The 56,068-nt window shown below is 64.3% G+C and carries 53 protein-coding genes, 1 tRNA gene and 1 pseudogene (2 of these 55 only partly in view); 20 read left to right on the top strand and 35 right to left on the bottom strand.

All coding sequences use genetic code 11. From position 1 onward, the window contains the following. The 4 genes from DCM79_RS31140 to DCM79_RS31125 form a co-directional block, all read right to left on the bottom strand. Window positions 1-401, bottom strand: the 5' end (the start) of a protein-coding gene (locus DCM79_RS31140) for a carbohydrate ABC transporter permease (RefSeq protein ID WP_257177834.1). The gene continues 523 nt to the left of window position 1, outside the view; 401 of the gene's 924 nt are visible here — the first part of the coding sequence; its start codon is at window positions 399-401; its stop codon lies beyond the left edge, outside the window. Window positions 402-482: 81 nt separating this feature from the next. Beyond that, the gene (locus DCM79_RS31135; RefSeq protein ID WP_373568131.1) at window positions 483-1,400 is read right to left on the bottom strand and encodes a carbohydrate ABC transporter permease; all 918 of its coding nucleotides are present in this window, start codon (window positions 1,398-1,400) and stop codon (window positions 483-485) included. 100 nt (window positions 1,401-1,500) lie between these two features. Further along, complete coding sequence (locus tag DCM79_RS31130) at window positions 1,501-2,820, bottom strand: ABC transporter substrate-binding protein (RefSeq protein WP_257177832.1); 1,320 nt, start codon at window positions 2,818-2,820, stop codon at window positions 1,501-1,503. A 45-nt stretch (window positions 2,821-2,865) separates the two neighbouring features. Beyond that, entirely contained in the window at window positions 2,866-3,933 is a 1,068-nt protein-coding gene (locus tag DCM79_RS31125) for an ABC transporter ATP-binding protein (RefSeq protein WP_028135762.1), read from the bottom strand. Window positions 3,934-4,136: 203 nt separating this feature from the next. On the opposite strand from DCM79_RS31125, the gene DCM79_RS31120 reads away from it, so the two are divergent. The 7 genes from DCM79_RS31120 to DCM79_RS31090 all read left to right on the top strand — a co-directional run bounded on the left by DCM79_RS31120 (window position 4,137) and on the right by DCM79_RS31090 (window position 10,553). After that, the gene (locus tag DCM79_RS31120; RefSeq protein ID WP_194387836.1) at window positions 4,137-5,237 is read left to right on the top strand and encodes a LacI family DNA-binding transcriptional regulator; all 1,101 of its coding nucleotides are present in this window, start codon (window positions 4,137-4,139) and stop codon (window positions 5,235-5,237) included. 123 nt (window positions 5,238-5,360) lie between these two features. Further along, on the top strand, window positions 5,361-7,190 hold the full coding sequence (locus DCM79_RS31115) for an IlvD/Edd family dehydratase (RefSeq protein WP_257177831.1): 1,830 nt from the start codon (window positions 5,361-5,363) through the stop codon (window positions 7,188-7,190). A 152-nt stretch (window positions 7,191-7,342) separates the two neighbouring features. Continuing rightward, entirely contained in the window at window positions 7,343-8,074 is a 732-nt protein-coding gene (locus tag DCM79_RS31110) for an SDR family oxidoreductase (RefSeq protein WP_257177830.1), read from the top strand. A gap of 18 nt (window positions 8,075-8,092) precedes the next feature. Then, complete coding sequence (locus DCM79_RS31105; protein ID WP_257177829.1) at window positions 8,093-8,839, top strand: SDR family NAD(P)-dependent oxidoreductase; 747 nt, start codon at window positions 8,093-8,095, stop codon at window positions 8,837-8,839. A gap of 7 nt (window positions 8,840-8,846) precedes the next feature. After that, complete coding sequence (locus DCM79_RS31100; RefSeq protein WP_257177828.1) at window positions 8,847-9,239, top strand: GFA family protein; 393 nt, start codon at window positions 8,847-8,849, stop codon at window positions 9,237-9,239. Between the two features lie 148 nt (window positions 9,240-9,387). Beyond that, window positions 9,388-10,068, top strand: a complete 681-nt coding sequence (locus tag DCM79_RS31095; protein WP_257180906.1) for a site-2 protease family protein — start codon at window positions 9,388-9,390, stop codon at window positions 10,066-10,068. A 62-nt stretch (window positions 10,069-10,130) separates the two neighbouring features. Continuing rightward, a complete protein-coding gene (locus DCM79_RS31090) occupies window positions 10,131-10,553 on the top strand; it encodes a hypothetical protein (protein ID WP_028135755.1) in 423 nt (140 codons plus the stop codon). On the opposite strand, the gene DCM79_RS31085 is transcribed toward DCM79_RS31090, so the two are convergent. The 6 genes from DCM79_RS31085 to DCM79_RS31060 all read right to left on the bottom strand — a co-directional run bounded on the left by DCM79_RS31085 (window position 10,541) and on the right by DCM79_RS31060 (window position 16,324). Further along, window positions 10,541-11,353, bottom strand: a complete 813-nt coding sequence (locus DCM79_RS31085) for an energy transducer TonB (RefSeq protein WP_257177827.1) — start codon at window positions 11,351-11,353, stop codon at window positions 10,541-10,543. The genes DCM79_RS31090 and DCM79_RS31085 overlap by 13 nt on opposite strands. A gap of 11 nt (window positions 11,354-11,364) precedes the next feature. Then, entirely contained in the window at window positions 11,365-11,823 is a 459-nt protein-coding gene (gene exbD, locus DCM79_RS31080; RefSeq protein ID WP_257177826.1) for a TonB system transport protein ExbD, read from the bottom strand. A gap of 3 nt (window positions 11,824-11,826) precedes the next feature. Next, window positions 11,827-12,771: a tonB-system energizer ExbB gene (gene exbB, locus DCM79_RS31075; protein ID WP_257177825.1), complete on the bottom strand. Its 945-nt coding sequence runs from the start codon at window positions 12,769-12,771 to the stop codon at window positions 11,827-11,829. Next, complete coding sequence (locus DCM79_RS31070; protein WP_257177824.1) at window positions 12,768-13,457, bottom strand: Fe2+-dependent dioxygenase; 690 nt, start codon at window positions 13,455-13,457, stop codon at window positions 12,768-12,770. The genes exbB and DCM79_RS31070 overlap by 4 nt, the downstream gene beginning before the upstream one ends. 2 nt (window positions 13,458-13,459) lie before the next feature. After that, window positions 13,460-15,862 carry a TonB-dependent siderophore receptor gene (locus DCM79_RS31065; protein ID WP_257180905.1) on the bottom strand — a complete coding sequence of 801 codons (2,403 nt, stop codon included), beginning with the start codon at window positions 15,860-15,862 and terminating at the stop codon, window positions 13,460-13,462. A 222-nt stretch (window positions 15,863-16,084) separates the two neighbouring features. Further along, a complete protein-coding gene (locus tag DCM79_RS31060; RefSeq protein ID WP_028135749.1) occupies window positions 16,085-16,324 on the bottom strand; it encodes a hypothetical protein in 240 nt (79 codons plus the stop codon). Window positions 16,325-16,707: 383 nt separating this feature from the next. Between DCM79_RS31060 and DCM79_RS31055 the strand changes: the two genes are divergently transcribed. From DCM79_RS31055 to DCM79_RS31045, 3 genes are all read left to right on the top strand, one after another. Beyond that, window positions 16,708-17,877 (top strand): efflux RND transporter periplasmic adaptor subunit, encoded by a 1,170-nt coding sequence (locus tag DCM79_RS31055; RefSeq protein ID WP_257177823.1) that lies wholly within the window; start codon window positions 16,708-16,710, stop codon window positions 17,875-17,877. Next, window positions 17,874-21,020 carry a multidrug efflux RND transporter permease subunit gene (locus DCM79_RS31050; protein WP_257177822.1) on the top strand — a complete coding sequence of 1,049 codons (3,147 nt, stop codon included), beginning with the start codon at window positions 17,874-17,876 and terminating at the stop codon, window positions 21,018-21,020. Before DCM79_RS31055 ends, DCM79_RS31050 begins: the two co-directional genes overlap by 4 nt. 64 nt (window positions 21,021-21,084) lie before the next feature. Beyond that, window positions 21,085-21,651 carry an invasion associated locus B family protein gene (locus tag DCM79_RS31045; RefSeq protein WP_257177821.1) on the top strand — a complete coding sequence of 189 codons (567 nt, stop codon included), beginning with the start codon at window positions 21,085-21,087 and terminating at the stop codon, window positions 21,649-21,651. Between the two features lie 11 nt (window positions 21,652-21,662). On the opposite strand, the gene DCM79_RS31040 is transcribed toward DCM79_RS31045, so the two are convergent. Further along, a complete protein-coding gene (locus DCM79_RS31040) occupies window positions 21,663-23,951 on the bottom strand; it encodes an arylsulfatase (RefSeq protein ID WP_257177820.1) in 2,289 nt (762 codons plus the stop codon). Between the two features lie 164 nt (window positions 23,952-24,115). On the opposite strand from DCM79_RS31040, the gene DCM79_RS31035 reads away from it, so the two are divergent. Further along, the gene (locus DCM79_RS31035) at window positions 24,116-24,790 is read left to right on the top strand and encodes a TetR/AcrR family transcriptional regulator (protein ID WP_257177819.1); all 675 of its coding nucleotides are present in this window, start codon (window positions 24,116-24,118) and stop codon (window positions 24,788-24,790) included. 17 nt (window positions 24,791-24,807) lie between these two features. Here the strand turns inward: DCM79_RS31035 and DCM79_RS31030 are convergent, their stop codons facing one another. The 4 genes and pseudogenes from DCM79_RS31030 to DCM79_RS31015 form a co-directional block, all read right to left on the bottom strand. Then, on the bottom strand, window positions 24,808-25,170 hold the full coding sequence (locus DCM79_RS31030) for a DUF1428 domain-containing protein (protein WP_257177818.1): 363 nt from the start codon (window positions 25,168-25,170) through the stop codon (window positions 24,808-24,810). Between the two features lie 172 nt (window positions 25,171-25,342). Next, window positions 25,343-25,416, bottom strand: a tRNA-Gln gene (locus DCM79_RS31025). A gap of 264 nt (window positions 25,417-25,680) precedes the next feature. Next, window positions 25,681-26,333: pseudogene (locus DCM79_RS31020) on the bottom strand (MBL fold metallo-hydrolase). Window positions 26,334-26,416: 83 nt separating this feature from the next. Next, the gene (locus DCM79_RS31015) at window positions 26,417-27,022 is read right to left on the bottom strand and encodes a TetR/AcrR family transcriptional regulator (protein WP_257177817.1); all 606 of its coding nucleotides are present in this window, start codon (window positions 27,020-27,022) and stop codon (window positions 26,417-26,419) included. Between the two features lie 199 nt (window positions 27,023-27,221). Here DCM79_RS31015 and DCM79_RS31010 point away from each other — a divergent pair, with 199 nt between their 5' ends. Both DCM79_RS31010 and DCM79_RS31005 read left to right on the top strand, forming a co-directional pair. Further along, entirely contained in the window at window positions 27,222-28,463 is a 1,242-nt protein-coding gene (locus tag DCM79_RS31010; RefSeq protein WP_257177816.1) for an efflux RND transporter periplasmic adaptor subunit, read from the top strand. 160 nt (window positions 28,464-28,623) lie between these two features. Beyond that, on the top strand, window positions 28,624-31,812 hold the full coding sequence (locus DCM79_RS31005) for an efflux RND transporter permease subunit (protein ID WP_257177815.1): 3,189 nt from the start codon (window positions 28,624-28,626) through the stop codon (window positions 31,810-31,812). A 47-nt stretch (window positions 31,813-31,859) separates the two neighbouring features. Here DCM79_RS31005 and DCM79_RS31000 read toward each other — a convergent pair whose 3' ends face one another. The 5 genes from DCM79_RS31000 to DCM79_RS30980 all read right to left on the bottom strand — a co-directional run bounded on the left by DCM79_RS31000 (window position 31,860) and on the right by DCM79_RS30980 (window position 36,249). Continuing rightward, window positions 31,860-32,357: a hypothetical protein gene (locus DCM79_RS31000; protein WP_257177814.1), complete on the bottom strand. Its 498-nt coding sequence runs from the start codon at window positions 32,355-32,357 to the stop codon at window positions 31,860-31,862. Window positions 32,358-32,774: 417 nt separating this feature from the next. Further along, on the bottom strand, window positions 32,775-33,197 hold the full coding sequence (locus DCM79_RS30995; protein ID WP_257177813.1) for a hypothetical protein: 423 nt from the start codon (window positions 33,195-33,197) through the stop codon (window positions 32,775-32,777). Window positions 33,198-33,209: 12 nt separating this feature from the next. After that, window positions 33,210-33,431 (bottom strand): hypothetical protein, encoded by a 222-nt coding sequence (locus tag DCM79_RS30990; RefSeq protein WP_257177812.1) that lies wholly within the window; start codon window positions 33,429-33,431, stop codon window positions 33,210-33,212. Between the two features lie 110 nt (window positions 33,432-33,541). Next, window positions 33,542-34,360, bottom strand: a complete 819-nt coding sequence (locus DCM79_RS30985) for a lytic transglycosylase domain-containing protein (protein ID WP_257177811.1) — start codon at window positions 34,358-34,360, stop codon at window positions 33,542-33,544. A 35-nt stretch (window positions 34,361-34,395) separates the two neighbouring features. Continuing rightward, a complete protein-coding gene (locus DCM79_RS30980) occupies window positions 34,396-36,249 on the bottom strand; it encodes an NAD(P)/FAD-dependent oxidoreductase (protein WP_257177810.1) in 1,854 nt (617 codons plus the stop codon). A 177-nt stretch (window positions 36,250-36,426) separates the two neighbouring features. Between DCM79_RS30980 and DCM79_RS30975 the strand changes: the two genes are divergently transcribed. Together DCM79_RS30975 and DCM79_RS30970 are read left to right on the top strand one after the other, a co-directional pair. Continuing rightward, complete coding sequence (locus tag DCM79_RS30975) at window positions 36,427-38,052, top strand: long-chain fatty acid--CoA ligase (RefSeq protein WP_257177809.1); 1,626 nt, start codon at window positions 36,427-36,429, stop codon at window positions 38,050-38,052. A gap of 31 nt (window positions 38,053-38,083) precedes the next feature. Further along, window positions 38,084-39,295, top strand: coding sequence for an acyl-CoA dehydrogenase family protein (locus tag DCM79_RS30970; protein WP_028135727.1), 1,212 nt, complete (start codon window positions 38,084-38,086; stop codon window positions 39,293-39,295). Window positions 39,296-39,316: 21 nt separating this feature from the next. Here the strand turns inward: DCM79_RS30970 and DCM79_RS30965 are convergent, their stop codons facing one another. Both DCM79_RS30965 and DCM79_RS30960 read right to left on the bottom strand, forming a co-directional pair. Continuing rightward, window positions 39,317-40,225: an amino acid ABC transporter substrate-binding protein gene (locus tag DCM79_RS30965; protein WP_257177808.1), complete on the bottom strand. Its 909-nt coding sequence runs from the start codon at window positions 40,223-40,225 to the stop codon at window positions 39,317-39,319. A gap of 132 nt (window positions 40,226-40,357) precedes the next feature. Continuing rightward, window positions 40,358-40,777 carry a nuclear transport factor 2 family protein gene (locus tag DCM79_RS30960; RefSeq protein ID WP_257177807.1) on the bottom strand — a complete coding sequence of 140 codons (420 nt, stop codon included), beginning with the start codon at window positions 40,775-40,777 and terminating at the stop codon, window positions 40,358-40,360. Window positions 40,778-40,921: 144 nt separating this feature from the next. Between DCM79_RS30960 and DCM79_RS30955 the strand changes: the two genes are divergently transcribed. Both DCM79_RS30955 and DCM79_RS30950 read left to right on the top strand, forming a co-directional pair. Next, window positions 40,922-42,163, top strand: a complete 1,242-nt coding sequence (locus tag DCM79_RS30955; RefSeq protein WP_257177806.1) for an amidohydrolase family protein — start codon at window positions 40,922-40,924, stop codon at window positions 42,161-42,163. 204 nt (window positions 42,164-42,367) lie between these two features. Next, on the top strand, window positions 42,368-42,688 hold the full coding sequence (locus DCM79_RS30950; RefSeq protein WP_257177805.1) for a hypothetical protein: 321 nt from the start codon (window positions 42,368-42,370) through the stop codon (window positions 42,686-42,688). A gap of 16 nt (window positions 42,689-42,704) precedes the next feature. Here DCM79_RS30950 and DCM79_RS30945 read toward each other — a convergent pair whose 3' ends face one another. The 6 genes from DCM79_RS30945 to DCM79_RS30920 are packed head-to-tail and all read right to left on the bottom strand — an operon-like array spanning window position 42,705 to window position 47,574. Continuing rightward, window positions 42,705-43,619, bottom strand: coding sequence for an NAD(P)-dependent oxidoreductase (locus DCM79_RS30945; protein WP_257177804.1), 915 nt, complete (start codon window positions 43,617-43,619; stop codon window positions 42,705-42,707). Next, window positions 43,619-44,488, bottom strand: coding sequence for a hypothetical protein (locus tag DCM79_RS30940; RefSeq protein ID WP_257177803.1), 870 nt, complete (start codon window positions 44,486-44,488; stop codon window positions 43,619-43,621). Before DCM79_RS30940 ends, DCM79_RS30945 begins: the two co-directional genes overlap by 1 nt. Window positions 44,489-44,512: 24 nt before the next feature. Beyond that, window positions 44,513-45,196 carry a 4-carboxy-4-hydroxy-2-oxoadipate aldolase/oxaloacetate decarboxylase gene (locus tag DCM79_RS30935; protein WP_257177802.1) on the bottom strand — a complete coding sequence of 228 codons (684 nt, stop codon included), beginning with the start codon at window positions 45,194-45,196 and terminating at the stop codon, window positions 44,513-44,515. Next, window positions 45,193-45,906: a PIG-L deacetylase family protein gene (locus DCM79_RS30930; protein ID WP_257177801.1), complete on the bottom strand. Its 714-nt coding sequence runs from the start codon at window positions 45,904-45,906 to the stop codon at window positions 45,193-45,195. Before DCM79_RS30930 ends, DCM79_RS30935 begins: the two co-directional genes overlap by 4 nt. Further along, the gene (locus DCM79_RS30925) at window positions 45,903-46,835 is read right to left on the bottom strand and encodes an amidohydrolase (protein ID WP_257177800.1); all 933 of its coding nucleotides are present in this window, start codon (window positions 46,833-46,835) and stop codon (window positions 45,903-45,905) included. Before DCM79_RS30925 ends, DCM79_RS30930 begins: the two co-directional genes overlap by 4 nt. Window positions 46,836-46,866: 31 nt before the next feature. Further along, a complete protein-coding gene (locus DCM79_RS30920; RefSeq protein WP_257180903.1) occupies window positions 46,867-47,574 on the bottom strand; it encodes a TetR/AcrR family transcriptional regulator in 708 nt (235 codons plus the stop codon). A 115-nt stretch (window positions 47,575-47,689) separates the two neighbouring features. On the opposite strand from DCM79_RS30920, the gene DCM79_RS30915 reads away from it, so the two are divergent. Continuing rightward, entirely contained in the window at window positions 47,690-48,667 is a 978-nt protein-coding gene (locus DCM79_RS30915) for a tripartite tricarboxylate transporter substrate binding protein (protein ID WP_257177799.1), read from the top strand. Window positions 48,668-49,257: 590 nt separating this feature from the next. Here DCM79_RS30915 and DCM79_RS30905 read toward each other — a convergent pair. Continuing rightward, window positions 49,258-50,397, bottom strand: a complete 1,140-nt coding sequence (locus DCM79_RS30905) for a mechanosensitive ion channel family protein (protein ID WP_257180902.1) — start codon at window positions 50,395-50,397, stop codon at window positions 49,258-49,260. Window positions 50,398-50,524: 127 nt separating this feature from the next. On the opposite strand from DCM79_RS30905, the gene DCM79_RS30900 reads away from it, so the two are divergent. Further along, window positions 50,525-51,775 (top strand): DUF763 domain-containing protein, encoded by a 1,251-nt coding sequence (locus DCM79_RS30900; protein WP_257177798.1) that lies wholly within the window; start codon window positions 50,525-50,527, stop codon window positions 51,773-51,775. 34 nt (window positions 51,776-51,809) lie between these two features. On the opposite strand, the gene DCM79_RS30895 is transcribed toward DCM79_RS30900, so the two are convergent. The 6 genes from DCM79_RS30895 to DCM79_RS30870 all read right to left on the bottom strand — a co-directional run bounded on the left by DCM79_RS30895 (window position 51,810) and on the right by DCM79_RS30870 (window position 55,167). Further along, on the bottom strand, window positions 51,810-52,052 hold the full coding sequence (locus DCM79_RS30895; protein WP_028135713.1) for a hypothetical protein: 243 nt from the start codon (window positions 52,050-52,052) through the stop codon (window positions 51,810-51,812). 64 nt (window positions 52,053-52,116) lie between these two features. Then, window positions 52,117-52,317, bottom strand: coding sequence for a hypothetical protein (locus tag DCM79_RS30890; RefSeq protein WP_257177797.1), 201 nt, complete (start codon window positions 52,315-52,317; stop codon window positions 52,117-52,119). Window positions 52,318-52,331: 14 nt separating this feature from the next. Further along, window positions 52,332-52,517 carry a hypothetical protein gene (locus tag DCM79_RS30885; RefSeq protein ID WP_257177796.1) on the bottom strand — a complete coding sequence of 62 codons (186 nt, stop codon included), beginning with the start codon at window positions 52,515-52,517 and terminating at the stop codon, window positions 52,332-52,334. Window positions 52,518-52,616: 99 nt separating this feature from the next. Further along, window positions 52,617-53,888 (bottom strand): cytochrome P450, encoded by a 1,272-nt coding sequence (locus tag DCM79_RS30880; protein ID WP_257177795.1) that lies wholly within the window; start codon window positions 53,886-53,888, stop codon window positions 52,617-52,619. An 86-nt stretch (window positions 53,889-53,974) separates the two neighbouring features. Beyond that, window positions 53,975-54,253 (bottom strand): hypothetical protein, encoded by a 279-nt coding sequence (locus tag DCM79_RS30875; RefSeq protein WP_257177794.1) that lies wholly within the window; start codon window positions 54,251-54,253, stop codon window positions 53,975-53,977. Window positions 54,254-54,393: 140 nt separating this feature from the next. Continuing rightward, complete coding sequence (locus DCM79_RS30870) at window positions 54,394-55,167, bottom strand: ferredoxin--NADP reductase (protein ID WP_028135708.1); 774 nt, start codon at window positions 55,165-55,167, stop codon at window positions 54,394-54,396. Window positions 55,168-55,326: 159 nt separating this feature from the next. On the opposite strand from DCM79_RS30870, the gene DCM79_RS30865 reads away from it, so the two are divergent. Next, window positions 55,327-56,068 carry the 5' portion of an amidohydrolase family protein gene (locus DCM79_RS30865; RefSeq protein ID WP_028135707.1) on the top strand. 455 nt of this gene lie beyond the right edge of the window, so the window shows 742 of its 1,197 coding nt (coding positions 1-742); it begins with the start codon at window positions 55,327-55,329; the stop codon falls past the right edge of the window.

Here is a 56,068-nt window from a genome sequence, read left to right as displayed (position 1 = left end):
GCACCCTTGTAGCGCAGGCGCACGATAGCGTAGGCAGCCAGCACCGAGGCGATGATCGAGAGAATGGTGGCGCAGATCGCCACGTACATCGTGTTCCAGAGCCAGTACGGATAGTAGCTCTCGAACAACAGCTTGTGGAAGTGCTTGAAGGTCGGGTTCCAGGTCCAGAACGGGTTGTACTTGTCGAGGTCGAGCAACTGCTCGTCCGGCTTCACCGAGGTCAGCGCCATCCAGTAGAACGGAAACAGGAGGACCACGACGATGATTGCGAGCGGCAGGTACAGCGTCACGAGCCGGCGCGGCACCGACTGCAGGTAGCTCATGCCTTCGCTGTTATCGACCCGCGCGGACGCCGACAGGACGCCCTTGAGATCGACCTTGGCGGCGGGAAGATCAGTCATTGTTCTCTCCCTGTTGCCACTTGCGGCAGCGCGCGCGGGGCTTGCCCCGTTCGCGCAAAAGAGACGGAAACAGTGCGGAGATCAGTCATTGTTCTCCCCCTGTTGCCACTTGCGGCGCTGCAGGCCGAACCAGGACACCATGATCGCAGCGAGCAGGAACGGAATCATGGCACTGGAGATCGCCGCACCCTCGCCGAGCTGCCCGGCGATGATCGCGCGCTGATAGGACAGCGTCGCCATCAGATGGGTGGCATTGACCGGGCCGCCGCGCGTCATCGCCCAGATCAGCTGGAAGTCGGTGAAGGTGAACAGCACCGAGAAGGTCATCACGACGGCGATGATCGGGGTCAGCAGCGGATAGGTGATGTAGCGGAAATTCTGCCAGCGCGTCGCGCCGTCGAGCGTCGCGGCCTCATAGAGCGACGGCGACACCGTCTGCAGGCCGGCGAGCAGCGTGATCGCCACGAACGGCACGCCGCGCCAGATGTTGGCGAAGATCACGCAGATGCGTGCCCAGGTCGTGTCGCCGAGGAAGTTGATGTTCTGATCGATCAGGCCGAGATGCCTCAGCGACCAGGAGATGATCGAGAATTGCGAATCGAAGATCCACCAGAACGCCAACGCCGAGAGCACCGTCGGCACGATGAAGGGGATCAGGACCATCGCACGCAGCATCGCCTTGAACGGCATGTTCTCGTTCAGCAGCAGCGCGAGATAGAGCCCGATCGCGAATTTGAGGGCACTGGCGATGAAGGTGTAGAGCAGCGTGTTGAACACCGACAGCCAGAAGATGGAATCGTCCCACAGCCACTCATAATTCTCGGTAGCGACGAACTGCCCGACCCTGCCGATGCGGGTGTCGGTGAAGGACAGCCAGATGCCAAGCCCCAGCGGATAGGCCAGGAAGAAGATCAGGAAGGCCATGGCCGGCACCATGAACCAGAAGCCGAGCCAGTTGCGGTTGTGTTTGAGCTGGATCCAGGCGCTGTCCTCGCTCATCTGAGGCTTGGCCCGGGGAATTGCGACATCAGCCATGCCCGATATCCCTGATCGAAATGTTGACGAGCGGGCGGCACGACGGCCGCCCGCTCCGTGATGCCTAGCGATAGATGCGCTTCAGCTGGCGCTCGGCTTCCGCCATCGCGCCCTTCACATCCTTGGTGCCGGTGCAGTAATTGGCGAACATGTCGACGACGATGAAGTCGGCGATGGCCGTTGCCGCCTTTTCGCCGACCGTGCCGATGCCGGAGGCCGGCAGCGTGCGCTTGGAGGCCTGCGAGAACACCTCGTTCTTGGGATCGGCCTTCCAGATCGGCGCCGATTCGTAGGCGTTCAGGGTCTGGGTCAGATAGCCCTGCGCGCCGTCAAGCCACTTCTCGTAGTTCTCCTTCTCCAGCATGAAAGCGACGAAGGCCTTCGCCGCGTTCGGATATTTGGTGAAGTTGAAAGCGAGGATCGGCAGCGCCAGCTGCAGCTCGGTCGGCTTGCCGACCGGTCCGACCGGCCAGAGCGCGTGATAGGTATCCTCGGCGAGCTCCTTCTTGCTCGCATCGGTCTTGGCGGCGACGTAGATCGAGATGCCGTTGGCCGTGCAATAGAGCTCGCCGGCGAGGAACGCCTTGTTGTTGGAGGAATCGTTCCAGGACGCGGTGCCCGGGATGAACGCGTCGTAAAGCGCCTTGCAATATTCCAGCGCCTTCGCCGTCTCCGGCGAATTGATGACGATCTTGTCGTTCTGGTCGACCGTGTAGGCGCCGTGGCCCCACAGCACCCAGTGCAGCCACGAATTGCCGTCGCCCGAGGCATGGCCGAGGGCGAAGCCGGCCGGCGTGTTGTTCTTCTTCAGGGCCTTGCACATCTCGAGGAAGCCCGGGAAGTCCTTCGGGAATTCCTTGAAGCCGGCCTTGTCGAGCGCCGACTTGCGGTACGTCATGTAGCCGCCGTTGGTCGCGACGGGGATGCCGAGCCAGTCGTTGCCCTGCTTGCAGGTCTTGGCGGCCGCATCGGTCCAACCGCCGTATTTCTTGCCGAGATAATCGGCGACGTCGTTCATCTTCAGCACTTTGGTCGGGAACAGCTGCGGCAGCGTGTGCAGGCCCCAGGCGAGGTCGAGCCCCGAGCCGGTATTGGCCGCAACCGAGGCCTTCGGCTGCACGTCCTCGAAGGATTCGCTGAACACGTTCATCTCGGTGCCGGTCGCGGCCTTGAACGCCGCCACCATCTGGTTGAACGCATCGTCTTCCGCAGGCACGAAGCGCTTCCAGCGCATCACGGTCAGCTTGGCGCCCGGTTCGGCCTTCCAGGGCGCGCTCTGCGCCCAGGCCTTGGCGAAGTCGAACAGCGCCGGCCCGGTGAGCATGCCGGTCGCAGCCAATGCCGTTCCGCCTTGAAGCAGCGTGCGGCGGGTAAAGTCTTGCATGTCGTCCTCCCTGTGATGCTTTTATTATCTTAAGTAAAACTCACATTACGCGTTCAGGCGTTTTCCCGTCGCCTCGTCGAACAAGTGCACCAGCGACGGATCCGGCTTCAGCCGGATCTTGTCGCCCGGATTGAACTGGTGACGCTCGCGGAAGACTGCGACGACCTGCTCGCCGCCGATCTTGGCGAAGACCTGCGTCTCCGAGCCGGTCGGCTCGACCACGATGATCTCCGCTTCGGCGCCGTCGTCGGCGATGGTGAAATGCTCGGGCCGCACGCCGTAGACCGCAGGACGGCCGTCGGACGCCGCGGGCGCGGTCTTGAGCGGCAGCTTGACGCCATTCGGCCCCTCGAAGCTCGCGACACCGTTGACGCGCACATGCCCCTTCAGGAAGTTCATCGCGGGCGAGCCGATGAAGCCGGCGACGAACTGGTTGTCGGGCTTGTCGTAGAGCTCGAGCGGCGTACCCATCTGCTCGACGATACCGTCATGCATGACGACGATCTTGTCGGCCATGGTCATGGCCTCGATCTGGTCGTGGGTGACGTAGACGGTCGTCGTCTTCAGCCGCTGGTGCAGCTCCTTGATCTCCGTGCGCATGGCGACGCGCAGCTTGGCGTCGAGGTTCGACAAGGGCTCGTCGAACAGGAAGACCTGCGGGTCGCGCACGATGGCACGGCCCATCGCGACGCGCTGGCGCTGGCCGCCGGAGAGCTGGCGCGGATAGCGATCGAGCAGCGGCGCCAGCGCGAGGATCTCGGCGGCGCGCTTGACGCGCTTATTGATCTCGTCGGCGCTCGCGTTCCGCAGCTTGAGCGAGAAGCCCATATTGTCGGCGACGGTCATGTGCGGATAGAGCGCGTAGTTCTGGAACACCATCGCAATGTCCCGCTCCTTTGGCTGGACATTGTTGACGACGCGGTCGCCGATCGAGATCGTGCCGGAGGTGATGTTCTCGAGACCGGCGAGCATGCGCAGAAGCGTCGACTTGCCGCAGCCGGAAGGGCCGACCAAGACGACGAACTGCCCATCCTCGATCGGTACGGTCACGCCGTGCAGGACTTCAAAATTGCCGAACGATTTCCGCACGTCGCGGATTTGCACAGACGACATCTAGCTCCCTCCTCGATAGTCCACGACGGCCCTTGGCGCCGCGACCGTCTTGTTTTTTCAGACTTCGCCGAACGAAGCCCGACCGTAGCGGGCAACATTGTCGGCAGTTTGTGCGGTTTTGGCAATTTCTCTTTGGTTAGTCGCTGCTGGTAGCGCTGTCAACGTTCCTTTGTTTGCGGGACTGACTGTGTTAAGAGCAGCAAATGGGTCGAAAACGCACCAAGTCAGGCAAAATCCGGCTGGCGGAAGTCGCCGAGCTTGCCGGCGTCAGCCCGATTACAGCGTCCCGCTTCTTTCGTAATCCGGAGGCCCTGTCGGTCGCCAAGCGGACGCGGGTGGAGAGCGCGGCCAAGGAGCTCGGCTACGTCCCGAACCTTGCGGCACGCGCGCTGGCCTCGCAACGCACCGAGGTCATCGGTGTCTTGATCCCTTCCCTCACCAATAACGTGTTCTCGGACGTGCTGCGCGGCATCTATGACGCGTCAGAGGGCAGCCGTTACTCGATCCAGTTGTCCAACACCCGCTACAGCATTCTCCAGGAAGAGAAGTTGCTGCGCCTGTTTCTGGCGCAGAAGCCGGCCGGGCTGATCGTCACCGGCATCGACCAGACCGCCGAGTCCCGCGCGATGCTGGAAGCCGCGGACTGCCCGATCGTGCAGATCATGGAGATCGGGCCGGATCCGGTCGACATGATGATCGGCTTTTCGCACTATGATGCAGCCCGCGCGGCGGTTGCGCACCTGTTCGAGCAAGGTCACCGCAGGATCGGCTTCGTCGGTGCGCGCATGGACCCGCGGGTGCAGCGGCGGCTGGACGGATATGTCTCGGCCATGAAGGACGCCGGACTGTTCGAGCAGCGCCTCGTCGTCACGACGGCCACGCCGACTTCGGTGACGCTCGGCGGAGCCCTGTTCACCGATCTCCTGGCGCGGGAGCCCGACATCGATGCGGTGTTCTGCGCCAATGACGACCTCGCGCTCGGCGTGCTGTTCGAATGCCGGCGCCGGGAGATCGCAGTCCCCGGGCAGATCGCGATCGTCGGCTTCAACGACCTCGAATTCATGGCCTCCGCCGTCCCTACCCTCACCAGCATCCGCACCAACCGCTACGAGATGGGAAAGACGGCTGCCACCATGCTGATCAACGCGATCGAAGGGCGGCGCCCGGAGCAGCCGGTGCTCGATCTCGGCTTCAAGGTGATCGAGCGTCAAAGCTCGTTGGCACGACGTTCGGACAGCAGGCCAGCCGTTTCCGGCGCGGGCGCGGCGAACAAAATGATAGCGTTACCAAGTAGCCACGACTAGTATCGGACTCGTGAGGAAACGACCCGCCAGCCGGGAAGGCAGATCATCGCTCGCGCCGTTGGGCATCGCACATGCCAACACCATGAGACGGACGCCAGTGCGTTTGCATTGCAGGAGAAACCAATGACAAAGAAACCAACCAATGGGCATGCCGCCGGCAGCAACGGTTCTCGCCGCCACCTTCGCTCGCAGGAATGGTTCAACAACCCGCACAATCCGGGCATGACCGCGCTCTACATGGAGCGGTACCTGAATTACGGCCTCACCCGTGCCGAGTTGCAGTCGGGCAAGCCGATCATCGGCATCGCCCAGACCGGCAACGACCTCTCTCCCTGCAACCGCCACCACATCGAGCTCGCCCATCGCGTCCGCGAGGGCATCCGCGAAGCCGGCGGCATCGCGATGGAATTCCCGACCCACCCGATCCAGGAGACCGGCAAGCGCCCGACCGCGGCGCTCGACCGCAACCTCGCCTATCTCGGCCTGGTCGAGATCCTCTATGGCTATCCGCTCGACGGCGTCGTGCTCACCACCGGCTGCGACAAGACCACGCCGGCCTGCATGATGGCGGCGGCCACCGTGAACCTGCCCGCGATCGTGCTGTCGGGCGGCCCGATGCTGAACGGCTGGCACAATGGCGAGCGCACCGGCTCCGGCACCATCGTATGGAAATCGCGCGAGCGGCTCGCGGCCGGCGAGATCGACTATGAAGAGTTCATGGAGATCGTGGCCTCCTCGGCGCCCTCGGTCGGCCATTGCAACACGATGGGCACCGCCTCGACCATGAACGGGCTTGCCGAAGCGCTCGGCTTCTCGCTGCCGGGCTGTGCGGCGATCCCCGCCCCCTATCGCGAGCGCGGCCAGATCGCCTACGAGACCGGAAAGCGCATCGTCGAGATGGTCTGGGAAGACCTGAAGCCCTCGGACATCCTGACCCGCAAGGCGTTCGAGAACTGCATCGTGATCAACTCGGCCATCGGCGGCTCGACCAACGCGCCGATCCACATCAACGCCCTGGCCCGCCACATCGGCGTCGAGCTCTCGATCGAGGACTGGCAGAAAGTCGGCCACGACGTGCCCCTGCTCGTCAACATGCAGCCGGCCGGCTTCTATCTCGGCGAGGAATTCCACCGCGCCGGCGGCGTGCCGGCGGTGGTGCGCGAACTGATGAAGCACAAGCGCATCCATGAGGACGCGGTCACGGTCAACGGCCGCGGCATCGGCGAGAACTGTAAGAATGCGCCGGCGCCCGACAACGACGTGATCTGGGCTTACGACAAGCCGCTGGTGAAGGATGCCGGCTTCCTGGTGCTGAAGGGCAATCTGTTCGATTCCGCGATCATGAAGACCAGCGTGATCTCCAAGGAATTCCGCGACCGCTATCTCAGCAACCCGAAGGACCCCAACGCCTTCGAGGGCCGCGCCATCGTGTTCGAAGGGCCTGAAGACTATCACGCGCGGATCGACGATTCCTCGCTCGACATTGACGAGCACTGCGTGCTGTTCATCCGCGGCACCGGTCCGATCGGCTACCCCGGCGGCGCCGAGGTCGTGAACATGCAGCCGCCGGCAGCATTGATCAAACGCGGCATCCTGTCCCTGCCCTGCATCGGCGACGGCCGGCAGTCCGGCACGTCGGGCTCGCCCTCCATCCTCAATGCTTCGCCGGAAGCCGCCGCCAATGGCGGTCTTGCGATCCTGAAGACCGGAGACAAGGTGCGTATCGACCTCAACAAGGGCAGCGCCAACATCATGATCTCGGACGAGGAGCTGAAGAAGCGCCATGCCGAGCTCAGGGCCAATGGCGGCTTCAAGCATCCGCCGAACCAGACGCCCTGGCAGGAGATCTACCGCAACACCGTCGGCCAGCAGTCGACGGGTGCCTGCATGGAGCTTGCCACGCGTTATCAGAACGTCGCCGGCACGTTTGGCGTGGCGCGGGATAATCACTGACTTCTGTCATTCCGGGGCGCGACGCAGTCGCGAGCTACGATGCGCACTTGCGCATCTGAGAATCCATAACCGCGATCGGGAGTATGGATTCCGGGCCTGCGCCCGACGGCGCATCCCGGAATGACGAAACCACTTCAAAGGAGTGAACAAAAATGGCAGACCGCCTCAAGGGTAAGCGCGCCGTCGTCACGGCTGCTGCGGCAGGCATCGGGCGCGCATGCGCCATCGCATTCGCGCGCGAAGGCGCAACCGTGATCGCCACCGACATCAACGAGGCCGGAATCGCGAGCCTGACCAAGGAAGGCATCGCCGAGGTCGCCAGGCTCGACGTCCGCAACACCGCCGACGTCAACGCCTTTGCCAAGCGCGTCGGCAAGATCGACATCCTGCTCAACGCGGCGGGCTTCGTGCACCACGGCACCATCCTGGAATGCTCGGAAGAGGATTTCGACTTTTCGTTCGACCTCAACGTCAAATCGATGCACCGGACCATCAAGGCCTTCCTGCCCGACATGATCGCGGGCGGCGGCGGCAGCATCGTCAACATCTCGTCCTGCGCGGCCTTACGGCCGCCGGCCAATCGCTATGTCTACAGCTCGTCGAAGGCGGCAGTGTCGCTGCTGTCGCGCGCGGTCGCGCTCGACTTCATCACCAAGGGCATCCGCTGCAACTCGATCTGCCCCGGTACCGTCGAGACCCCTTCGATGCTCGACCGCGCCGCCGCGCAAGGACCGCAGGGCAAGGAGATGTTCATCTCCCGCCAGAAGATGGGCCGGCTCGGCACCGCCGAGGAGATCGCGTCCATGGCGGTCTATCTCGGCAGCGACGAGAGCGCCTTCACCACCGGCGTCGATCTGGTCGTCGACGGCGGCTACATGCTCTGACGCTCGGGAGCAGATCTCATGAACAAGATCGATCTCAACGGCCGCATCGCCATCGTCACGGGCGGTGCGCAGGGCTTTGGCCGCGCCATCACCGAGCGTTTCGTCGCCTCCGGTGCCAAGGTCGCGATCTGGGATTTCGATGCCGCGCTCGCCGAGAAGACCGCAAAGGAGATCGGCGACAACGTCCGCGTGTTCAAGGTCGACGTCACCGACACCGCGGCTGTCGAGCAGGCCCGCGATGCGACGCTGGCCGCCTTCGGCAAGATCGACATCCTCGTCAACAATGCCGGCATCGCCGGAATCAACAAGCCGGTCTGGGAGACCGACCTCGAGGAATGGCGCAAGGTCCTGCGCATCAACCTCGACGGCCCCTTCATCGTCTGCAAGGCGATCGTGCCCGCGATGCTCGCGCAGAAGTACGGGCGCATCGTCAACATCGCCTCGATCGCCGGCAAGGAAGGCAATCCGAACGCGGCGCATTATTCGGCCTCCAAGGCCGGCCTGATCGCGCTGACGAAATCGCTCGGCAAGGAGCTCGCGGCGCACGACATCCTCGTCAACGCGGTGACCCCGGCGGCGGCCAAGACTGCGATCTTCGACCAGATGACGCAGCAGCATATCGACTTCATGCTGTCGAAGATCCCCAAGGGGCGCTTTGTGCTGGTGGAAGAGCTGGCCGCGATGGTGAGCTGGCTGGCCTCGGAGGACTGCGCGTTCTCGACCGGCGCGGTGTTCGACATTTCGGGCGGGCGCGCAACTTATTGAGGATATCATGATCCGGGAAGGTGGATGCCTGTGCGGCGCGGTGCGGTTCAAGGCAGAGGGCGAACCGCTCAACGTCCGCATCTGCCATTGCCGCATCTGTCAGAAGGCGATGGGCTCGCCCTTCTTCGCTAGGGCGCAGTTCGACCAGCGTGCGCTGACCGTCGACGGCGACGCGGAGCGCTACGCTTCCTCGGAGAACATCGACCGGGTGTTCTGCAAGCGCTGCGGCACCCGCCTGTTCGCCTGGCGGCGCAACGGCACGCTTGCCGGCGTGTCCCTCTCCGTTTTCGACGATCGCAACGCCTTCGCGCCGACCGAGCACATCTGGGTGGCGGAAAAGCCCGCCTGGCTGAAGCTCGATGACGGCTTGGTGCAACATCCGGGGACGATACCCGCGTAAGCCCGCATGGACGGCGTTGCGACTCCGGGGCCGCCGTCATCAGCAGCGTGGCATTTCTGGACCGGCCACCCTATGTTGCGCTGAAGCGCTGCTGCACCGCCGGTTCGGCTGGTCTGCAAGGCCGCAGGCTAACCGGGATCAACGAGCCGTGAACATTTCCCTTTATGAGCTTTCCGTCTGGGTGCTGCCACTGCTGCTCGCCATCACCTTTCATGAGGCTGCGCACGCATTCGTCGCGGACCGGCTCGGCGACAACACGGCCGCGCAGCTCGGGCGGGTCAGCTTCAATCCTGTCAGGCACATCGATCCGTTCGGCACCCTGATCCTGCCGGCGATGCTGTTGTTCGCGCATTCGCCGTTCCTGTTCGGCTATGCCAAGCCGGTGCCGGTGAACTTCCGCAAGCTGAACAACCCGAGGCTCGACATGGTCTGGGTGGCGCTGGCAGGGCCTGCCACCAACATCCTGCTGGCGCTGGTCGCCGCCTTCGCCTTCCATGCACTGCCCCTGGTGCCGGCGAGCTCGGCGAAATGGGTTGCCGACAACCTCAAGAACGCCCTCATCATCAACGCGATCCTGGCGGTCTTCAACATGATGCCGATCCCGCCGCTCGATGGCGGGCGCGTTGCGGTCGGGCTGTTGCCCCGCCCGCTTGCGTTGCCCCTGGCGCGGCTCGAGCCGTTCGGGATGCTGATCCTGATCGGGCTATTGATCTTGCTGCCCCTTGCGGGTTCCCAGTTCGGTCTAAATCTTGATGTTATTTCAGTAATACTGCGGACGTTGACCGGGCATGTGATTCAGGCTGTTCTCTTCCTGACCGGCAACGCGTAGTTGACGAACGACACCGAACACAAGCCGAAGGGCCAGAGGTCGACTTGGTCAAAGCTGCCGATATGCTGATCGCGCGACGCGCCGACACCCGTGCCCGCGCCGATTTCGCCACCTGGAAGATGATGGCCAAGCTCAACGGGGCGTCCGCTTTGCCCCCGGAGGCCCAGGAATTCCTGGCGAGCTATCAGAACCTGCTGGCGCAGATGAGCGAGGGCGAGGCCACCGAGGCCACCATCGGTGCGATCTACAAGGCCTATTATGCCGAGATGGGCGGCGCGGGAACTGCGCCCGACGTCCGCCCTCGCGCGGCCGAGCCGGCGGCGGACAATGTTACCGCCTTCCGCCGCCCCCCACCCGCGCCGAAGAGGTCCGCTTCCTTCGGGGCGGCGGCATTCGCCGGTCCCCAGAAACGACCGCTTCCGGTGGCGTTGATCTTCGCGTGCCTGGTCGTGGTCTATGTCGGGATCCGGCTCTACTGGCGCTGAGCGGTCTTCTTCTTTTTCGCGTCCGGCGGCGTGAAGATGATATCGACGGTCCGCTCGAACCGGTCCTCGGTCAAGCCGGCGGGCGGCTGCGGAATGGGATCGGACTTGCGGACGATCGAGACCGCGGCCGCATCGTAGGCGGCGTCCCCGGACGATTCCACGACATCCACCGACAGCACGTTGCCCTTCCGGTTGATCGCGAAGCTTACCTTGACCTTCTGATTGTTGGGATGTTTGCCTTCCGGATTGATCTTGTGCAGCGACAGATGCGCGCTGATCTTGCGGTTCCAATCGGCGGTCAGCTTCAGGACATCCTTGCCGATGCCGATGACGGGCGCCAGCGCCTTCTCGGCCTCGCGCGCATCCTCCTCGAGGGTCTGCCGTGCCGTGGCAACCGATTTCGGCGAGGCTTCGGCGGCCGGCGTTTCGACCGCCTGAATCTTCGGATCGTCTTCCGTCGGCTTCTTCGCGTTGTTCTCGGTCACGACGCGGTCGGGATCCTCGACCTCCTGCGGCTGATCCTTCGGAAGCTCCGTCTCCTGGGTCTCGGCCTTTTGCTCGGGAAGCGCCTGCTGCTCTTGCATCGCTTCGCTGTCCGGCCCGGGCGGCAGATCGGTCTCAGGCGCCTTGGGCGATGCCATCTCCACGGCGAACTCGGCGCCGTTCGCACCCAGGCCATCGCCGTCGTCGTCGGCGCGCAGATGCGCCAGCGCGAGCGCAGCGCCGCCCAGATGCAGCGCCAGCGCCGCCACTGCGGCCAGGATCCAGAGCTTGCGGGATGGTCTGGGTTCGTCCGACATAGCGGGCCTTCTCAAGGCTGGGCGGCGCCGGCCGCAGGCGCGCCCGGCGCGCCTTCCAGCGCCACCAGCTTCACCCGCGTATAGCCGCCTGAGCGCAACAGCTCCATGACCCCCATCAACTCCCCATACGGTACCGACTTGTCGGCACGCAGGAACACGTACCTATCCTTGCTCATGTCCGACAAGCCGTCGAGCGTCCCGATCAACTCGGCCCGATGGACCGGGTTCTCTCCGATCGCAAGCGTCAGATCGGGCTTGATGCTGAGATAGGTCGGCTTGTCCGGCTTCTTCTGCGGCGTCGCGCTGGACGTCGGCAGATCGATCGGCAGGTCGACCGTGGAGAGCGGGGCTGCGACCATGAAGATGATCAGCAGCACCAGGATGACGTCGATGAAAGGCGTGACGTTGATGTCATGCGTTTCGGAGAAATCGTCGTCTTCGCCGTCATTGTCTGCGAGCGAAACGCCCATGGTTCACTCCGCTGCGCGCGAATGCACGCTGCCGTGGCTGCGGTCGAGATCGCGCGAGAGCAGCCGTCCAGCCGCCCCCGAGGCGCGGCTGACGAGCTCGAGATAGCCCTTCGTCACGCGCGAAAAGTGGTTGTAGATGATGACGGCGGGGATCGCCGCGACGAGGCCGATCGCGGTGGCGAGCAGCGCCTCGGCGATGCCGGGCGCGACGACGGCGAGGTTCGTGGTCTGCGACTTCGAGATGCCGATGAAGCTGTTCATGATGCCCCAGACCGTGCCGAACAGGCCGACGAAGGGCGACGTGGAGCCGATGGTCGCGAGCACGCCCATGCCGATCCGGATACGGCGCGCCTCGGCGCGCACGATCTCGGAAAAGCTGGAGGCCGCGCGCTCCTTGATACCGGCATCGCTGGACAAGCCGGCCGACATCCGGGCCTCGCGCAGGGCCGCCGCCAGGAAGGACGACAGCACGCCCTGCTTCGGGCCGAGCGCCATCTGCGCTTCGGCCAGGGAGCGCGTCTCGGCGATCTTCTTCAGGGCCGAGCGAAGCCTGCTGGAAGCAACCGACAGCTCGATCGACTTGGCGATGAAGACGGTCCAGGTCATCAGCGATGCGAAGGCGAGCCCGATCATCACCGCCTTCACGATGACGTCGGCCGACATGAACATGACCCAGGGCGAGAGCTCCTTCATCGCCGGCGCCACAGCGGAGGTCTCGGACTTTGCGGGCGCCGGCGCGGCGGCCACGGGCGGGGCTGCCGGCGCGGTCGCCGTCGAAGCCGCAGGTGGTGCAGCCGCCGGGGACGGGCTGGCCACGGGCGGCTGAGATGCCTGCTGCGCTGCGGCCGAGGGCGGGGTCTGCGTCTGGGCGGAAACAGGGGTCGCGAGCCAAGCGGCCGTCAGGATGACGGCTGCGGCAAGGCTTGCTTGGAAGGTCATGGTCTTCATACTTCGGCCCAGTAGCGAATGAGGTTGTGATAGATACCCGTCAATTTGACCGTTTCGGGATCGTCACGCCCGAGCCGTTCCACCAGCGCCTGTATCGCGGTGTCGAGGTCGAAGATCATGCTCCGGGCTTGGTCGTCCCGTATCATGCTCTGAAGCCAGAAGAAAGACGCAACCCGCGTTCCCCGCGTCACGGGGGTGACGAGATGCAGGCTGGTCGAGGGATAGAGCACACAATCGCCGGCCGGCAATTTGACTTCGTGCGAGCCGTAGGTGTCCTCGATCACAAGTTCGCCACCATCGTACTCTTCCGGCTCAGCGAGGAACAGCGTCACCGACAGGTCTGTGCGAATGCGCAGGCCGGTCAGACGGTCGCCGCGGATCGCGTTGTCGACATGCAGGCCGAAATGATGGCCGCTGCTCGCCGCATAGCGGTTGAACAGCGGCGGAAAGATCTGGAGCGGAACAGCCGCCGCAATGAAGCGCGGATTGGACGTCAGCGCCGAGATGATGCGATTGCCGAGCTTGCGCGCGACCTCGCTGTCCGGCGGCAATTGCTCGTTGCGCTTGACCATGGCCGACTGCGCGCCCGCGGTGGAACGCCCGTCCTCCCATTCGCTGGCGTCCATGATGCGGCGGAAATCCGTCACATCATCCTTGCCGAGAACGCCTGGCAGGCACGTCAACATGATCAGAACTTCGCTGTGGTCACGACATAGAACGCCCTTCCCGGCGCCACCGCCACGAAAGGAACTGCGCTGCGATAGAACGAGTCGTAATAGAGCTTGTTGGTCAGGTTCTGCGCGTAGAACTTCATGGTCCAGTTCTTGTCGATCTTCTTCTCGACGAACGCATCGAAGCGCCAATAGCTCGGCAGCTCGTTGGTGTTGGCCGCGAACGTGCCGCCATAGACCTTGGAACGGTACACCGCCTGGCCGCCAAGCTCCCAGCCGTCGTCGAACTTGTACTTGGTCAGCATGCTGAACGATTGATGGGCAATGTTGGCCAGTTGCAGCCCGAGATTCGAAGCAACGCCGCTCTGCGTGACCTTGGACTGCATCAGCACCAGGCCGCCGAAGATGCTCCAGCGATCGGTGATCTTGCCCTCGGCTTCGATGTCGATGCCCTGGATCCTGTAGGCAGCGCCCGAGGTCAGCAGACCGTTGACGGTCTCGCGCGCGTTGTCCTTGGTGGTCTGGAACAGCGCACCGGTGACCAGCAGGTGGCGATCGGCAAGCTCCCATTTGGTGCCGAGTTCGATCGCCTTGTTGCGCTCGGGCCCGAGCAAGATGGTCGAGTTGGCGGGAACGCCGCCGTACTCGGTGCCGGTCGCGTCGAGCTCCGAGCCGAACGGATTGGCCGAGGTTGCGTAGGCGCCATAGATGCTGCCGATCGACATCGGCTTGTAGACCAGCCCGACGTTGTAGTTCACCAGATCGGAGCTCTGCTTCACATATTGCGGACCGTTGTTCGACGCGCTCTGGCTGTAGCCGTCGTAGCGCACGCCGCCGTTGACGATGACCGTGTCCTGCCAGTTCGCGGTGTCCATGACATACACGCTGGTCGTGTTGACGCCATAGCGCGTCGGATTGCCCATCAGCGACGGTATGCCGAAGGGAATGTAGGTGTATTGCGGGGCGTAGAGATTGACGCCCGTCACCGCGCCATTGCTGGTAAACGCGGAACCGGACAGTTCGGAGGCGAGGCCGGCATAGCGATCGATCGAAATGTTCTCGTTCGAATATTCGACCCCGAACACCGCCGTGTGCTTGACCCCGCCGGTGTCGAGCTTGAACGTGGCCTCGTTCTGGTTGGCCCACACGTCCACGTTCTGGTAGCGGCTCTGCGCGCTCGCCGTCGTGGTCCAGAGCAGGGGATTGGGACTGGTGGTGTTCGGATTCTGCGGCAACGTGCCGATATAGTTGAGCAGCGAGTGCTCGCCGCGCACCTTGCTGGTCAGCGTAATGGCCTCGTTGACCTTGTACTCGATGATGCCGGTGCCGAAATCCTGCCGCGCGGTCTGGAAATCGCGGTTGAGGAAGCCGTACCAGTTTTGACGCGGAATGCCGGCCGAGGTCACCGGCACGTTGCCCTGCCTGTAGTAAGGCACGCCGAAATCCGGATAACCGCTGAGGTCGGTGTGGACGTAGTTCGTGGTGATCTTGATGTCGTTGGTCGGCGTGTACTTGGTCGAGATGAAGCTGCCCCAGCGATTGTCGGTCACGTGGTCGCGGCCGGCGACGTTGGCGTCCTGGAACAGACCGCCGGCACGAACCGAGAAGGTCGGATCGATGACCTGGTTGACGTCGAGCGTGACGCGCTTGGTCATGTCGGTGCCGAATTCAGAGTCCACGCGCTGGAAGTTGCGATTGCCGGCCTGCTTGGTGACGATGTTGATGGCGCCACCGGCAGTGCCGCGGCCGGCGTAGGACGATGCCGGCCCGCGCAGGATCTCGATCTGCTCAGTGAAGAAGTTCTCGCGAATGGACACGGCGGGATCGCGGATGCCGTCGATGAAGACGTCGTTGCGCGCGTCGAAGCCGCGGATGAAGAAACGGTCTCCGAACGCGTTGCCACCCTCACCCGAGCCCAGCGTCACGCCCGCAGTCGAGCGGCCGACCTCCTTCAGGGTCGTGGCGTTCTTGTCCTCCAGCACTTCCTTGCTGAGCACCGTGATGGATTTCGGCGTATTCAGCATCTTCTCGGGAAACTTGCCCGAGGCCTGGACGTGGTCGACCTTGTAGGGCGCGGCCGGATCGGCATAGGGATTGCCGTCGGGAGCGCCAGACGGCGTCGTCGGCGCCGTCTGTTGCGCCGCCTGCTCGCGTTGCGCGGCGCGGCGAATCGCGTTGCGGGCGCGGACCTGCTCCGGCGAGGGCTTCGATGCCGTCGGACGCGGCCGCTCGATCGGTGCGTCGACCGTCACCGGCGGCAGGTTCGACTGCTGCGCCTGCGCGCCGCTCGACACCGATGCCGCTGCGATCAAGCTCGCAACCGCTGAAACCTTCTTACCGGAAACGCCCGCGAATTTCTCATCCACCAGATCGAATGCTGCGACCGAACGCAACGACTTCGGTGCGACCACCTGCCCCATTACCAAACGCCCCATCTTCCTGTTCGCTCATTCTCTTCGGCGAACAACGAGCGTTGGTATCGGCCGCAAAATAGCGGGTCAATGCGAGCACCTCGCAAGAACCCTTGAATCGATCCAGATCAAAACAATTCTAAACTACAGTTTGAAACCGTTCTAAATTACGATTGGACTCGTTCTAAGAAACGCGCCGCTCGCCGCGCAATCGCAGCCTCCCTCACAGCATCAATCGCTGCTTGGCGGCTTCATCAGCGAAAACAATTCGTCGACGGTTTTCTGCGCGACGGCGCGCACGCGATCAGTACTGTCCATGCCCGCGATGTTGATACCGTTCACCACCGCTTTGATCTCGTCGCGGAAGTCGGTGAGGAAGCGCAAGGGATCGCGCTGCTCGTTGGCCACCCGCGCGATCAATCCCGTGATCAGAATCTGACACGCGATCAGCTTGCCGTTCAATTCATCCATGCTGCGCTCCATTGGTGGCGGCGCCGATATGAATGATGCCGAAATTGCTGACAACCCAAACGGCGTCCGCGCGATTTAGAACCGTTCTTGTCAGTCGCACGAGCGGGGTCGGCTGCGCCGTCGGCTCGAGCACACCGTCTGCGGGTGTCGTCCAAGAAGTATCGTCTGAGACTTGCCGCCGATCGACCCGCCCGAGAAAATGCAGCACTGCACAGTGCCGCGCCAGCGCACTGCCCACACGGTGCAAAGCTTTCCAATTGTTTAGGATTATCAACGGATAGTGCTGTTTACACTGGAACTTGGCGTGTATTATACAACGCGCTGGAACCCTGCGATTGCCCTATTATTCTAAGCTGAGGGCATACGAGCCGACACGAGACGACATGAAAAAGTCCCGGCCGATCCTCTGGCTTCTGATCATCGCGGCCGTGGCCTCCGCGGGTTACTATGGTTGGCAGAAATTCGGACCTGGGGCCGGAAAAACCCAGACCGCCCAGAAGGGTCCACCGCGACCGCCCCCCGTCCCCGTGAGCGTTGCGCCGGTCCAGAAGATCGACTTCCCGGTCTATCTGACCGGCCTCGGCACGGTTCAGGGTTTCAACACCGTCCAAGTCCGCAGCCGGGTGGATGGGCAGATCGACAAGCTCACCTTCAGGGAAGGCCAGATCGTCCAGCAGGGCGAGCTTCTGGTCTCGATCGATCCCCGTCCCTATCAGGCCGCGCTCGACCAGGCCAAGGCCAAGAAGGCGCAGGATGAGGCGAGCCTTGCCAACGCCAATCTCGAGCTTCAGCGCGCCATGAAGCTCGGCGAATTCGCGACCGCGCAGCGGGTCGACACCCAGCGCTCGACCGTCGCCCAGCTCACCGCCCAGATCGCCGCCGACGAAGCCGCGATCGCCAACGCCCAGACCCAGCTCGACTACACCCAGGTCAAGGCGCCGATCACCGGTGTCGCCGGCCTGCGCCAGGTCGACGTCGGCAACATCGTCAACGCCTCGACGCAGACGGGCATCGTCACGATCTCGCAGGTCGAGCCGATCTCCGTGATCTTCACCGCGCCGGAAGACCAGCTTCCCTACATCAGCGAAGGCCAGAAGAGCGGCGCGCTCAAGGTGATCGCTTTCACGACCGACGGCAAGAAGACGCTTGCCGAGGGCAAGCTCGCAGTCATCAACAACCAGGTCGACACCAGCAGCGGGACGATCCGGCTCAAGGCCGTGTTCGAGAACAAGGACCACGCGCTGTGGCCGGGCCAATCGGTCTCGACGCGGCTTCTGGTGCGGACGCTGAAGGACGCGACCGTGGTTCCGGACGACGCGGTCCAGCACTCCACCAACGGCCTCTACGCCTACACCGTCAATCAGGACAACAAGGCCGAGCTGCACAAGGTCAAGGTCAGCTATGCCATCGACGGACGTTCGGTGATCGAAGAAGGCTTGAGCCCGGGGCAGCAGGTGATCACCGGCGGCCAGTTCAAGGTGCAGCCCGGAAGCCTGGTCTCGACGGCGGTGGCGAGCTCGAACCCGACCCAGAACAAGGTGCGACAGGAATGACCGAGGGCGGGATTTCGGCACCTTTCATCCGTTATCCCATCGGCACCTCGCTGCTGATGGCCGGCATTCTCTTTGTCGGTCTCGTCGCCTATCCCCTGCTTCCGGTCGCACCGCTGCCTCAGGTCGACTTCCCGACCATCCAGATTACCGCCAATTTGCCGGGCGGCAGCCCTGAGACAATGGCCTCGTCCGTGGCCCAGCCGCTGGAGCGCCAGTTCGCCCAGATCCCCGGCATCGCCCAGATGACCTCGACGAGCTATCTCGGCACCGCGTCGATCACCATCCAGTTCGACCTCAACCGCAGCATCGACGGCGCCGCCAACGACGTGCAGGGCGCCATCAACGCCGCCAGCGGCCAGTTGCCGAAGAATCTGCCCTCGCCGCCGACCTACCGCAAGGTCAACCCGGCCGACGCGCCGATCCTGTTGCTGTCGGCGACATCGGATACGCTGCCTCTGACCAGCGTCAGCGACGCGGTCGATGCCCAGCTCGCCCAGCAGATCAGTCAGCTGTCGGGCGTGGCGCAGGTCTTTATCGGCGGCCAGCAAAAACCCTCCATCCGCATCCAGGTCGACCCCGCCAAGCTGGTTGCCAAGGGCCTGTCGATGGAGGACGTCCGCAGCCAGATCGCGATCACCACCGTCGACAGTCCCAAGGGCAATATCGACGGCGAGAAGCGCGCCTACACGATCTACGCCAACGACCAGCTCACGCAGGCGAAGGACTGGAACGACGTCATCATCGCCTATCGCAACGGCGGTCCCTTGCGAATCCGCGACGTCGGCCGGGCGGTCAGTGCCGCCGAAGACGCCAAGCAGGCGGCCTGGGCCAACGGCAAGCGCGGCGTCTTCCTGGTGATCTTCAAGCAGCCCGGCGCCAACGTCATCGAGACCGTGGACCGGATCAAGGCGACCCTGCCCCGCCTCGTGGCAGCGATCCCGCCCGCGATCAAGATCGAGCTCATCAGCGACCGTACCACGACCATCCGCGCGGCGGTCGAGGACGTCCAGTTCACGCTGCTGCTGACCATCGCCCTCGTGGTCATGGTGATCTTCATCTTCCTGCGCAGCTTCTGGGCGACGGTCATTCCTACCGTCACGGTTCCACTGGCGCTGCTGGGCGCGTGCGCTCTGATGTGGCCGGTCGGCTATTCGCTCGACAATCTGTCGCTGATGGCGCTCACCATCGCGGTCGGTTTCGTGGTCGACGACGCCATCGTCATGCTCGAGAACATCACCCGCTACATCGAGGAAGGCGACTCGCCGATGGAGGCCGCCTTCAAGGGCTCCAAGGAAATTGGATTCACCATCGTCTCGATCAGCATCTCGCTGGTGGCGGTGCTGATCCCGCTGCTGTTGATGGGCGGCATCATCGGCCGCCTGTTCCGCGAATTCGCCGTCGTGCTGGCGATGACCATCTTCGTCTCGATGTTCGTGTCGCTGACCCTGACGCCGATGATGGCCTCGCGCTTCCTGCGTGCCCATGGCGAGGTGCAGCACGGCCGCTTCTATCAATGGAGCGAGCGCGCCTTCGACGCGATGCTGCGCGGCTACGAATACGTCCTCGATCACGCCCTCGCCTGGCGGCGCACCACGCTTGCGATTTTCTTCGCCACGCTCGGACTGTCGATCTACCTGTTCGTCCTGATCCCGAAGGGCTTCTTCCCGCAGCAGGACGTCGGCCTGATCACCGCGACCTCGGAAGCCTCGCAGGACATCTCGTTCAAGGAGATGACCCGGCGCCAGGAGCAGCTCGGCAAGATCATCCTGGCCGATCCCGACGTTGCCAGCGTTGCCATGTCGATCGGCGGCAGCGGCCGTGCCGGCAACAACGGCAATATCTTCATCACGCTGAAGCCCCGCGACCAGCGCGAGGCCTCGGCGCAGCAGATCATCGCGCGACTGCGTCCCCAGTTCGACAAGGTCGAGGGTGCCCGCCTCTACATGCAGGCAGCCCAGGACGTGCGGCTCGGCGGCCGGCCGACGCGTACGCAGTTCGAATTCACGCTGCAGGACGCCAATCTGGAAGAGCTCAACGAATGGGCGCCCAAGATCCTCGCTAAGATGCAGACCCTGCCCGAGCTGCGCGACGTCGCGACCGACCAGCAGACGCAGGGCACCACCGTCCAGCTCAAGATCAACCGCGATACCGCCTCACGCTACGGCATCCAACCGCAGCTGATCGACGACACGCTGTATGACGCCTTCGGACAGCGGCAGGTCACGCAATATTTCACCCAGCTCAACACCTACAAGGTGATCCTGGAAATCCTGCCGGAGATGCAGGGCAATCTCGACAGCCTGAACAAGCTTTACCTCAAATCGCCGCTGACCGGCGACCAGGTGCCGCTGTCGACGTTCGCGACCTGGACCACCGATCCGGTCCGTCCGCTCTCGATCAGCCATCAGGGCCAGTTCCCGTCGATCACCATCAGCTTCAACCTCGCGCAAGGCGTCGCGCTCGGCCAGGCGACCGAGGCGGTGCAGAAGGCGATGGCCGATCTCGGCGCGCCGCCGACGCTCAATTCGAGCTTCCAGGGCACCGCGCAGGCGTTCCAGCAGTCGCTCGGCACCGTGCCGCTCTTGATCCTCGCCGCGCTCGTCGTGGTCTACCTGGTCCTCGGCATCCTCTACGAGAGCTACATCCATCCGATCACGATTCTGTCGACGCTGCCCTCGGCCGGTGTCGGCGCGCTCGCGATCCTGATGGCGGCCGGCTTCGACTTCAGCCTGATCGCGCTGATCGGCATCATCCTGCTGATCGGCATCGTGAAGAAGAACGGCATCATGATGGTCGATTTCGCGATCGCAGCCGAACGCGACGAGCACAAGACGCCGGAGGAATCGATCCGCCAGGCCGCGCTGCTGCGCTTCCGCCCCATCATGATGACGACGATGGCCGCGCTGCTCGGCGGCGTGCCTCTGATGCTCGGCCACGGCACCGGCGCCGAGATCCGTCAGCCGCTCGGCTACGCCATGGTCGGCGGCCTGATCGTCAGCCAGGCGCTGACGCTGTTCACCACGCCCGTGGTCTATCTCTATCTCGACAAGCTCAACAACTGGTTCTCGACCTGGGGCCGTTCGGGTGACGACGAAGGCGACGAGGCACCCGCGCCCGGCACGGTCAAGGAAGCCGCCGAGTAAGCTTGCGCCGCGGCCGCGGCGAGGCTACAGCGAGGCCCTCGGTTAACGCCAACGTGGTTTCGCCATGCCCATGCAATCCAGACTTGCCGCTCTCGCCGCCGCTATCCTGTTGTCGACGGCCGCCGCGCAGGCCCAGCAGAGCGCGAAGAAGAACGCAGCGCCTGCCCCGGCCGCGCAGCCCTCGCCCGCGCCGACGCAAGCACAGGCGGACGGTGCTCCCGGGCAGCCCGGCTGGATCGTCCGTTGCACCAGCGCCAGCCGCGAGGCCCCGCTCGAATGCGCGATGGAGCAGAACGCGGTGCTGACCAAGACCGGCCAGACCGTCGTCCTGATCAACATCCGCATCGCGCCCGACACCCGCACGCCGATCGCGCTGCTGCAGTTGCCGCTCGGCCTCAACCTTCCCGTCGGCGCCAAGATCCAGGTCGACGAAGGCAAGACCTTCGACCTGCAGATCCAGACCTGCGAGAACCGCGGCTGCTACGCCTCGACCCCGATCGCGGCGGACCTGCTCGCCGCTTTGAGGGCCGGCAAGCAGTTGAAGGTCTCGTTCCAGAACATGGCCAAGGAGACGATCGCGATCCCGATGCCGCTCGGCGATTTCGCGGCGGCCTACGACAAGATCAAGTAGCTCACCTCTCGCTACTGCCGCGCCATCTGGGCGTTGCCGACGGCTTCGCCGTCGAGCTTCTGGTCGTCATGCATGGTAACCGTGACGCGCAGGAGTCGTCCCCCGTACTCGAACGGCGCCTCGTAGTGTGACACGGGGCTGCCGCGGTCGCGGCCGATGTCGAGTCCGGACCACGAGATCAGCGTATGAAATCCGAGCTGGGTCTTCAGCGAGCCCGCCGGCTCGCCGTCGATCAGCAGCGTGTAGGCGCTGATGCCGGTGCGCGCGCCCTTGGCCGGCGGCTCCTTGCGCACGAGCCGTTCGACGCGCACGCCGAGCCACCGCGGGCCCGAGGGCACCTTACGGTCCGACCGTACGATCTGGTGGCTGCCGCCGATGTTGAGATCGTGCACGAGATGGCCATCGCTGACATAGAGGCTATAGCCCGAGGTCGCGTCGCCGTGCGAGATCAGCACGCCGTCTGCGCCGGGCTCATCGATCTCGACATGCGCCTCGATCGTGTAGCTGCGGCTGCGCACATCGGGCGCGACGTCGGTCGGGACGTGCCCCATGCCGGCGTGGAAGACGAAACGATGGCGCGCCCCGTGGAAGCGCGCGGCATTCTCCGCAAAGCGCGGCCCGAAGCGGTCGTCGAGGGGCAGCACGTTGTGCTTCTCGGCCTCTTCCCACCACGCCGCGATCATCCGGCCGAGGCGCTCCGGCTCAGCTGTCGCAAGGTCGTTGGTCTCGGAGAAATCCGCATCCAGGTGAAACAGCTCCCATTTGTCGTTCTCGAACGGTGTGCCCGACGGATGAAAGGCGACCGCCTTCCACCCCGCCTGCCACAGACCGCGATGGCCGAACATCTCGAAATATTGCGGCGAGCTTTTTGACGGCGCGGACGCGTCCGTGATCGACCGCGCAAAGCTCTCGCCCTCGAGCGGCATCTGCCGGCAACCCGCGATGTCAGTGGGAGCCTCGATACCGATCAGCTCCAGCAGCGTCGGCGTGAGGTCGCAGGCGTGGACGAACTGGTGCCGCAGCTCGCCTTTGGCCGCAATCCTCTTCGGCCAGTTGATGACGAAGGGATCGCGGATGCCGCCGCCATGGGTGTTCTGCTTGTAGCGCCGCAGCGGCGTGTTGGACGCCATCGCCCAGCCATGCGGGAAATTGCTGTGGGTGTCGGGCCCGCCGATGTCGTCGATGCGGGCGAGCTTCTCCGCGATCGGCTCCGGCTTGAAATTGAACGGCCCCATCGCGTTGACGAAGCCAAGCGGCCCGCCCTCCTGGCTAGCGCCATTGTCGGACATCACGATGATCACGGTGTTGTCGCGGATGCCGGCGGTGTCGAGAAATGCGATAAGCCGCGCAAGATGCCGGTCGGAATGATCGAGCATGCCGGCGAAGGCCGCCTGCAGCCGGGTGAAGATGCGGCGCTCGTCGGCCGAATGCTCGTCCCAGGCCTTCACACCGTCATTGCGCGCCGGCATCCGCGTATCCTCCGGCACCAGCCCCATCGCCTTCTGACGCGCGAGACGCTGCTCCCGCTCGACGTCCCAGCCGTGGGCGAAGGCGGCGTCATAGCTCCGGATGATGTCGGCCGGCGCTTGATGCGGTGCGTGGCAGGCTCCCAGCGCGACCCAGGCCAGCCAGGGGATCTCCGGACGATCGGCGAGGTGATCGCCGATGAAGCGGATCGACCGGTCGATCAGGTCTTCGGTCAGGTGATAACCGTCGGCATAGCTGCCCGGCGGATCGATATGCGCGTTGTCGGAGACCAGCTCCGGCGCGTACTGGTCGGTCTCGGCATCAAGGAAGCCGTAGAAGCGATCGAAGCCGCGCCCGAGCGGCCAGCCGTCGAACGGTCCGGTGGCGCCGCTTTCGGTCAGCGGCGTGACGTGCCATTTGCCAATCATGTAGTTGCGATAGCCGTGCACGCGTAGCATCTCGGCCAGCGTCCCCGCCTCACGCGCGATCTTTCCGCGATAGCCGGGATAGCCGGAATCGAAATTGGCGAGACATCCTACTCCGACCGAGTGATGGTTGCGCCCGGTCAGCAGCGCGGCGCGCGTCGTCGAGCACATCGCCGTGGTGTGGAAGCCGCTGTAGCGCAGCCCCTCTGCGGCCAGCCTGTCGATGGTCGGCGTCCTGATCGCCGAGCCGTAGCAGCCGAAATCGGAGAAGCCGACGTCGTCGAACAGCACGACCAGGACGTTCGGCGCGTCCGCGGGCGGCCTTGGCGGATCCGGCCACCACGGGGTCGATTCCGCAGCCGTCCTGCCGACGCTGCCGCGGAACGGCGTGCCGCTGCCTGCACTCATGTGATCCTCCCTGCCGGACCGTGTTTCGTTGTCCTGACGCCAGTTGGCTTGACGTCCGTTGTTTTTACGCCCGTCGTTTTGGCGCCCGCGGTTGACCCGCGGCTCGCGGTATCCTAAATTATAATCCGAATTATGATTATGATTTATGGCGGATGCAAGCACGGATGCGCCCACGGCCGGACCAGCCGGAGTTTCGCGATTTCGACCTGCCGGGCGTTGCCCCGTCGCGGCAGAAGCGCAGCCGGGAAACGACGCTGGCGCTGCTGCGCGCCGGCGCCGCGATGCTGAGGACGCGCAGTCTCGCCGAACTTTCGATCGAGGCGTTGTGCACCGAAGTCGGAGCCACCGTCGGCGCCTTCTACAGCCGTTTCGAGAGCAAGGAGAGCTATTTCAACGCGTTGATGGCGCTCGCCACACGCGACGCCGAGCAGCGGCTCGGCGACATCCGGCCGTCCTCACCCGACATGGGCCTCGACCAGCTCTGCCATGTCATCGTCAGCGGCATCATCGGCTGGATGCGCAGCCACGAGGGCGTGCTGCGCGCCGCGCTTCAGCACGATGACACCCGCCCGGACAAGTGGACGCCATTCAAGGCGCTCGCGCAGGCGACGACCGGGCGCGCGACTCCGCTCCTGCTGCCGGCCATGGGCAAGGGCCGCAAGCCGGCGAAGACCCGCGCCATCGCCTTCGGCTTCCAGATCGTGCTGGGCACGCTGGTGAACGCGATCCTGAACGATCCAGGACCGCTGTCGCTGTCGTCGAAAGAGATGGAGATGCGGCTCGCCGAATGCCTGGCCCTGCTACTGCAGGCCGAGATGGGTCACGCGACTGCGAGATAGGTCGTCCGCTCCTGCTGTCAGCCGATCACGTCGCTCGCCCGCAGCAGGGTGTTGAAGCCGCCATAGATCATGCGCTTGCCATCGAACGGCATGCCTTCCATTTTCAGCCGCGGATCGGCCATCACCTTCTTGTTGATGGCATCCCGGCTCTCCCGGTCACGGTAGACGATCCAGGCGAACACTACGATCTCGTCCTCCTTCGCGATCACAGCGCGTGGAAATGAGGTGAGCTCGCCATAGGGAACGTCGTCACCGATGCATTCGACATAGTCCAGCGCGCCGTGCTCCATCCAGATAGCGCAGGCGGTCGTCGCCATCGCCTTGTAGGCCTCGATGTTGGCCTTCGGCACGGCCAGAACGAAACCATCGACATAGGGCATCACGGATCTCCTCGGGTTGCATGGCCCAAGGACGATGAAGCGCGCCGCGATCCGACGTCGAGATGCGAATTCAGGATGAGACAAACCGTCGCGAGCGGCGGCGCGGTCAATGGCGCGAACGTCCCTGCCGACGGCGCACACGGGAGCTGGACTCTGGAAAAGTGCCCGGAACTGGCTGGGGAACCTGGATTCGAACCAAGACAAACAGAGTCAGAGTCTGTTGTGCTACCGTTACACCATTCCCCAACGGAATAGTCGAACAAATTCAATGACTTGCTGATTTGTTCGACTCGCCGGCAGCGCGTTTGGCGCAAATCACGGCTCAGGCGTGGCAGGGTTCTACCCGCTCGTCCCCGGGCTGGCAAGCGCTGCGGTGGATGGATCAAGCCTACTCCAGCTTGATGTTCGCCCGAAGCATGATCCGGACAAGGGCGGCGCGGTTTTCCAGAAGGATCACGCTTCAACAACGACTTAAAGCACGATGGCGGTGCATCCTTATCGCATCGGGGCTTAGATCACGATGTGATCGAAATCGGCGGCGATCCGGGTGTTCGGAAAGATCCGCGCCGCCTCGGCCAGGATCTCGTCGTCCTCGTATCGTCCGGACAGATGGGTCAGCACGAGTTGGCGGACGTTGCCGGCGGCCGCAAGAGCGGCCGCTTCCGCCGCGGTCAGATGGCCGTAATCCCGCGCAGTTGCGGCGTCGCGCTCGAGGAAGGTCGCCTCGATCACCAGCAGGTCGGCGCCGGCGACGTATTGCGACAATCCTTCGGTGGTTTCGGTGTCGCCGATCACCACGAGTTTCTTGCCGCCGCTCGGCGGCCCCAGAACATCTTCCGGATCGACCCTGCGATCACCCTCGATCACGACCGCTCGACCTGCGGCCAACTCGCCGCGCAAGGGACCGTCGGGAACGCCCAGCGCCACGAGCCGGTCCGGCCGAAGATGGCGGCGCGCGGGGCTCTGGAAGGTAAATCCAAAACTGTCGGTGTCGCGGTGACGAACCGGAAAGCAGCCGATGGTGAAATCGCCGGCTGGCGCTGCGTGCCCTCGCCGCAATCGACCAGGACACGCTTGCCCGCGGCCTCGACGAGGAGCGCCGGATGATTGCGTTCGGCGGAGGGAACGCTTGCCGAGGTGCCGAGGAATGTGAGGGCAAACATAATCGTCGATGTCCGGCGACCGCCCCTCCCCGCGACGGCGACGGCGCTGTCTGAGAAGCAGTCCGCGCTATGAAGATGGTCGACTACGTCTTGGCGGTCGACTGCGCTTCGACTGCCTGCACGGCGACATCAGCCACCTGCCGCAGCGCTTCACGGTCGGCACCGGAAGACGCCATCACGCCCATGCCGACGGACACCGCCGAGACGTAGCGCGCGAGGGCGGCGGGATCGGCCGTCTCCTTCAGATCGCCTTCAGCCTTGGCGCGGATGAAACGCTCGCGCAGCTGGTCCTCGTTCTGAGCGCGGCGGGCGGCGAGCTCAAAGGGGACGCTCTCGGAGCCGGAGCCGCAGGCGACGCCGCCTTGCACCAGCAGGCAGCCGGGCGGATTGGCGGGATCGGTCTGCTTGTCGGCAATGCCCATCAGCATCCGCTCGGCGACGTCGCGGGCGGTGGGGGCCGCGACCACCTCGTCCATCCAGGCGCCGCGCAATTTGGTGTAGCGGTCGAGCGCAGCCTTCAGCAGGCCTTCCTTGTTGCCGAAGCAGGCGTAGAGACTTGGCGGATTGATGCCCATGGCCTCTGTGAGCTGGGCGATGGTAGCGCCCTCATAGCCATGGCGCCAAAACACTTCCATCGCTTGGTCCAACGCCGCTTCGGTGTCGAATTCGCGGGGGCGTCCCATGCGCATGTGCCTGTCTCCTCGGAATTGGCGGACAATATCAGCCTAACGCCAGTTCCTATCTATTTGTTCTGGCTTTCTTTTTCTTGTGTCTTCCAATTGTCGCGGTATCGGCGTACATTTTTCTTAGTGACCGGTACATAAGTATCTTGCGCTGCGGTATCCAGCTCCACATCTGTAGTGAACACTACATATCTGGAGCGCGCAAATGCCCCCCTCCCAAAATACCTTCAGCACCGGCCGTTTCCGCCGCCTTCTGGGCGGCGTCGCCCTCGTGGGCGCCCTCGCCGCCGCCGGCTCGATCGCGACCGGCCGCTACTTCCACGCCGCCCAGGCGACAGCAACGGCCGCTGCGGCTGAACAGGCCGTGCCAGTCACCGTTGCGCTGATCGAACCGAAGCAGACCGTGCTGTGGGACGATTTCTCCGGCCGGCTCGAGGCCATCCACCGCGTCGAGCTGCGCCCGCGCGTTGCGGGCGCGATCCTCTCCGCCAACTTCACCGAAGGCGCACTGGTGAAGGCCGGCGACGTCCTGTTCAAGATCGACCCGGCGCCCTATGCGGCCGAGGTCGACAAGGCCAACGCCCAGCTCGAGGCGGCGAAGGCACGCGTGGTGTTCACCACCGGCGAGGTCGAACGCGGCGCACAGCTCGTCGGCAACGCCGTGGTGACGCGGCGCGATTTCGACCAACGCGAGAACGCCAACCGCGAAGCGATCGCCAACGTGAAGGCGGCCGAGGCGACGCTCCAGACCGCAAAGCTCAATCTCGATTACACCGAGGTACGCGCGCCCGTGGACGGCCGCGTCGGTAAGATCGAGGTCACCGTCGGCAATCTCGTCGCCGCCGGCACCGCCTCCCCGGTGCTGACCTCGCTGGTCTCGGTCAATCCGATCTACGCCTCGTTCGATGCGGATGAAGAGATCGTGCTGCGGGCGCTGAACTCGATCGCGGACGCCTCCGGCCAGCGCGGCAAGCTCGACCAGATCCCCGTGGAGATGACGACCTCCGGCGGCCTCTCGGCGAAAGGCCACATCCAGCTCATCGACAACCAGGTCAACGGCCAGAGCGGCACCATCCGGGTCCGGGCGGTGTTCCGGAACGAGGACGGCCGTCTCATCCCCGGCCAGTTCGCGCGCGTGCGCATGGGCCAGCCGAAGCAGCAGGCGCTGGTGATGATCGACGAGCGCGCGATCGGCACCGACCAAGACAAGAAGTTCGTGATGGCCGTCGGCGACGACAGCCGCGCGGTGTACCGGCCGGTCACGCTCGGCGGCGCCGTGGATGGATTGCGCGTCGTCACTTCGGGCTTGAAGCCGGGCGACCGTATCGTCGTCAACGGCCTGCAGCGCGTGCGTCCCGGCGGCCTTCTCAAAACGGAGGTTGCCGCCATGGGCGCGCGAGCACAGCAGGCCTCCAACCATAGCAACCAAGACGTGGTGCAGCGTTAGTGCACGCCGTCATCCCGGGGCGCGCATCGCGCGAACCCAGGATCTCGAGCCTATGAACTCCGATCACATCACTTCTGGATTCCGGGCGCGCGCTTCGCGCGCCCCGGAATGACTGCGGAGTTGTCCGGGGACGACCAAGATATTGCCCAGGGGCAAGACCATGAATCTCTCAAAGTTCTTCATCGATCGTCCGATTTTCGCCGGCGTGCTGTCGGTCCTGATCTTCCTTGCCGGCTTGATCTCGCTGTTCGCGATGCCGATCTCCGAATATCCCGACGTGGTACCGCCTTCCGTCGTGGTGCGCGCGACCTATCCCGGCGCCAATCCCAAGGTGATTGCGGAAACGGTGGCGACGCCGATCGAGGAGCAGATCAACGGCGTCGAGAACATGCTGTACATGTCGAGCCAGGCGACCACCGACGGCGCGATGACGCTGACGGTGACGTTCCGCCTCGGCACCGACCCGGACAAGGCGACGCAGCTGGTGCAGAACCGCGTGCAGCAGGCCGAGCCGCGCCTGCCCGCCGTGGTGCGCCAGCTCGGCATCATCACCAAGAAGTCGTCGCCCGACCTCACCATGGTCGTGCATCTGTTGTCGCCGAACGGCCGCTACGACATGACGTATCTGCGCAACTACGCGGTGCTCAACGTCAAGGACCGGCTCGCGCGGATCGACGGCGTCGGCGACGTGCAGCTCTATGGCGCCGGCGACTATTCGATGCGGGTCTGGGTCGATCCGCAGAAGGCCGCCGAGCACGGCCTGACCGCAAGCGACATCGTCAGGGCGATCCAGGCGCAGAACGTCGAGGCCGCCGCCGGCGTGGTCGGCTCCTCCCCGAACGTGAAGGGCATCGACCTGCAATTGTCCGTCAACGCCGAAGGCCGCCTCGCGAACGAGGAGCAGTTCGGCGACATCGTGGTCAAGACCGGCACGCGCGGCGAGGTCGTGCGCCTGCGCGACCTCGCGCGCATCGAGCTCGGGGCCTCCGAATACGGCCTGCGCTCGCTGCTGGACAACAAGCAGGCGGTGGCGATCCCGATCTTCCAGGCGCCCGGCTCCAACGCGCTGCAGATCTCCGACAACGTCCGCGCCACCATGGCCGAGATCAAGAAGAACATGCCGGAAGGCGTGTCTTACCAGATCGTCTACGACCCCACCCAGTTCGTGCGCTCCTCGATCGAGGCGGTGATCCATACGCTGCTGGAAGCGATCGCGCTGGTGGTACTGGTCGTGATCCTGTTCCTGCAGACCTGGCGCGCCTCGATCATCCCGCTGCTGGCGGTGCCGGTGTCGATCGTCGGCACCTTTGCCGTGATGCACGTGTTCGGCTTCTCCATCAACGCGCTCAGCCTGTTTGGCCTTGTGCTCGCGATCGGCATCGTCGTCGACGACGCCATCGTCGTGGTCGAGAACGTCGAGCGCAACATCGAGTCCGGGCTATCGCCGCGCGATGCCACCTATCAGGCGATGCGCGAGGTGTCGGGACCGATCATCGCCATCGCGATGGTGCTGATCGCGGTGTTCGTGCCGCTCGCCTTCATCTCCGGCCTCACCGGGCAGTTCTACAAGCAATTCGCATTGACGATCGCGATCTCGACCGTGATCTCCGCCGTCAACTCGCTGACACTGTCGCCGGCGCTGTCCGCGCTGCTGCTCAAGGGGCGCAACGAGCCGAAGGACCGGCTGACGCTGATCATGGAAAAGAGCCTTGGTTGGTTCTTCCGTGGCTTCAACAAGGCCTTCACACGCTCGTCGGAGAACTACGGCAGCAGCGTCACTCGGGTGATCTCGGGCAAGGCCGCGGTGATGGGTCTTTACGCCGCGCTGGTCGGCCTCACCGCGCTCCTGTTCCAGCAGGTGCCGGGCGGCTTCGTGCCGGGTCAGGACAAGCAGTACCTCGTCGGCTTCGCCCGCCTGCCCGATGGCGCCGCGCTCGACCGCAGCGAAGAGGTGATCCGCAAGATGAGCGACATCGCGCTGACCCAGCCCGGTGTCGAGAGCTCGGTGGCTTTCCCGGGGCTCTCAATCTCCGGCTTCACCAACTCGTCCAATGCCGGCATCGTGTTCTCGACGCTCAAACCGTTCGACGAGCGCAAGGATCCCGCGCTGAGCGGGAATGCCATCGCCGCCGAGCTGAACAAGAAATATGCCGGCATTCAGGAAGCCTTCATCGCCATGTTCCCGCCGCCGCCGGTCAACGGCCTCGGCACCATCGGTGGCTTCAAGCTGCAGATCGAGGACCGTGCCGGCCTCGGCTATGAGGCCCTGAACGAAGCGACTAACGCCTTCATGGCGGCGATGCAGAAGGCGCCGGAGATCGCCGGCGTGTTCTCGAGCTTCCAGGTCAACGTGCCCCAGCTGTTCGCCGACATCGACCGCACCAAGGCGCTGCAACTCGGCGTGCCCGTCACCGAGGTCTTCAACACGCTGCAGATCTACCTCGGCTCCTACTACGTCAACGACTTCAACAAGTTCGGCCGCACCTATTCGGTCCGCGTGCAGGCCGACGCGCCGTTCCGTGCGCGTGCCGACGACATCAGGCAGTTGAAGGTGCGCTCGTCCTCGGGCGACATGGTGCCGTTGTCGGCGCTGCTCACGATCCGCCAGAGCGCGGGGCCGGAGCGCGCGATCCGCTACAACGGCTTCCTGTCATCCGACATCAACGCGGCGGCCGCGCCCGGCTTCTCCTCGGGTCAGGCCCAGGAGGCGGCGACGCGGATCGCGGCCGAGGTGCTGCCGCCCGGTTTCGCCTTCGAATGGACCGACCTGACCTATCAGGAGTTCATCGCCGGCAATTCCGGCATCTGGGTGTTCCCGCTGGCGATCCTGCTGGTCTTCCTGGTGCTGGCCGCGCTTTATGAGAGCCTGACACTGCCGCTCTCGATCATCATGATCGTGCCGATGGGCTTGCTCGCTGCGATGTTTGGCGTCTGGGTCTCCAAGGGCGACAACAACGTCTTCACCCAGATCGGTCTGATCGTTCTCGTCGGGCTCTCGGCCAAGAACGCGATCCTGATCGTCGAATTCGCGCGGGAGCTCGAATTCGCGGGCCGCACGCCGATCCGGGCCGCGATCGAGGCGAGCCGGTTGCGGCTTCGTCCGATCCTGATGACGTCGATGGCGTTCATCATGGGCGTGCTGCCGCTGGTGCTCTCGACCGGCGCCGGCTCGGAGATGCGCCGCGCGATGGGCGTTGCCGTGTTCTCCGGCATGATCGGCGTCACCGTGTTCGGCCTGTTCCTGACGCCGGTGTTCTACGTGCTGCTGCGGACCGTCACCGGCATGAAGCCGCTGACGCATCACGGCAGCGACACCAGTGCGGCGCCTGTTCATGGGCCTGCAGAGTGACCGACGTCCCGCCGCGGCAGCCCCCGGCGGGACCAAGTTCGCATCGCTTATTTCCGATTCTCCTCGCAGAACTTCAGCGCGGCCAGCGCTTCGCCGGCGCGCGGTATCTGCATCTCGATGCTGTCGTCGTCATCGTCTTCGAAGTCGAGCGTGAGGCGTTTGGCCTTCGACAGGCGGTCCATCATCGACTGGTCGTACTCGAAGATGCCGCGCACGGTGGTCCTGTCCATGACCTCCCACTTCGCCTTCTTCATGATGTCCGCATCATCGGTGCCGACATCGGCCCGAAGGATCTCGCCGACCGTCTCCCATTCCCAGCCGTCGTAGATCATCACGATCACGATCGTCTTCTCGGAATAGGTGATCACGATGACGTAGTCGCGGTTCTCGTCGTCCTTGTCCTTGTAGCCCCGGCTTGCATTGCAATGGGTGTCTTGCGTCCGCTTCTCGATGGTCCAGTCACCGACCTTGGATTTTTGCGCCAGCGCCGGCCCTGCCCCGAGGACGCTCGCGGCCAGCAAAGCGGCGCAAATGAATCGTGTCATGTCAGCCTCCAGCGCATTCCCCGGGCCGAGATGACCACCTCCGTGGGCGAGCCGCAAGGGTCCGCGCCAGCCTTCCTCCTTATCCGGCTCCGGCATTTGGGGCGGCCGCAGCGCACAAACCCGCCCGTCGGGTTCCCCGCGAAACCGCATTCCTGACGGGACGAAACATCCCTGAAACAGATCGCCAGTTAAGTGGTTGTCAAAACAAGTACAGGGACGGCCACCATGCAATTCCTTCTCGACCTGATCTACGAATATTCCTGCTGTCAGAACCTCGTCGCCCAGCCGCTACGGGAGGACGAGTTATGATCGAGCTGATCTCCGCCCTTCTGGCCCTTTGCAGCGTTGGCGTTTTCGCAGCGCATGCGCTGGATGCCTACCGCACCACGCATTCCTGATCGGTTCGCTTCTCCGGCACTAGAATGGTCGCCGGTAGAAATGCTCTGAATGCGTTGCCGGTGGAAAGCGGTTGGCGAGCGCCAACGTGCCCAGCTCGTCCGTTTCGAGCCCGATCTTCTGCGCCAGCATCACATCGCCCGGGACGAGAAAGCCTGACGGGACGAAGCACCAGCCCATCGTCGCATGCCCGGCCTCGTCGATCTCGTGAACATTGGCGGCCGTGCCGTAGTGGATGCGGTATGTCTTGCCGGTGTCACAGCCGACGACATCGAAATAGCGGCGCTCTTCGAACTGTGCACGCTGCGCCGGCGACAGCCATTCGGCCAGAAGCCGGCGGCCACGAGCATCCGGCGTGTTCTCGCCGAAGAACCGCCGATAGAGTTCACGCAGCGCATGCAAACGCGCACGCGCCGGCGCGCGGAGCCAAACTGCCGCGATCATGTGCAGCTCAGATCAACCGCCGACCAGACGGGGATAGAACAGCGTTTCCTGCGCGGCCGGGTCGAACGATTTGATGCGGGTGACCTCGCCAGGTCCGGTTCGCAGGGCGGCGGTGAAGCCGGCCCCGGTCAGCTCCCGAAAGCGCCGTTCGGCTCGCGCCAGCGCTTCGGCATTGCCAGGATCAAACTCGTGGCGTGTATCGCCCGTCTGGTCCATCACGATCTGGGTTGCCATGTTGAGTCTCCTCATGCCCAGCCCTGAATCTGATCAAAGCAAACGTCGTGCCGTCGGTTCCTGATGGCAACAATTTTCTCGCGCCGACGCATCACGCCTTGCTGAACTGGTCAGCGCGAGGCGGCCGCCGCTCCGCCTTCGTCGATTTGCCGGCCCATCAAGGCGATCGCCTTTTGATAAACGCCGGCCGCATTCCACGCCTCGATCGCGGCGAAATTCGGCTCGCCGGGCTGGTACCCGGCTCCCGCGCGCCAGCCATGAGCCTTCAGGAAATTCGCCGTCGAGTTCAGCGCGTTGGCGGCCACCTCGAGGTTGCCGGTGCCATAGGCCAGGATGCTCTTGGGCATGAACTGGGTCTGGCCCACCTCCCCGTGCATGGAGCCGCGGGTCGTCCCCGACAGCGTGCCGCGGTCGATCAGCTTCAGCGCGGCGTAGAGCTGGTCGGTGAAGAATTCGGGACGGCGGCAATCATAGGCAAGGGTCGCGATAGACGACAGCATGTTCTGGTTGCCGCGCTGGCTGCCGAAACCGGTCTCCATGCCCCATATCGCGATCAAGGGTCCGGGCGGGACGCCATAGCGCTGCTGGATCGAGGCGAACAAGGCGGCCTGCGACTGCTTGAGCTGCCGCCCCTTGGCGACGATGGTGGTGGCGCCGCGCTTGGCGAGGAACTGGTCGAGCGTCAGTGAAAAGCTGCGCTGGCCGCGGTCGGCCGCGATGGTGGCGCTGGCGTAATTGGTCTGCATCAGGGCCGAGAGCGCGGTCTGACCGATGCCCTTGCCTTGCGCCTCCGCGCTGAACTCGCGCTTCCAGGCCTCGAACCCGCCGGGCCCGTTGCCGCAAGTGGCCGCCTCGACGGCGGGCGCCAGGCAACCAAACAGCGCCATCGCGCCAAAAACCGCCCCCGCAACAGCCCTGCCCCTGATCATACCTGGCGTCTCCCGTCCTGTACCGATCGGCAATCTTACCCCGTCAAAGGCGCCGACTCCATGGCGCGATCATAGGTCAATTCCAGACCCGCCAGATTGCCTTCCTTCCGCCATTTGTCGAGCAGCCGCAGGAACGCCACCGGTCCGCGCCAATATTGGCTGTTTCTTGCCGCGATCGGATCGAACACGCCTTCATTGTTGTAGTAGCCGGGCGTGCATTCGGCGAGATAGGTCTGCCGGCCGATCGCGGCTTTAACGACCTCGTCGACCCAGGCATTCTCGGCGGCGACCGTCGGCTCCAGCGTTCGGGCGCCGCGCTTGCGCGCCTGGTCGATGACATAGGCGATGTGCTGCGATTGCTCGTCGATGATGTGCGGGAAGTTGGCGCTCTGGCCGGCCTGCACGGTGACGATCAGGAAGCAATTCGGGAAGCCGCGGCTATAGAAGCCATGCATCGTCTTGACGCCGTCCTGCCAGCGTTCGGACAGGCTCATGCCGCCGCGGCCATAGACTTCAAAGCCCATGCGCCGGGCGTAATCGGTGCCGACCTCGAAGCCGCTGGCGTAGATCAGGCAGTCGAGCTCATAGGCATTGCCGCCGGCCACGACGGCATTCCCGGTGATGCGATCGACACCCTGTCCTTTGGTGTCGACGAGATGAACGTTGGGACGATTGAAAGTGTCGAGATATTCGTCGTGAAAGCATGGCCGCTTGCAGAACGCCTTGTACCAGGGCTTGAGCGCCTCCGCCGTCGCCTTGTCCTTGACGACCGCGTCGACCCGGGCGCGGATCTCCTCCATCTTGCGGTAGTCGGCCTGCTCGATGACCTTCAGCGCCTCCTCCATCGAGGAGACCGGTTGCGGCTGCCGGCGCGGCGCGAGCAAGATCTCGCCGAGCAGGCCGGTCCAGCCGTCCTGCACCAGATCCCGCTCGAACGGCTCGCCTGAGATCACGGCAGTGAAATTGTCCATGCGCTCGCGCTGCCAGCCCGCCTTCAGGCTCTCTGCCCAGCCCGGATCCGTCGGACGGTCGTCGCGCACGCCGATCGCTGACGGCGTGCGCTGAAACACATAGAGCTCCTTCGCCGAACGGCCGAGATGCGGCACGCATTGCACCGCGGTGGCGCCGGTGCCGATGATGCCGACGCGCTTGTCGGCCAGTCCGGTCAGACCGCCATCAGCGGTGCCGCCGGTGTAGCCGTAGTCCCAGCGGCTGGTGTGGAAGCTGTGGCCCTTGAAGCTCTCGATGCCGGGAATGCCCGGCAACTTCGGGCGGCTGAGCGGGCCTCCGGCGAGAATGACGAAACGTGCGCGGATCTGATCGCCCCGATCGGTCTCGACCAGCCAACGCGCCTCCTCCTCTCGCCACACCATGCGGCAGATGACGGTCTGAAACAGCGCGCGCTCGTAGAGACCGAAATGACGGCCGATGCGGCGGGAGTGCTCGTAGATCTCCGGCGCCCGGGCGTATTTGCGCACCGGCATGTAGCCGGTCTCTTCCAGGAGCGGCAGGTAGATGTAGCTCTCGGTATCGCAGGCAGCTCCAGGATAACGATTCCAGTACCAGGTGCCGCCGAAATCGGCAGCCTTTTCCACGATGCGGAAATCATCGATGCCGGCCTCGCGCAAGCGCGCGCTACAGAGCAGCCCGCCGAAGCCGCCGCCGACGACAACAACCTCGGTCTCTTCAGTGACAGGTGCGCGCGCGAAGCCTGGATCGGCCCAGGGATCGTCGAGGTAGCGACTGAAGCCGCCTGCCACCTCGACATATTGAGCCTTGCCTTCGGCACGCAAACGGCGATCGCGCTCCTCGCGATAGCGCGCACGAAGAGTCGCGATGTCCACGGTAGGCTCGCCGGCTACACCGGTCTTGTGTCTTTCCGCTGCCATGCACGTCCTCCAAGCAGAGCGCTGCTTCGCCGGCAGCTCGCCTCACGTTAGCCCCGAAAAAGTGAGGCATGCAATCGCGTCCAATGCTTTTTGCGTGAACGTCGCGAGACGTTCCGCTAACCTCGCGCGCAAATCACAAGCGTACGCCGCGCAACGACGTGGCTTCCGGAGGAGACCATGCAGGGATTGATGATGGACATGCCGCTTCTGATCAGCGGCCTGATCCAGTATGCGGCCGACTATCACGGCGAAGCCGAGATCGTCGCGCGCGAGATCGAGGGCGACATTCATCGCTACACCTATGCGGACGCGCATCCCCGCATCAAGCGTATGGCGCTGGCGTTGAAGCGGCTCGGCATGAAGCAAGGCGACCGCGTCGGCACGCTGGCCTGGAACACCCATCGGCATTTCGAGATGTTCTACGCCGCGCCGGGCATGGGCTACGTGCTGCACACTGTCAATCCCAGGCTGTTTCCCGAGCAGCTCGTCTACATCATCAACCACGCCGAAGACCGCCTGCTGTTCATCGACCGCGCCACGCTGCCGCTGGTCGAAGCGATCGCGCCGCAGCTCAAGACGGTCGAGGCTTACGTCGTGATGTCCTCGCGCGAGCGGATGCCGGAGACGAAGCTAGAGAACGTGCATTGCTACGAGGAGCTTCTGGCGCGCGAGAACGAGGCCGGCTTCGCTTGGCCGGAGTTCGACGAGAAGTCGGCCTCGACGATCTGCTACACCTCGGGCACCACGGGCAATCCCAAGGGCGTGATCTATTCACACCGCGCCGCGATCCTGCAGACCATGACCTGCTGCAATTTCGACTTCCTGCCGGGACATGTCGAGGGCGTGCGCGAGGTGATGATGCCGATGGCGCCGCTGTTCCACGGCAATGGCTGGAACATGCCGTTCACCGCGCCCTATACCGGCTCCAAGCTGGTGCTGCCCGGCCGTAACTACGAGCCCGACAAGCTCTATGAACTGCTCGAAGGCGAGAAGGTGACGCTGTCGGCCGGCGTGCCGAGCTTCTGGCTGATCCTACTCGACTGGCTCGGGCGTACCGGCAACAGGTTCTCGACCCTGCGCGCAACGTTGTCGTCTGGCTCGGCCCCGCCGCGCGCGATGGTCGAGAAGCTGAAGCGCGACTACGGCATCGACTACATCCAGGCCTGGGGCATGACCGAGGCCCTGGGCTGCTCGATGCCGGGCCTGCGGCCGGGCTCGGAGCACCTCAGCGAGAAGGAGAAATTCGACCGCCGCCAGGTGTCCGGCCGTGCCTGCTTCGGCACCTCTCTTCGCATCGTCGATGACGCCGGAAACGAGCTGCCGCGCGATGGCAAGACCGTCGGACATCTTCGCGCCCGCGGCCCCTGGGTCGCCTCCGGCTACATGAAGCTGGAAGAAGGTCTCGACCGCGACGGCTGGCTGATCACCGGCGACATGGCGGTGATCGACCCTCAAGGCCACGTCACGCTGACCGACCGCTCCAAGGACGTGATCAAATCCGGCGGCGAATGGATCTCATCGATCCAGCTCGAGGACGTCGCACTGTCGCATCCCGATGTGCTGCAGGCCGCGGTGGTCGCGATCCACCATGAGAAATGGCAGGAGCGTCCCCTGCTCCTCGTCGTCCGCAAGAAAGGCGCGAGCGTCGACGGCAAGTCGCTGCTCGACCATATGCGTCCGAAGATCGCGAGCTGGTGGATGCCCGACGCCGTCGAATTCCTCGACGAGTTTCCGATGACGGGGACCGGCAAGGTGCTGAAGTCGGCCCTGCGCGATAGATTCAAAGAGTACCGGGTCGCGTGAGCCGCCCGCCCTTCGATCAAGGAGACCAGAGATGCTGTACCCGATGTCGCCAAAGGTCGTCGAGCTCAAGCGCAAGCTCGAGAGCTTCATGGACCGGCACATCTATCCGAACGAGGAGCGCTTCTATCGTGAGGCCGAGGAACTCGGGCCGTGGAAGGTCTATCCGGTCGTCGAGGAATTGAAGCCGCTGGCGCGCGCGGAGGGCCTCTGGAATCTGTTCCTGCCGGAATCCAGCCATGGCGCGGGTCTTTCCAATCTCGACTATGCCCCGCTCTGCGAGGTGATGGGCCGCTCGCATCTTGCGCCCGAAGTGTTCAACTGCTCGGCGCCCGACACCGGCAACATGGAGGTGCTGGAGCGCTATGGCAGCGAGAAGGACAAGGAGCGCTGGCTGAAGCCGTTGCTCGCGGGCGAGATCCGCTCCTGCTTCGCCATGACCGAGCCGGCGGTCGCCTCATCGGACGCGACCAACATCGAAAGCTCGATCGTGCGCGACGGCGACCACTACGTCATCAACGGCCGCAAATGGTACACGACCAATGCAACAGATCCCCGCTGCAAGATCTGCATCTTCATGGGCAAGACCGACCCTGACAATCCCGACCGCCACAAGCAGCAGTCCATGATTCTCGTGCCGATGGATACGCCCGGCATCGAGGTCAAGCGTCCCCTTCCCGTGTTTGGCTTCTACGGCGTGCCCGACCGCGCCTCCGAGGTCGTCTTCACCAATGTGCGGGTGCCGCGGGAAAACATGCTGCTCGGCGAGGGCCGCGGCTTCGAGATCGCGCAGGGCCGCCTCGGTCCCGGCCGCATCCACCATTGCATGCGGCTGATTGGCCTCGCCGAGCGCACGCTGGAGAAAATGTGCCGCCGCGTGCGCAGCCGGGTTGCCTTCGGCAAGCCGGTTTCCGAGCAGACGGTGACGCAGGAGCGCATCGCGGAGGCCCGCATCATGATCGAGCAGGCCCGGCTGCTGACGCTCAACGCCGCCTCTGCCATGGACACGGTCGGCAACAAGGTGGCGAAAGCCGAGATCGCGATGATCAAGGTCGCCGTGCCCAACATGGCCTGCCAGATCATCGACTGGGCGATCCAGGCCCATGGCGGCGGCGGCACCTCAAACGATTTCGGCTTGACGCACGCCTATGCGACCGCACGCTTGCTGCGTCTGGCCGATGGACCGGATGAGGTCCATCGCAACCAGATCGCGCGGCTGGAGCTGAGGAAATATTCGAACGCGTAGGAACGGCGCTCTTCCCTCGCCTCAGTTGACCACATAGACGTCGGGATCGGCGCTCGAGCTCGGCTTCTTGAAAGCGTTGCGCAAGGCGGACGACATCGGGACGTTGTAATTGAGGCCGTTCGGCGGCGTCGGCGATTGCAGCCATTTCTTGTAGAGCACCTCGATCTCCGGGCTTGCGTAGAGCTCCCCCGTTGCCCGATCGGCCAGCGCCTTGAAAGGCGCATCCTCCCGGCGCAGCATGATGCCGTAAGGCTCCGGCTTCGAGAACGCCTCCTCGCTGATCATGTAGGCTTGCGGCTCCTTGGAGCGCGCGATCGCAACCGCCAGCTGCACGTCATCGAGTGCATAGGCCTGGGCGCGGTCGGTCTCCAGCAACAGGAAAGCCTCGGCCTGGTCCTTCGCCGGCATCACGTTGAGGCCGAGATTGCGCTCGGTGTTGACCTTGGCGAGCTGCGTCAGGTTGACCGACCCGGCCACGGCCGTGACCGCCTTGCCCTTGAGATCGTCGATGGTGTTGATCTTCGCGGCCTTCTTGGCGGCGAACCGCGTCGCGCTGAGGAAATGCGTGTTGGTGAAGGCGACCTGCTTCTGGCGATCGGCGTTGTTCGTGGTCGCCGAGCAGTGCAGATCGAGCGTGCCGTTGACCATCAACGGGATCCGGTTCGACGAGGTCACGGCGAGCGTGTCGACGGCGATGTCGCGCATGCCCAGCTGCTTCTTCACGGCATCGACGATCTTGAGGCAGATGTCCATGGCGAAGCCGACCGGCTTCTGGTTGCCGTCCAGATAGCTGAACGGGACGGAGGCCTCCTGATAGCCCAGCGTGATCTTCTTGGTCTCCTTGATCTTCTGAAGCGTGCCCGAGAGGTCCTCGGCCGAGGCGGCACTCGCAAGACATGTCAGGGCCAGAATAACGGTAGGTAGACGCATCGGCTGCTCCTCAAGGGGTCTCGCGCCTCCTTGCCGGGCGCAATCGAGCGCGTTGATAGCGCAGGCGCGCACCGGCCGCCAGACGCGCTTGCGCCTATCAGCTATCCCGGCTTTCGATACGCGAGACGGCTCTTACGCTTCGATGCCGTGCCGGATCAGGATGCGCTCGGCGCTGTCGTTCCAGACATCCATCTTGATGATCTTGCCGTCGCGCACCACGAAGCGATCGACGTAACGGTTGCCCTCGAAGGGGGTCCCGTCCTTCCACTCGCCGTAGAGCGTGCCGACGCTGTAAACCACCGTTTCGCCGTCGCCGGGGCAGACGTCGAACCGGTCCATCTTCTTCTTGACCCAGCGGTAGCGCTTGGCGTTGAAGGCGGTCGGGCCGCGCGGATGATCGAACGTGTTTCCGCCGGTGAAGGTGATCACCGTGCCCGGCGCCATATAGGCTGCCGCAGCATCCGGATCCGGGATCATCGATGCCGTGAGATAGGCCTCCACGATTGCGGCGTCGGACAATGGAGCGGCTTCGGTTTTGACGGCAACGGACATCTCTGGGTCTCCCGGAATTTACGGAATAGTACCGCCACTCGCACAAGATCCATGCATATATTTTGGACATTTGCCTCGCTACACTGCCGAGAATCTGGAGCCGCCGATCCCGGCCGCTTGCTCTAAATTCCGTCCGCAAGAGCCATGATCACCCAGCCCGCCTTCGACCTGATCTTCCGTAACGCGCTGTTGCGATCGTCGGCCGCACCCGTCGATATCGGCGTGAAGGGCGGCCGCATCGCCGCGATCGAGTCACAGCTCGCCTGCGAAACGCTCGACGTCGATCTCGGCGGTCATCTGGCTTTGCCCGGCTTCGTCGATACCCATATCCACCTCGACAAGGCCTGCCTGCTCGACCGCTGCGGGCACGATCACGCCAGTCTCGGCGACGCCATTCGGGCCGTGTCGGCGATTAAACGCGACTTCACCGTCGAGGACGTCTACGCCCGCGGCGCCAAGGTGCTGGAGCGCGCGATCGTGCACGGCACGACGCGGATGCGCACGCATGTGGAGATCGATCCACGGATCGGCCTGCGGAGCTTCGAAGCGGTGAAAGCGCTGAAACGCGATTACGCCTGGGCCATCGACCTGTCGCTCTGCGTGTTTCCGCAGGAAGGCCTGACCAACGATCCCGGAGCTGAGGACCTGCTGATCCAGTCCTTGCGCGACGGCGGCGACGTGATCGGCGGCTGTCCCTATACCGATACCGATCCGAACGCGCATCTCGCGCGCATCTTCGATCTCGCGCAGGAATTTGACGTCGACGTCGACCTTCACCTGGATTTCGATCTCGATCCCTCCTGGTGCCATCTCGACGAAGTCTGCCGGCAGACCGAGCGGCGCAACTATCACGGACGGGTCGCGATCGGCCATGCGACAAAACTCTCGGCCCTGCCGCCGGATCGGATGAAGGCTGCCAGCGCGCAGCTGGCAAGAGCCGGCGTCGCCGTCACCGTGCTGCCCGCGACAGATCTCTATCTGATGGGCCGCGAGTCCACCCACAACGCGCCGCGCGGACTGACGCTCGCCCACAAGCTCGCGGGCGATGGCGTCGTATGCTCGGTTGCGACCAACAACGTGCTCAATCCCTTCACGCCGTTCGGCGATGCCTCGCTGCTACGGATGGCGAACTTCTACGCCAATGTCGCGCACGTCGCGGTGAACGATTTCGACACCTGCCTCGATCTCGTGACCGAACAGCCGGCCCGGCTGATGAACCTTGCCGATTACGGCATCAAGGTCGGAAATCTCGCCGATCTTATCGTCCTCGATACGAAAGATAGCCGCTTCGCCATCGCCGAGCTGCCTGATGTCGTGATGGGTTTCAAGCGCGGCCGGCAGACCTTTGAGCGGCAGCGGCCCACCTTGTTCCGGCCCGGAACCTGAACCCTTTCAGTTGAACACCATTGGTAGAATCGTCGGGGTCCGGAGCCGGATATAGGCCGTTCGCGCTGGTTTCACGGCCGATCTCACCCCAAATCCGAGTCCGGTAGAATCCCGGACCGTAGCTGTGCGCATTGAACAAGAGGTCATCCGGATCATACTAAGGGGGCGCTCTGAACCATCCGGGTTCAGTGGGGAAGTCTGTCTATGTTCAACGCTTTCAGTAGCCTCGATTATCGCTCCATTCGGGCCAACACACCCGCGGAAACCGCCGTCAAGCGACTGAACGGAATCGGCGAAGTCCTGTCGAGCCTCGATATCTCCACGATCCACACGCAGGACGACAGGACCCGCGCGCTCTGGACGCTCGAGACCGCCGACAAGTGCATCCGCATGATCGTCTCGGAGTTCCGCACCGCGCCCGCCAAGGAGCAGGTTGTCCGCAAGGCCAAGAGCCTGGTCGATGCGATCGAGCACGCTCGTGACGAAATCTCGAACTATCGCGACGGCCGCAGGGCGTTGAGCTGAACGCAGGCGTGCGGCCTCAGCGCTTGATCTTCGCCAAGATCCGGTCTGCCTCGATCCGCCAATCGGCGCTGCGGGCGAACTCCTTGGTGCCCTTGGCGCCGAACAACCCTTCGTCGGCGAGATCGGCCACCCAAGCCTGCCGTTCGGCGGTGCCCTGCGCGGACCATGGTGTCAGCCCCGCCTCGCGCACGGTCTCCGCGACCTCCCGCACCTCTTCGGCACGCCGGCGGCCGTGCTCGATCACGCGCTGGAAGCAATAGGCGCCCTGCTTCTCCCAGTTGATTCCGGGAAACGTCTCCGCGAGCGAGGCCAGCACCGCATCCTCGACCCCATAGGCGCGCGCGGTGGTGAAGCTCTCGATGACCATGGCCTCGAGGCCCTTGATCATGATGCTGCGGCACATCTTCACCGCGGAGGACACGCCGAGCTCGTCGCTCGCAACCTTGGCCGCAAAGCCGATCGCATTCAGAAGCGGCTCGATCTCCCTCGCGCCGGGGCCGCCGAGCAGCAGCGGCACCTTGATGCGATAGGGCGGCACCGAGGTCATCACCGCGCCCTCGACGTAGCGGCCGCCTCCACCGTCGATCAGGGCCGCGGCGCGCTGCTTGGCGCCGGGAGAGGCCGAATTGAAATCGAGGAACCAGGTACCCGGGTTGAGCGCGACGGCACAGGCCTTCGCCACCGGTACGGCCTGGCTGGCGGTGACGGCGGAGATGATGAAGTCGGATTTCGCAGCCAACTCGGCGTGCGAGGCCGCGAGCGTCACACCGAATTTTGCCGCATGCTGCTGCAGCGAGGCGCCCTGCTCGCTTCCGAGCTTGATGTCGTAGGTTGACACCTTGATATCCTGCCGGCGCAAATCCTCGGCCAGGATCCGCCCGACCTCGCCATAACCGATCAGCCCGATCTGCCAGCGCTTCGGATCCGCCATCAGTTCAATCCTCGTGTCGTCTCGTCGAACAGCTCCTCGACCGCATAGCGGCGCGGGATCAGCGACTGCTGGAAGACGTAGTCGACGATCAGCTCGAGCGGCCTCCTGTTGGCCTCGATCCCGAACGGCACGAGATCGGGTTCTGCCGCAGGCCCCATCTGTTCCTTGTTCCGCTTGAGCAGATCATAAAGGCCCGCGACCACGTCAGGGCGCGATTTCGCCAGCTTCTCAGTCACCACCACGAGATGATTGACCGGCACGACGCCGCGCCGGGCGTACCATCTGGCGGCCTCGGCGGCCGGATCAGGAAATAGAGACTTGAGCCTGGGATTGTCGGAGGTTTCGCCCAGCACGGCATCGAGCTCGCCATCGAGCAGCATGGGCAGGATCTTCTTATCCTTGGGCGCGCGCTCGGTGGTGTCGACATACTCGGCGACGTGCGGATCCTCGAAGGTGATCCAGCGGATCTTGTCGAGATTGACGCCGTAATCGTTGGCGAGGATGCCCCTAATCCAGGCACCTGTCGTCGTGGTGAACGAGCGGATGCCGACGCGCTTGCCTTCGAGATCGGACGGCCCGAGCGATCCACGTGCGGGATCGTAGAGCGCGTAGGAATGCTGGAAGCGGCCGAGCATGGTCGCCGGCAGCAGCACCAGCGGCTTGCCGTGCGCCTTCGCCATCAGATAAGTGACGATCGCCATCTCGCAGACGTCGAAGGCCTGCTCACGCACCATCGGCTTGAACGCCGTGTTGGTCGGTGTGTACTCGATGAAGTCGAGATCGAACCGGTCGGAGCGGAGCTCGCCGCTCTTGACCGCTTGCACATGGCGGTGGTTGCCGAGCACGGCCTTCAGCTTGAGACGATCCATCCGCCTGCTCCGCTTGTCTTCGCCCTAAACGTCCTCGGGATTGTCGACGTAGACGAGCCCGGCCTTCGCCAGTGCCTCGCGCATGTTGTACATGTCAAGGCCAAGCTCGCCGGAGGCAAGCCGCTTGCGCTTGCCGCCCTCGTCCGAGTTGCGCTTTCTCGCCTTGTCGGCGACCTCCGAAGCGTAGCGCTTCGACACCACCACGACGCCGTCGTCGTCAGCGACGACGATGTCGCCGGGATCGACGTTGACGCCGGCACAGACCACGGGAACGTTGACCGAGCCGAGCGTCGCCTTGACCGTGCCCTTGGCCGAGACCGCGCGCGACCAGACCGGAAATTCCATCTCGTGCAGCGCTTTGACGTCGCGGCAGCCGGCATCGATGATCAGCCCTTGCACGCCGCGCGCCTGCAGCGAGGTCGCCAGCAGCTCACCAAACATGCCGTCGGTATTGTCCGTGGTGCAGCCGACGACGAGGACGTCGCCTTTTTTGCACTGCTCGACGGCGACATGGATCATCCAATTGTCGCCGGGCTGCGCCAGCACGGTGACCGCGGGACCGGCAATCGCCGCGCCCGGCCAGACGGGCCGCAAGTATGACTTCATCAGGCCGAGGCGGCCGTAGGCCTCATGCACGGTCGAGACGCCATACTCGGCCATGCCGGCAGGGTCGGCTCGCTTGATGTTGCGAACGACGACCGGCTTCATGCCAGCTCCTCAGCAACCGTCGGGAACAGGCGCTGATAGGCCTCGCCATAGGTCATGGCCACGCCAGTGTTGCGGCTGCCCTGGATGCCGCGGTTGAGCGCGACGCGCTCGTAATAGCCCCACAGATGCTTCTGCGCGGCCAGGATCTGGAACGCTTCGTATTTCTCCTTCCAGACCTCGTCGATCTTCAGCAGCAGGTCGGGCTTGTAGTTGCACTGCTCGGGCTGATGCGGCTCGAACAGGAACACCGGCGGCGCGGCATATTTGTACTGCGCGCCGGGCTTGTGGCCCATCGCCTGCGCGACCACACGGGTCTCCTGTGCGAAATGCGCCGCGTTGGGATGATCGAAATTGTACGGATCCTCCAGCGCATGCGTCAGCACGAAGCTCGGATTGAGCTCGCGGTAGATGTCGACCATGCGGTCGAAATGCGCCTCGGTGAGCTTCAGCGGATAGTCGCCGCAGTCGAAGAACTCGATCTCGGCACCCAGCAGCTTCGCCGCGCGCTCCGCCTCGTCCTTGCGCCCCGCTTTGACCGATTCCAGCGTCGCGCCCTTCTCCTTCCAGGCGAACTGGCTCTCGCCGCGCTCGCCAAAGGACAGGCAGACGATCTTCATGCGATAGCCCTTCTTCGCATGCAGCGCGATAGCGCCGCCCGCGCGCCAGACGAAATCGCCGGGATGGGCGGTGACCACGAGACCTGTCTTCATGGGACGAACTCCCTTCTTTCGTTTGTAGGCATCATATTGATTGGCGCCCGGTCGAACCCGAACAGGCGCGCGGGATTGTCGACCAAAATCTTCTGCTGAAGCTCCGGCTCCGGCGCGAACAGCGGGATCAGATCGACGAGGTCTCCGTCGTTCGGCATCGCCTTGACGTTGGGATGCGGCCAGTCCGTGCCCCAGATGACGCGGTCGGGCGCGGTCTCGACGATCTTTCGTGCAAACGGCACCGCGTCTGTGAACGGCGGACCGGCCGAGGACACCCGCTCGGAGCCGCAGATCTTGACCCAGCATTTCTCGTCGCGCTGCATCAGCTCGATCAGGATCCTGAACGGAAGCTGGTCGAGCCCCTCGGCAGCCTTCACCCGCCCCATATGGTCGATCGTGTAACTCAGCGGCAGCCTTGCCAGCATATCGGCATAATCCGGCAGATCGATCGCGTCGAAATGCAGGTCGATGTGCCAGCCGAGCGGCGCGACCATGGCAATGACGCGGTCGAACACGCCCTTATCGGGCACGCCGCCGAGGTGGCGGACGAAATTGAAGCGGCAGCCGCGGAAGCCGCCCTCGTGCAGCACGCGAAGCCCGCGCTCGGTGATGGTGTCGTCGATATTGGCGACCGCACGATAGGCGCCGTTGCTCTCAGCGATCGCATCGAGCGCGACCGTATTGTCGGTGCCGTGCACGCTGGCATTGACGATGACCGCGCGCTCGACACCGAGCTTGGCATGTAGCACGCGAAAATCCTCCAGCGGCGCGTCCGGCGGTGTGTAGGACCGATCCGGCGCATAAGGATACTTCGCGCCGGGCCCGAAGATGTGGCAATGCGCGTCGCAAGACAGCTTCGGCAGCTTGAACTTCGGCGTGCGCGTGTTCGGATCGGGCGGCGGAATGGTCGGCGTGTACATCATCGTCATCAGGTGAGCCCGCCGAAGCGAGACCGCGGTTTCAAGTCTTGCTGACGACCGGCCGGCGCCGCGCCGGCGCGGCATGATCGAGCGGAGGCGCCTGAAACGAGGCAACCGTCGCCTGCACCAATTGCTCGATGGCAGTAGCGGCATCGCCCCCGTCGGCCTCGCCGCGCGACAGGCGCGAAACGCGGTCCGGCGTCACCAGTGAATAATAGAGCGCGCCGAGCAGAAAATGGCTGCGCCAGACGATCTCGGTGCGCGGAATGTGCGGCAGGCTTTCGTGGACCGCATCGATGAAGGCGTGGCTGGTATCGTCAAACGTCTGCGCGATGATCTTTCGCGCGACCTCGTTGCCTTCCGCCGACATCACGGCGCGGAGCCGCGTGAAGCGCGCCCCGCCGCCGGCAAGATCGCTGCCCGAGGTGAAGGCCGGCACCACATAGGCGCGCACGATCGCTTCCAGCCGGTCCTGGAGATCGCGCACGCGCCGGGCGGCCGCGAGCAGCTCCGAGCGGCGTAGGTTCATCGGCCCGCAATGGCGCCGATAAATCTCCAGCAGCAGACCGTCCTTGGTCTTGAAATGATAGGTCACGCTGCCGGGATTGGCCCCGGCCGCGTGCGCGATGTCGCGCACCGAGACGGCATTGAAGCCGTTGGTGGCGAACAGCTCCTCGGCCGCGGCGAGGATTGCCTCGCGCATATTCGGCTTGCGGGCCGTTTCCTTGCTGGTGGGCTTGCGGACCATGCGATTTGTACTATCGTACAAAAGATCAGGTCTCGTCAACAAAAACCATGTTGGCGTCCGGGACGGCATGGAGACCGCCGCTCGGACGCGAATGCCTACAAGGAGTGCTGGGAAAATGCTGGGTTTGAACAAGACGATCGGCGGTCTGATGCTGGGTGCCGGTCTGCTGCTGGCAGGCGGCGCGCAAGCCGCCGACAATTATCCAAGCAAGCCGGTGCATATCCTGGTCCCCTACGCCGCGGGCGGTGCGGTCGACGTGCTCGCGCGTACGCTGGGACAGGCGCTGGCGAAAAGCTGGGGCCAGCAGCCGGTGGTTGACAATCGTCCCGGCGCTGGCGGCATCGTTGCCTCGCAAGCGCTGACGCAGGCCGCACCCGACGGCTACACGCTGATCCTCGTCGCGAGCGGCCACCCGCTCAACCAGTTCATCTATCCGAGCGTACCCTACGACACGTTCAAGGACTTCACGGCGATCACGGAGGTCGCCTCCTCTCCGCTCGCGATCGTGGTGGCCAAGGACAGTCCCTACAAGACGCTCGGCGATCTCCTGGCGGCCGCGAAGAAGGAGCCGGACAAGCTCTCCTACGGCATGTCAGGCAACGGGACGTCCGCGCATCTGGCCGGCGAGCTGTTGAAGTACATGTCCGGCACCAAGATCGTCTCCATTCCCTATAAGGGCGGCGCGCCGGCGCTGACCGCGGTGATATCAGGCGAGATCCCGCTCAGCATCAATCCGCTCGCCGAAGCGATCGGCCAACTCGATGGTGGCCCGGTGCACGCACTCGCGGTGACCTCGGCCGAACGCTCGAAGGCGTTGCCGAACGTGCCGACGGTCGCGGAGTCCGGCGTGCCCGGCTACGACGTCTCCGTCTGGTGGGGCGTCCTCGGACCGGCCAAAATGCCGCCAGAAATCGTGGCCAAGCTCGAAACCGACCTCAAGGCGGCGCTGCAGGATGCGAATGTGCAGTCGACGCTGGGGAAGATCGGCGCAACTCCAGTCGGCTCGACGTCCAAGGAGTTCGATGCCTACATGCACGCCGAGGCGACCAAATGGGAGCCAGTGCTGAAGGCTGCCAACATTCGCGCGCAGTGAAGCGCGCAAGCCCTTTGATCCGCTTTTAGCGCGCGTGCCGGCGCAGAGAGTGCGGCGACACGTGGCGCGCGGGACTCGATACTTTCCGCGCACTTTCATTCCGGTTGCTGCAAATCAACGCAACAGCCTGGTTCACGCTGCCGCTGATCCTGCTCCCCTGACCGGTCTGTGCCTGGCGTTCGGCCTGACGTTCCAAGCTGGAACTGCTCCGGCCGCAACCGGTCGCCCTCTGGCCCTGACGGACGCGGTCCGCATGGTCGCGGCCTCGCACGAGCTGTCGCATCTGATCTCGATCGGCACGCGCGGCGGCCGCATGATGGCAAGACTCTATGACGGCGGCGAGTTGCGCGCCTATGCCGTCACGTCGTCCGGGGCCGCACCCCTGCCGCGCAACTGGCCGCGCCTGATCCACGAGGGAAACTGGTCGGCCCTGATCGCCGCGCCGCTCAATGTCGTGACGTCGATCGCTGCTGATCCTGCTGTCGACCGGCCTGCTGATCTGGGCGCGGCGGACATTGCGCAAGCGGCGACCGCGCGCGCCAGGGCCGGCCGACGCGACAACGGTCGGCGCCGGCTAATCACGCGGAGAGTCAATTGCGCGCGCCCGCCCGTACCTTCTCCGGTGCGCCGCGCTGGAGGAGATCGCCATCGTTGTCGGCCGAGGGGATCAGGATCGCGCGATCGCGCGGCAGCGCTTCCGGCATCTCGTCACGGATGAAGGCGATCAACTTCTCTCGCGTCTCGCAGCGCAGATCCCAGGATTGCGGTGCGTTCCGTGCGCTGACCAGCGCGCGCAGCTCGATCGTGCGCGCATCCGCGTCAATCACCTGAAGATTGACGACGGCCCCGTCCCACAGCTTGGACTGCTTCACCGCCTCCTCCAGCCAGCGCCGAATGCGCGGAACGTCGGCCCGATAGTCGACGTGAAGCGCGATCACACCGATCAGGGATGCAGTGTCGCGGGTCCAGTTCTGAAACGGCTTCTCGATGAAATAGGACAGCGGCACCACCATGCGGCGCCAGTCCCACAGCCGGATCACGACATAGGTCGCGGCGATATCCTCGATCCAGCCCCACTCGTTCTCGATGATCACCGCGTCCTCGATGCGGATCGGCTGGGTGATCGCGATCTGCAAGCCCGCGATCAGGTTGCTCAGCAGCGGCCGCGCCGCAAGGCCGACGATGATACCGGCGGCGCCTGCCGAGGCGAACAGGCTGACGCCGTATTGCCGGACCGAATCGAACGTCATCAGAGCGGTCGACACCGTGATGATGACGATGATGGTGTCGGTGACGCGCTTGAACACGCGGACTTGCGTGACGTGCTTGCGCGCGACGAAATTTTCGGTGACATCGCGGAAATTCTGCAGGTAGCGCGCCGCGCTCATGTCGACGATCCTGATCGAGATCCAGCCGATCAGTGCGATGACGGCGACGACGAACAGGCGCATCATCGGCGTGCGGATCGTGTCGTCGAGCGGCGCGAGCGGCAGGACCAGAGCGACGGCCGCCAGGCACAGCGCCAGCTGGGCCGGGCCGGACGTCCGCTCGATGAACACGCTCAGCAGCGGCAGGCGGGTGCCAAAGGCCCGGTTAAGCAGCCATTTGGCGATCCGGTAAAACGACAGTGCAAGGAGGATTGCTGCCGCAACGAGGCTGAGGCCGATGAACCATGACGGTATCCAACCGAACATCCCGTCGATGTCGGCCAACACGGCCTGCCAATGCATCGCCATTCCCCAATTTGCTCTGCGATAGCCGGCTCAACGCCTCTCGGCCGGCTTCGCTCCCCCGCCCTGTGCAACGCAGCATCCCATAGGTGCAAGTGTCGCCGAACTGGGCTAGTTTGGAACGCTCATGACTCGACGTAGCGGCAGCGCCGATCTTCCCCTGCACACCGGACGGGTTCCGCCCTGGCTGGCGAGCCGCATGGCCACGCTTGGGTCGATCGTCACACAGGCGATCGTGCATCATTACGGCCGCGATGCATTTCTGCAGCGGCTGTCCCATCCATTCTGGTTCCAGTCGTTCGGCGCCGTCATGGGAATGGACTGGCATTCCTCCGGCATCACGACGTCCGTGATCGGCGCGTTGAAGCGCGGGCTGGCCCCCCTCCAGGACGAGCTCGGGATTTATGTCTGTGGCGGCCGGGGCCAGCATTCGCGCAAGACACCGGACGAGTTGATGCAACTCGGCGAGCGCGTCGGATTCGACGGCGCAAAGCTGACCCGCGCCAGCCGCCTGGTGGCGAAGGTCGACAGCGCGGCCGTGCAGGACGGCTTCGACCTCTATCTCCATGGCTTCTTCGTCGCCGCCGACGGCAAATGGACGGTGGTGCAGCAGGGCATGAACGGCGACAAGCGCCAGGCCCGCCGCTATCACTGGCATTCCGAAGCGCTGAAGAGCTTCGTCGACACGCCGCATAGCGCGATCGACGGGCCGCAACAGGGCGAGATCGTCAATCTGACCGACCATCGCGCCGACGTCTCGCGCACCGCGCAGCTCGATCTCCTGGATGATCTCGGTCCCGATCGCATCGTCTCCGAATTCGAACGGCTTGTCGGGACTGCGTCCGAGCCGGCCCAGGCCATGCTGCCGCATCTGATCATGCCCGCACATCACGACGTCAGACCGAAGGACGTATTCGCGCGCCGCCTGCACGGCACGCTGGCCGCCGCGGCCGAGCGCGGCCCGGTCGACTTTCCCGAATTGCTGCTGACGCCCGGCGTCGGCGCCCGCACCGTGCGCTCGCTGGCGATGGTCGCGGAGGTCGTGCACGGCGCGCCCTATCGCTTTGCGGACCCGGCGCGTTTCTCGCTCGCCCATGGCGGCAAGGACCGGCATCCCTATCCCGTGCCGATCAAGGTCTATGACGAGACCATCCGCGTGCTGAAGGGCGCGATCCAGGGTGCCAAGCTCGGGCGTGAGGAAGAGATGCAGGCGATGAAACGGCTCGACGATCAGGCCCGGCGGCTGGAGCGGACTGCGCGCGGGCCTTCGGTGGAGGCCTACATCGCCAATGAGCGCGCCGCCTCGCCCGATCTCGACGGCCGCTCCGTGTTCGGCTGGGAACGCGACCTCGCGCTCACAAAAAAGCGGACCGGCTAAACGCCGGTCCGCTAGTTGGTCGGGAGAAACGCTGTCAGGTCTCGTCGGTCTCCGGCTTCTCGTCGAGCCGGTTGGCGGCGTGATCCTGATATTGTTCGGTCTGGATGGTCTTGCCGTCCATGCCGCGGATGTCCGAATGCTGCTTCTTGTCGCGGTTGGACAGGACCATGTTGTCGCCGATCATCTCCTTGGGGATTTCGGTCATGCCGCCAGTGCCGTCGCCCTTGCCGTGCATGCCGGATCTGAAATGCGTCTTGCTGCCGTGCCCACCTGGCATCGGTTTCTCCTCTTGCAGTGAACCGCTTCGTCTTCCGTTGCGGGTGTCGCATTGGATTCGGTCTTTACCTGCCTCCACCCTTGCCCGCGTCATCGTGCGCGTGATGCGAGTCGTGCTCGCCTCCGCCGCCCGAGACACGGCTATGATTGCGCTGCGAATTGTCGGCCGGCGGCTTCTTCACCTCCAGCGGCGCCTTCGCGTTCTCGTGTGAGGCGCCGGGGCCGCCTTGGCGGATGCTGTTCGGGGTCTTGGTGGATGTCGACATGGATGTCGCCCTCCTCAACGATCCTGCTGATAGCCCTGATTGGTCGTGTTCTGCTTGATGTTGCCCTGCTGTCCCTGCTGGTCCGGATTTTCCGCACGCTGCTGGCCATGCGGCGTCTGATCAGGGGACATCTGCTTGCTGTCGCCGGTTCCCTTGCGGCTCTGATTTTCCGGCGGAACAGGTGGCATCTTGCTGGTCATGATCTTGTCTCCCGTTCGAACGTGCGAGAAGACAACAGGGCGAGCGGCACACCGTTCCTGGACGATGTGCGACAAAGATTTTCCAAAGGGAGACTTGCGTCAGCCCGCCGCAGTAGGGGAACGATCAATGCTTGCTTCGCTGCACGCAGTCATCTGTGTTCCCCGGCCCTCGGCCGTGACTGGAAGCGTCGCGATCGCACGCAAGCCCGGCCGCTTGCGCCAGTGGACCTCGGCCGGATCGACGGCCAGGCCAAGTTTCGGCCAGCGCACGAACAGCGCTTCCAGCGCGCAGGCCGCCTCGATGCGCGCGAGCTGGTGGCCGAGGCAGAAATGGATTCCCGTTCCGAACGAGAGATGGCGGTTCGGCTTGCGCTCGAGATCGAGCCGCTCCGGATGGTCATGCATCGCCGGATCCATGTTCGCGGCGGCGAGCATCACCATGACTCGATCGCCCTTGCTGAGACGTACGCCTTCGACCACGACATCCCGCCGGACATAGCGCGGCTTGGAGAACTGCACGGGGGAGACGAGGCGCAGGAACTCCTCGACAGCGAGCCCGATGCGGCTCCAGTCCTGCTCCAGCCAATCGCGCAAGTCCGGGCTTCTGAGCAGCTCGTAAGCGGAGCCGCTGATGAGATGCGTGGTGGTCTCCGACCCCGCTGCGAGCAGCAGAAAGACCATCGAGACCATTTCATCCGGCGTGATCTGGCCGCCCTCGCGCTCGACCTGGACCAGCTCTGCGATCAGCCCCTCGCCGCCATGTTCGCGCGCAATCTGCAATTGTCGACCCAGATAGGCGCGCATCTTGCGGAACGCGAACAGCAGGCGGAAGAAGCTGACGACGTTGGTCAGCGAGGACATCGTATTGGCCCAGGCGATGAAGCGGGGACGATCGGCCAACGGCAACCCGAGCAACTCCGAGATCACCGCGAGCGGCAGGATGCGCGCGTAGCGCTGGACCAGATCGGCGGGACTTCCCGCCGAGAACAGCTCGTCCGCAAGACCGTCGGCGATGGCGCGGATGCGCGGCTCCATCGCGACGATCGCGCGGCGGCGAAAGGCCTCGTCCACGATGCTGCGCAGCCGGGTGTGATCCGGCTCGTCCATCGTCAGCATGTTGTTGGCGATGGTCCTGACGTAGCGCGGCATCCACCAGCGCAGACCGGCGACGTCGCCATCTTCCTTTCGCAACGTGAAAGTCGCGCCGTCCTTCAGGATCTGCGCGGTGGCGTCATGAGTCGTGGTGATCCAGACGTCGCCGACGAGAGGGAATCGTGTCGCAACCACGGGCCCGGACATGCGCAGCGTCGCAATGGCCTTGGGCGGATCGCGAAAGAAGGCCTCGCTGGTGAAATCGAGGCGTACACTCATGGGATCCCGGACTGATTGCTGGCGTCTCACCCAGATGGTGCGTGGCGCGGCCGGCGCAAGGGGAGCGAACGCCTCGGTCGAGGCGTCTATCCGCGCTCCGGCGAACGCTGCCCTGTCTTGCGCTGCTGTTGCGTATAGGCGTCCCAATGGCTCCAACTGCCATTGCTGAGGCTCTGCAGGTCGGTTGCGAGCGGACGGCGCGTGCGCTTGTCGTGATCGGCGATGACGCGCTCGGACTGCGCAATCTTGCGCTTGATGTCCGCGACGGCCTTCTGGGTCTGGCCGTTCCGCTTCGACGAGGCGATCTCCCCCATCGTGAAGCGCGCGGTCTCGAGCGCCTTTAACTCGGCGCGATTCTTCCTCAACTGAACCCGGTGTCAGGCGATGTTGCTGTCGCTGTCCGCAACCATGTGGGAACTCCGCTGATTCGCTCCCACAGTGTATCAAGCGCCGAATCGGCGCCGCAACGCCTGCCCGACGGCGAAAATACGGTCTTTCTGCGGACTTAGCGCTCGGCGAAGGCCTTTTCGACCACGAACTGGGCCGGCTCGCCGTGATTGCCCTCGACGAAGCCGCGCTCGCCCAGGAGCACGCGGGTGTCCGCCACCAGCGCGGGGCTGCCACAGATCATGACGCGGTCGTGGGCGGCTTCCAGCACCGGCAGGCCGATATCGCTGAACAGCTTGCCCGAGGTGATCAGATCGGTGATGCGGCCGCGATTGCGGAAGGGATCGCGGGTCACGGTCGGGTAATAGATTAGCTGCTCGCGGATATATTCGCCGATCAGCTCGTCCTGCGGCAGCGTCTGGGTGATCATCTCGCCATAGGCGAGCTCCTTGACGTGCCGGCAGCCATGCAGCAGCACCACCTTCTGGAACCGCTCATAGGTCTCGGGATCCTTGATCACGCTCAGGAACGGCGCAAGGCCCGTGCCGGTGCCGATGAGGTAGAGATTGCGCCCCTCCTCCAGATTGTCGATCACGAGCGTGCCGGTGGCCTTGCGGCTGACGATGATCTCGTCGCCTTCCTTCAGGTGTTGCAGCCGCGACGTCAGCGGGCCGTCCGGCACCTTGATCGAGAAGAATTCCAGCGTGTCCTCGTAATTGGCGCTGGCGACGCTGTAGGCCCGCAGCAGCGGCTTCTCGCCGACCTTGAGCCCAATCATGGTGAATTCGCCGTTGCGGAAGCGGAAAGTCGGGCTGCGGGTGGTCTTGAAAGAGAACAGCGTGTCGGTCCAGTGATGGACGCTCAAAACGCTTTCCTGATTGAAATTGCTCATCTCACCTTCCCTGTCGCGTCAATTGCGGTCTTCGAGGCGGGCCAGCTATGCGTCGTTTGTACACGATCATTCGTATACTAATGAATAATCCGGCTTGATCCCGCGGTCAAGGCTGCCCAAGATTGGAAGCGTTGCAGTTAGGAATAAGGAGCCCTTTCCATGGCGCATGACGCACCCCAGGCCGCCGGACCCTCCAAGCTCGTGATCCGGAACATCGGCCTGATCCTGTCCGGCGCCTTGGAAAAGCCGATCCTGGACGGCGACACCATCGTCGCCGAGAACGGCAAGATCACCGCCATCGGCCGCTTCAAGGACGTCGATATCGAGGGCGCGACCACCATCGTCGACGCCCAGGGCACCACGGTGGCGCCGGGCCTGATCGACAGTCACGTCCACCCCGTCGCCGGCGACTGGACGCCGCGGCAGAACCAGATCAACTGGATCGACAGCTATCTCCATGGCGGCGTTACCACCATGATCTCCGCCGGCGAGGTGCACATGCCCGGCCGTCCCCGCGATGTCGTCGGCCTCAAGGCCATGGCGGTGTTCGCCCAGCGCGCGTTCTGGACCTTGCGTCCCGGCGGCGTGAAGGTGCACGCTGGCGCGCCGGTGATCGAATGCGAGATGGTCGAGGAAGATTTCAAGGAGATGGCCGCCAACGGCGTCAAGCTGCTCGGCGAGGTCGGCCTCGGCGGCGTCAAGGACGGCCCGACCGCGCGCAAGATGGTGGGGTGGGCGCGCAAATACGGCATCCAGAGCACGATCCACACCGGCGGCCCCTCGATCCCCGGCTCCGGTCTGATCGACAAGGACGTGGTGCTGGAGGCCGACACCGACGTGGTCGGCCACATCAACGGCGGGCACACCGCCCTGCCCGACGACCAGATCCGCTGCATCTGCG

It is taken from the genome of Bradyrhizobium sp. WBOS07 (genome assembly GCF_024585165.1).
GTDB classification, from domain to species: Bacteria; Pseudomonadota; Alphaproteobacteria; order Rhizobiales; family Xanthobacteraceae; genus Bradyrhizobium; species Bradyrhizobium japonicum_B.
This window is presented reverse-complemented; position numbering and strand designations above follow the sequence as displayed.

Coding starts and splice junctions, on each gene's coding strand:
- DCM79_RS31135 (WP_373568131.1), bottom strand. CDS start 1,400: ATGAGCGAGGACAGCGCCTGGATCCAGCTCAAACACAACCGCAACTGG.
- DCM79_RS31130 (WP_257177832.1), bottom strand. CDS start 2,820: ATGCAAGACTTTACCCGCCGCACGCTGCTTCAAGGCGGAACGGCATTG.
- DCM79_RS31125 (WP_028135762.1), bottom strand. CDS start 3,933: ATGTCGTCTGTGCAAATCCGCGACGTGCGGAAATCGTTCGGCAATTTT.
- DCM79_RS31120 (WP_194387836.1), top strand. CDS start 4,137: ATGGGTCGAAAACGCACCAAGTCAGGCAAAATCCGGCTGGCGGAAGTC.
- DCM79_RS31115 (WP_257177831.1), top strand. CDS start 5,361: ATGACAAAGAAACCAACCAATGGGCATGCCGCCGGCAGCAACGGTTCT.
- DCM79_RS31110 (WP_257177830.1), top strand. CDS start 7,343: ATGGCAGACCGCCTCAAGGGTAAGCGCGCCGTCGTCACGGCTGCTGCG.
- DCM79_RS31105 (WP_257177829.1), top strand. CDS start 8,093: ATGAACAAGATCGATCTCAACGGCCGCATCGCCATCGTCACGGGCGGT.
- DCM79_RS31100 (WP_257177828.1), top strand. CDS start 8,847: ATGATCCGGGAAGGTGGATGCCTGTGCGGCGCGGTGCGGTTCAAGGCA.
- DCM79_RS31090 (WP_028135755.1), top strand. CDS start 10,131: ATGCTGATCGCGCGACGCGCCGACACCCGTGCCCGCGCCGATTTCGCC.
- DCM79_RS31085 (WP_257177827.1), bottom strand. CDS start 11,353: ATGTCGGACGAACCCAGACCATCCCGCAAGCTCTGGATCCTGGCCGCA.
- exbD (WP_257177826.1), bottom strand. CDS start 11,823: ATGGGCGTTTCGCTCGCAGACAATGACGGCGAAGACGACGATTTCTCC.
- exbB (WP_257177825.1), bottom strand. CDS start 12,771: ATGAAGACCATGACCTTCCAAGCAAGCCTTGCCGCAGCCGTCATCCTG.
- DCM79_RS31070 (WP_257177824.1), bottom strand. CDS start 13,457: ATGTTGACGTGCCTGCCAGGCGTTCTCGGCAAGGATGATGTGACGGAT.
- DCM79_RS31065 (WP_257180905.1), bottom strand. CDS start 15,862: ATGGGGCAGGTGGTCGCACCGAAGTCGTTGCGTTCGGTCGCAGCATTC.
- DCM79_RS31060 (WP_028135749.1), bottom strand. CDS start 16,324: ATGGATGAATTGAACGGCAAGCTGATCGCGTGTCAGATTCTGATCACG.
- DCM79_RS31055 (WP_257177823.1), top strand. CDS start 16,708: ATGAAAAAGTCCCGGCCGATCCTCTGGCTTCTGATCATCGCGGCCGTG.
- DCM79_RS31050 (WP_257177822.1), top strand. CDS start 17,874: ATGACCGAGGGCGGGATTTCGGCACCTTTCATCCGTTATCCCATCGGC.
- DCM79_RS31045 (WP_257177821.1), top strand. CDS start 21,085: ATGCCCATGCAATCCAGACTTGCCGCTCTCGCCGCCGCTATCCTGTTG.
- DCM79_RS31040 (WP_257177820.1), bottom strand. CDS start 23,951: ATGAGTGCAGGCAGCGGCACGCCGTTCCGCGGCAGCGTCGGCAGGACG.
- DCM79_RS31035 (WP_257177819.1), top strand. CDS start 24,116: ATGCGCCCACGGCCGGACCAGCCGGAGTTTCGCGATTTCGACCTGCCG.
- DCM79_RS31030 (WP_257177818.1), bottom strand. CDS start 25,170: ATGCCCTATGTCGATGGTTTCGTTCTGGCCGTGCCGAAGGCCAACATC.
- DCM79_RS31015 (WP_257177817.1), bottom strand. CDS start 27,022: ATGCGCATGGGACGCCCCCGCGAATTCGACACCGAAGCGGCGTTGGAC.
- DCM79_RS31010 (WP_257177816.1), top strand. CDS start 27,222: ATGCCCCCCTCCCAAAATACCTTCAGCACCGGCCGTTTCCGCCGCCTT.
- DCM79_RS31005 (WP_257177815.1), top strand. CDS start 28,624: ATGAATCTCTCAAAGTTCTTCATCGATCGTCCGATTTTCGCCGGCGTG.
- DCM79_RS31000 (WP_257177814.1), bottom strand. CDS start 32,357: ATGACACGATTCATTTGCGCCGCTTTGCTGGCCGCGAGCGTCCTCGGG.
- DCM79_RS30995 (WP_257177813.1), bottom strand. CDS start 33,197: ATGATCGCGGCAGTTTGGCTCCGCGCGCCGGCGCGTGCGCGTTTGCAT.
- DCM79_RS30990 (WP_257177812.1), bottom strand. CDS start 33,431: ATGGCAACCCAGATCGTGATGGACCAGACGGGCGATACACGCCACGAG.
- DCM79_RS30985 (WP_257177811.1), bottom strand. CDS start 34,360: ATGATCAGGGGCAGGGCTGTTGCGGGGGCGGTTTTTGGCGCGATGGCG.
- DCM79_RS30980 (WP_257177810.1), bottom strand. CDS start 36,249: ATGGCAGCGGAAAGACACAAGACCGGTGTAGCCGGCGAGCCTACCGTG.
- DCM79_RS30975 (WP_257177809.1), top strand. CDS start 36,427: ATGCAGGGATTGATGATGGACATGCCGCTTCTGATCAGCGGCCTGATC.
- DCM79_RS30970 (WP_028135727.1), top strand. CDS start 38,084: ATGCTGTACCCGATGTCGCCAAAGGTCGTCGAGCTCAAGCGCAAGCTC.
- DCM79_RS30965 (WP_257177808.1), bottom strand. CDS start 40,225: ATGCGTCTACCTACCGTTATTCTGGCCCTGACATGTCTTGCGAGTGCC.
- DCM79_RS30960 (WP_257177807.1), bottom strand. CDS start 40,777: ATGTCCGTTGCCGTCAAAACCGAAGCCGCTCCATTGTCCGACGCCGCA.
- DCM79_RS30955 (WP_257177806.1), top strand. CDS start 40,922: ATGATCACCCAGCCCGCCTTCGACCTGATCTTCCGTAACGCGCTGTTG.
- DCM79_RS30950 (WP_257177805.1), top strand. CDS start 42,368: ATGTTCAACGCTTTCAGTAGCCTCGATTATCGCTCCATTCGGGCCAAC.
- DCM79_RS30945 (WP_257177804.1), bottom strand. CDS start 43,619: ATGGCGGATCCGAAGCGCTGGCAGATCGGGCTGATCGGTTATGGCGAG.
- DCM79_RS30940 (WP_257177803.1), bottom strand. CDS start 44,488: ATGGATCGTCTCAAGCTGAAGGCCGTGCTCGGCAACCACCGCCATGTG.
- DCM79_RS30935 (WP_257177802.1), bottom strand. CDS start 45,196: ATGAAGCCGGTCGTCGTTCGCAACATCAAGCGAGCCGACCCTGCCGGC.
- DCM79_RS30930 (WP_257177801.1), bottom strand. CDS start 45,906: ATGAAGACAGGTCTCGTGGTCACCGCCCATCCCGGCGATTTCGTCTGG.
- DCM79_RS30925 (WP_257177800.1), bottom strand. CDS start 46,835: ATGACGATGATGTACACGCCGACCATTCCGCCGCCCGATCCGAACACG.
- DCM79_RS30920 (WP_257180903.1), bottom strand. CDS start 47,574: ATGGTCCGCAAGCCCACCAGCAAGGAAACGGCCCGCAAGCCGAATATG.
- DCM79_RS30915 (WP_257177799.1), top strand. CDS start 47,690: ATGCTGGGTTTGAACAAGACGATCGGCGGTCTGATGCTGGGTGCCGGT.
- DCM79_RS30905 (WP_257180902.1), bottom strand. CDS start 50,397: ATGCATTGGCAGGCCGTGTTGGCCGACATCGACGGGATGTTCGGTTGG.
- DCM79_RS30900 (WP_257177798.1), top strand. CDS start 50,525: ATGACTCGACGTAGCGGCAGCGCCGATCTTCCCCTGCACACCGGACGG.
- DCM79_RS30895 (WP_028135713.1), bottom strand. CDS start 52,052: ATGCCAGGTGGGCACGGCAGCAAGACGCATTTCAGATCCGGCATGCAC.
- DCM79_RS30890 (WP_257177797.1), bottom strand. CDS start 52,317: ATGTCGACATCCACCAAGACCCCGAACAGCATCCGCCAAGGCGGCCCC.
- DCM79_RS30885 (WP_257177796.1), bottom strand. CDS start 52,517: ATGACCAGCAAGATGCCACCTGTTCCGCCGGAAAATCAGAGCCGCAAG.
- DCM79_RS30880 (WP_257177795.1), bottom strand. CDS start 53,888: ATGAGTGTACGCCTCGATTTCACCAGCGAGGCCTTCTTTCGCGATCCG.
- DCM79_RS30870 (WP_028135708.1), bottom strand. CDS start 55,167: ATGAGCAATTTCAATCAGGAAAGCGTTTTGAGCGTCCATCACTGGACC.